At 71.4% G+C, this 57,671-nt stretch carries 40 protein-coding genes, 1 tRNA gene and 1 pseudogene (2 of these 42 running past the window's edge); 26 read left to right on the top strand and 16 right to left on the bottom strand.

The features are described from left to right. From ACVCAG_RS00700 to ACVCAG_RS00690, 3 genes are all read right to left on the bottom strand, one after another. Nucleotides 1–76, bottom strand: partial view of a PQQ-dependent sugar dehydrogenase gene (locus ACVCAG_RS00700; RefSeq protein ID WP_447189291.1) — the beginning only. The gene continues 1,610 nt to the left of window position 1, outside the view; 76 of the gene's 1,686 nt are visible here — the first part of the coding sequence; it begins with the start codon at nt 74–76; its stop codon lies beyond the left edge, outside the window. Between the two features lie 354 nt (nt 77–430). Beyond that, nucleotides 431–2,254 (bottom strand): ABC transporter ATP-binding protein, encoded by a 1,824-nt coding sequence (locus tag ACVCAG_RS00695; protein WP_447189290.1) that lies wholly within the window; start codon nt 2,252–2,254, stop codon nt 431–433. Nucleotides 2,255–2,520: 266 nt separating this feature from the next. Further along, complete coding sequence (locus tag ACVCAG_RS00690) at nt 2,521–3,891, bottom strand: sensor histidine kinase (protein WP_447189289.1); 1,371 nt, start codon at nt 3,889–3,891, stop codon at nt 2,521–2,523. Nucleotides 3,892–4,792: 901 nt separating this feature from the next. Here ACVCAG_RS00690 and ACVCAG_RS00685 point away from each other — a divergent pair. The 13 genes and pseudogenes from ACVCAG_RS00685 to ACVCAG_RS00625 all read left to right on the top strand — a co-directional run bounded on the left by ACVCAG_RS00685 (nt 4,793) and on the right by ACVCAG_RS00625 (nt 26,119). Next, complete coding sequence (locus tag ACVCAG_RS00685) at nt 4,793–6,964, top strand: BTAD domain-containing putative transcriptional regulator (RefSeq protein WP_447189288.1); 2,172 nt, start codon at nt 4,793–4,795, stop codon at nt 6,962–6,964. Between the two features lie 199 nt (nt 6,965–7,163). Then, nucleotides 7,164–7,376, top strand: a pseudogene (locus ACVCAG_RS00680) (AfsR/SARP family transcriptional regulator); the annotation flags it as partial. Between the two features lie 57 nt (nt 7,377–7,433). After that, nucleotides 7,434–7,991 carry an AfsR/SARP family transcriptional regulator gene (locus ACVCAG_RS00675; RefSeq protein ID WP_447189425.1) on the top strand — a complete coding sequence of 186 codons (558 nt, stop codon included), beginning with the start codon at nt 7,434–7,436 and terminating at the stop codon, nt 7,989–7,991. Nucleotides 7,992–8,481: 490 nt separating this feature from the next. Then, entirely contained in the window at nt 8,482–8,619 is a 138-nt protein-coding gene (locus ACVCAG_RS00670) for a hypothetical protein (RefSeq protein WP_447189287.1), read from the top strand. Then, complete coding sequence (locus tag ACVCAG_RS00665) at nt 8,619–9,140, top strand: hotdog fold thioesterase (RefSeq protein WP_440086343.1); 522 nt, start codon at nt 8,619–8,621, stop codon at nt 9,138–9,140. Before ACVCAG_RS00670 ends, ACVCAG_RS00665 begins: the two co-directional genes overlap by 1 nt. A 26-nt stretch (nt 9,141–9,166) precedes the next feature. Beyond that, nucleotides 9,167–10,570, top strand: a complete 1,404-nt coding sequence (locus ACVCAG_RS00660; RefSeq protein WP_440086344.1) for an acyltransferase domain-containing protein — start codon at nt 9,167–9,169, stop codon at nt 10,568–10,570. Between the two features lie 6 nt (nt 10,571–10,576). Continuing rightward, on the top strand, nt 10,577–16,519 hold the full coding sequence (locus ACVCAG_RS00655) for an SDR family oxidoreductase (RefSeq protein WP_440086345.1): 5,943 nt from the start codon (nt 10,577–10,579) through the stop codon (nt 16,517–16,519). After that, complete coding sequence (locus ACVCAG_RS00650; RefSeq protein WP_440086346.1) at nt 16,516–17,862, top strand: cytochrome P450; 1,347 nt, start codon at nt 16,516–16,518, stop codon at nt 17,860–17,862. Before ACVCAG_RS00655 ends, ACVCAG_RS00650 begins: the two co-directional genes overlap by 4 nt. After that, entirely contained in the window at nt 17,859–20,207 is a 2,349-nt protein-coding gene (locus ACVCAG_RS00645) for a KR domain-containing protein (RefSeq protein WP_440086347.1), read from the top strand. The genes ACVCAG_RS00650 and ACVCAG_RS00645 overlap by 4 nt, the downstream gene beginning before the upstream one ends. Nucleotides 20,208–20,230: 23 nt before the next feature. Continuing rightward, nucleotides 20,231–21,463, top strand: a complete 1,233-nt coding sequence (locus ACVCAG_RS00640) for a cytochrome P450 (protein WP_440086348.1) — start codon at nt 20,231–20,233, stop codon at nt 21,461–21,463. Between the two features lie 38 nt (nt 21,464–21,501). Continuing rightward, nucleotides 21,502–23,331, top strand: a complete 1,830-nt coding sequence (gene asnB, locus ACVCAG_RS00635) for an asparagine synthase (glutamine-hydrolyzing) (protein WP_440086349.1) — start codon at nt 21,502–21,504, stop codon at nt 23,329–23,331. A gap of 740 nt (nt 23,332–24,071) precedes the next feature. Continuing rightward, entirely contained in the window at nt 24,072–25,175 is a 1,104-nt protein-coding gene (locus ACVCAG_RS00630) for an AfsR/SARP family transcriptional regulator (protein ID WP_447189286.1), read from the top strand. Next, entirely contained in the window at nt 25,172–26,119 is a 948-nt protein-coding gene (locus ACVCAG_RS00625) for a hypothetical protein (protein WP_447189285.1), read from the top strand. The genes ACVCAG_RS00630 and ACVCAG_RS00625 overlap by 4 nt, the downstream gene beginning before the upstream one ends. A 100-nt stretch (nt 26,120–26,219) precedes the next feature. Here ACVCAG_RS00625 and ACVCAG_RS00620 read toward each other — a convergent pair whose 3' ends face one another. Continuing rightward, entirely contained in the window at nt 26,220–27,188 is a 969-nt protein-coding gene (locus ACVCAG_RS00620) for a helix-turn-helix domain-containing protein (RefSeq protein ID WP_440086352.1), read from the bottom strand. Nucleotides 27,189–27,845: 657 nt separating this feature from the next. On the opposite strand from ACVCAG_RS00620, the gene ACVCAG_RS00615 reads away from it, so the two are divergent. The 3 genes from ACVCAG_RS00615 to ACVCAG_RS00605 all read left to right on the top strand — a co-directional run bounded on the left by ACVCAG_RS00615 (nt 27,846) and on the right by ACVCAG_RS00605 (nt 31,266). Beyond that, nucleotides 27,846–29,216, top strand: coding sequence for a ricin-type beta-trefoil lectin domain protein (locus tag ACVCAG_RS00615; protein WP_440086353.1), 1,371 nt, complete (start codon nt 27,846–27,848; stop codon nt 29,214–29,216). A gap of 449 nt (nt 29,217–29,665) precedes the next feature. Then, complete coding sequence (locus ACVCAG_RS00610) at nt 29,666–30,052, top strand: YciI family protein (protein WP_440086354.1); 387 nt, start codon at nt 29,666–29,668, stop codon at nt 30,050–30,052. Continuing rightward, entirely contained in the window at nt 30,052–31,266 is a 1,215-nt protein-coding gene (locus ACVCAG_RS00605; protein ID WP_440086355.1) for a sigma-70 family RNA polymerase sigma factor, read from the top strand. Before ACVCAG_RS00610 ends, ACVCAG_RS00605 begins: the two co-directional genes overlap by 1 nt. A gap of 39 nt (nt 31,267–31,305) precedes the next feature. On the opposite strand, the gene ACVCAG_RS00600 is transcribed toward ACVCAG_RS00605, so the two are convergent. Beyond that, on the bottom strand, nt 31,306–31,542 hold the full coding sequence (locus ACVCAG_RS00600) for a hypothetical protein (RefSeq protein WP_440086356.1): 237 nt from the start codon (nt 31,540–31,542) through the stop codon (nt 31,306–31,308). A 219-nt stretch (nt 31,543–31,761) separates the two neighbouring features. Between ACVCAG_RS00600 and ACVCAG_RS00595 the strand changes: the two genes are divergently transcribed. Then, on the top strand, nt 31,762–32,643 hold the full coding sequence (locus tag ACVCAG_RS00595) for an alpha/beta fold hydrolase (RefSeq protein WP_440086357.1): 882 nt from the start codon (nt 31,762–31,764) through the stop codon (nt 32,641–32,643). Nucleotides 32,644–32,684: 41 nt separating this feature from the next. Next, the gene (locus ACVCAG_RS00590; RefSeq protein ID WP_440086358.1) at nt 32,685–33,065 is read left to right on the top strand and encodes a VOC family protein; all 381 of its coding nucleotides are present in this window, start codon (nt 32,685–32,687) and stop codon (nt 33,063–33,065) included. A gap of 95 nt (nt 33,066–33,160) precedes the next feature. Here the strand turns inward: ACVCAG_RS00590 and ACVCAG_RS00585 are convergent, their stop codons facing one another. Beyond that, on the bottom strand, nt 33,161–34,057 hold the full coding sequence (locus tag ACVCAG_RS00585; protein WP_440086359.1) for a LysR substrate-binding domain-containing protein: 897 nt from the start codon (nt 34,055–34,057) through the stop codon (nt 33,161–33,163). Between the two features lie 71 nt (nt 34,058–34,128). Here ACVCAG_RS00585 and ACVCAG_RS00580 point away from each other — a divergent pair, with 71 nt between their 5' ends. After that, entirely contained in the window at nt 34,129–35,043 is a 915-nt protein-coding gene (locus ACVCAG_RS00580) for a dihydrodipicolinate synthase family protein (protein ID WP_447189284.1), read from the top strand. A 16-nt stretch (nt 35,044–35,059) separates the two neighbouring features. On the opposite strand, the gene ACVCAG_RS00575 is transcribed toward ACVCAG_RS00580, so the two are convergent. Both ACVCAG_RS00575 and ACVCAG_RS00570 read right to left on the bottom strand, forming a co-directional pair. Next, nucleotides 35,060–35,944, bottom strand: coding sequence for an NmrA family NAD(P)-binding protein (locus tag ACVCAG_RS00575; RefSeq protein ID WP_440086361.1), 885 nt, complete (start codon nt 35,942–35,944; stop codon nt 35,060–35,062). Between the two features lie 141 nt (nt 35,945–36,085). Continuing rightward, entirely contained in the window at nt 36,086–37,348 is a 1,263-nt protein-coding gene (locus ACVCAG_RS00570) for an MFS transporter (RefSeq protein WP_440086362.1), read from the bottom strand. A gap of 79 nt (nt 37,349–37,427) precedes the next feature. On the opposite strand from ACVCAG_RS00570, the gene ACVCAG_RS00565 reads away from it, so the two are divergent. Next, a complete protein-coding gene (locus ACVCAG_RS00565; RefSeq protein ID WP_440086363.1) occupies nt 37,428–38,327 on the top strand; it encodes a LysR substrate-binding domain-containing protein in 900 nt (299 codons plus the stop codon). A gap of 52 nt (nt 38,328–38,379) precedes the next feature. Here the strand turns inward: ACVCAG_RS00565 and ACVCAG_RS00560 are convergent, their stop codons facing one another. Further along, nucleotides 38,380–39,588: an erythromycin esterase family protein gene (locus ACVCAG_RS00560; protein WP_440086364.1), complete on the bottom strand. Its 1,209-nt coding sequence runs from the start codon at nt 39,586–39,588 to the stop codon at nt 38,380–38,382. Between the two features lie 77 nt (nt 39,589–39,665). Between ACVCAG_RS00560 and ACVCAG_RS00555 the strand changes: the two genes are divergently transcribed. After that, on the top strand, nt 39,666–40,352 hold the full coding sequence (locus ACVCAG_RS00555; protein WP_440086365.1) for a MerR family transcriptional regulator: 687 nt from the start codon (nt 39,666–39,668) through the stop codon (nt 40,350–40,352). A gap of 162 nt (nt 40,353–40,514) precedes the next feature. Here the strand turns inward: ACVCAG_RS00555 and ACVCAG_RS00550 are convergent, their stop codons facing one another. From ACVCAG_RS00550 to ACVCAG_RS00535, 4 genes are all read right to left on the bottom strand, one after another. Beyond that, a complete protein-coding gene (locus ACVCAG_RS00550) occupies nt 40,515–41,636 on the bottom strand; it encodes a substrate-binding domain-containing protein (RefSeq protein WP_440086366.1) in 1,122 nt (373 codons plus the stop codon). Nucleotides 41,637–41,702: 66 nt separating this feature from the next. After that, the gene (gene mmsB, locus ACVCAG_RS00545; RefSeq protein ID WP_447189283.1) at nt 41,703–42,992 is read right to left on the bottom strand and encodes a multiple monosaccharide ABC transporter permease; all 1,290 of its coding nucleotides are present in this window, start codon (nt 42,990–42,992) and stop codon (nt 41,703–41,705) included. Between the two features lie 5 nt (nt 42,993–42,997). Beyond that, a complete protein-coding gene (gene mmsA, locus ACVCAG_RS00540; protein ID WP_440086368.1) occupies nt 42,998–44,545 on the bottom strand; it encodes a multiple monosaccharide ABC transporter ATP-binding protein in 1,548 nt (515 codons plus the stop codon). Nucleotides 44,546–45,259: 714 nt separating this feature from the next. After that, a complete protein-coding gene (locus ACVCAG_RS00535) occupies nt 45,260–46,273 on the bottom strand; it encodes a substrate-binding domain-containing protein (RefSeq protein WP_440086369.1) in 1,014 nt (337 codons plus the stop codon). A 510-nt stretch (nt 46,274–46,783) separates the two neighbouring features. Here ACVCAG_RS00535 and ACVCAG_RS00530 point away from each other — a divergent pair. Next, nucleotides 46,784–52,471, top strand: coding sequence for a GH92 family glycosyl hydrolase (locus tag ACVCAG_RS00530; RefSeq protein ID WP_447189282.1), 5,688 nt, complete (start codon nt 46,784–46,786; stop codon nt 52,469–52,471). Nucleotides 52,472–52,596: 125 nt separating this feature from the next. Beyond that, nucleotides 52,597–53,571, top strand: a complete 975-nt coding sequence (locus ACVCAG_RS00525) for a zinc-binding dehydrogenase (RefSeq protein ID WP_440086371.1) — start codon at nt 52,597–52,599, stop codon at nt 53,569–53,571. A 68-nt stretch (nt 53,572–53,639) separates the two neighbouring features. On the opposite strand, the gene ACVCAG_RS00520 is transcribed toward ACVCAG_RS00525, so the two are convergent. Then, nucleotides 53,640–53,711: transfer RNA gene (locus ACVCAG_RS00520), tRNA-Met, on the bottom strand. Between the two features lie 249 nt (nt 53,712–53,960). Here ACVCAG_RS00520 and ACVCAG_RS00515 point away from each other — a divergent pair. Then, nucleotides 53,961–54,302 (top strand): hypothetical protein, encoded by a 342-nt coding sequence (locus ACVCAG_RS00515; protein ID WP_440086372.1) that lies wholly within the window; start codon nt 53,961–53,963, stop codon nt 54,300–54,302. Between the two features lie 93 nt (nt 54,303–54,395). On the opposite strand, the gene ACVCAG_RS00510 is transcribed toward ACVCAG_RS00515, so the two are convergent. Next, nucleotides 54,396–54,911 carry a BP74-related protein gene (locus ACVCAG_RS00510; protein ID WP_440086373.1) on the bottom strand — a complete coding sequence of 172 codons (516 nt, stop codon included), beginning with the start codon at nt 54,909–54,911 and terminating at the stop codon, nt 54,396–54,398. A gap of 356 nt (nt 54,912–55,267) precedes the next feature. Here ACVCAG_RS00510 and ACVCAG_RS00505 point away from each other — a divergent pair, with 356 nt between their 5' ends. Continuing rightward, nucleotides 55,268–55,939 (top strand): GmrSD restriction endonuclease domain-containing protein, encoded by a 672-nt coding sequence (locus ACVCAG_RS00505; RefSeq protein WP_440086374.1) that lies wholly within the window; start codon nt 55,268–55,270, stop codon nt 55,937–55,939. After that, complete coding sequence (locus ACVCAG_RS00500; RefSeq protein ID WP_440069934.1) at nt 55,936–56,202, top strand: hypothetical protein; 267 nt, start codon at nt 55,936–55,938, stop codon at nt 56,200–56,202. Before ACVCAG_RS00505 ends, ACVCAG_RS00500 begins: the two co-directional genes overlap by 4 nt. 80 nt (nt 56,203–56,282) lie before the next feature. Here the strand turns inward: ACVCAG_RS00500 and ACVCAG_RS00495 are convergent, their stop codons facing one another. Next, nucleotides 56,283–57,671, bottom strand: the 3' portion of a protein-coding gene (locus ACVCAG_RS00495; protein ID WP_447189281.1) for a hypothetical protein. Its footprint extends 861 nt past the window's final position; only the last 1,389 of its 2,250 coding nucleotides appear in the window; its start codon lies beyond the right edge, outside the window; it ends in the stop codon at nt 56,283–56,285.

Below are 57,671 nucleotides of genomic sequence, written 5' to 3'. Positions count from 1 at the left end.
GTGCGCGGGCCTCGGGAGCGGTGACGAGCAGCGCGAGCAGTGCCAGAATCAGGGCCGGGACGACGCGGGCGCGCATGGTGGGCTCCTTGGGACTCCATGACCGGATCGCTGTGCGGGTGCCAGCACCGTAGGCACGCGGGCCGCGGAACCTCAAACACCGCGATCGGCCCGCCCTGACGATCTGGGAGGACGACCCAGCGCCGATGAAAATTTCATGTACGCGGCGAAAGTTGCGGATCGACGGATGCTCGACTCCTCGGTGACGGGCCCGGCAGGGCGGTCCGCGCTTCCTCGGCGGCGGGCCGGGCCGCCGGCCTCTCGTGGATCGGCCCGCCCAAGGCGGCGCGGCCACCCGGCACGATGTCCTCGTTCATGCCGGGACGGCGGGCCGGTTCCGAGAGATCGCCGGGGGGACGGGGGCGCCCGCGCGTCAGCGGTGGACGGCGTCGGAGGTGTCCTCCTCGAGCAGGAAGCCGCCGGACTGGTGGTGCCACAGGCGGGCGTACGGACCCTGGGCCCGCAGGAGTTCGTGGTGATCGCCCTGTTCCACGATGCGGCCCTGGTCGAGCACCACCAGGCTGTCCATGCGGACGACGGTGCTCAGCCGGTGCGCGACCACGAGGGCGGTACGGTCACGCATCAGGCCCCACAGGGCCTCCTGGACGAGGGTCTCGCTTTCGGAGTCCAGCGCGCTCGTGGCCTCGTCCAGCAGCAGGATCGGCGCGTCGCGCAGGATGGCGCGGGCGAGGGCGACGCGCTGCCGCTGGCCGCCGGAGAGCTTGACGCCGCGCTCCCCGACGAGCGTGTCGAAGCCGTCCGGCAGAGCCTCGGCGAACTCCGTGACGTGCGCCGCCCGCGCGACCCGGCGGATCTCGGCGTCGGTGGCGCCCGGCCGGGCGAAGGCGATGTTGTCGCGCAACGACCGGTGGAACAGCGCGGGCTCCTGGGGGACGTAGGCGATCAGGCTGCGCAGGTCGGCCTGGCGGAGCCGGGCGATGTCCTGGCCGCCGATCAGGATCCGGCCGCCGTCGATGTCCATGAGGCGGAGCAGCAGCCGGGTGAGGGTGCTCTTGCCGCCGCCGGACCGGCCGACCAGGCCCAGCTTGGTGCCGGTGGGGATGTGCAGGTCCAAGCCGTCGAACAGGGGCGGAGTGCCGGCGTGCGCGAACGTCACCCGCTCGAACCGGACGCCGGCGTCGGCGGGGCGCAGCGGTTGCGGGTCGTCCGGGTCGGTCACTCCCGGCGGCGTGAGGAGAAGCTCGGTGAACTGGGCGGACTCGGTGAGCACGCTCTCCATGCGACGGTAGATCTGGTTGAACTCGAACATGATGCCGATCGAGGTCGAGTAGTAGCTGAACGTCACCACGATCGCCTCCACGCCCAGGCCGCCGCGGAGGGTGACGGCGAGCAGCAGGCCGACGGTGCTGGTGAGGATCGACAGCGGTGCGATGACGGTGTCCACCCGGAGGTTGCCGTAGTCCCAGGAGTGGAGTGTCAGCCTGCGCTGCTCGGCGACCCGGGCCCGGTGCTGCGCGGCCTCGCGGCCCTCGGCGGCGAACGCGCGGACCGTCTCCATGTTGGCCAGCACGTCGGCGACGTGCCCGGACACCCGGACCTTGGCGGCCTCACGCCGGTCCACCAGCCTCTGGCGGCGGCGGATGAGCGGGGCGACGAGGAGAACGGTGACGATGATGAGACCCAGGAGGACGACGACCAGCAGCGGGTGATACCGCCACAGCACCACCGAGGCGAACGCCAGTGGCACCACCTTGGCGATGATCGAGAACGTGAGCGTGTCCACGAAGCTCTCGAACCCGCCGGAGAAGCTCAGCACCCGTTTGGTCAGCGAACCGGCGAAGTTGTCGTGGAAGAACGCGGCGTCCTTGGCCAGCAACGCGTCCATGCCCTTCACGCCGAGATGCTCGATGCCCCGGGCATCCGCGCGGTTCAGGAAATGTATGCCCACCCGCCACAGGATCTCGCCCGCGAGCAGCACCGCCCCGAAGCCGAGCACGTACGGCACGAGCACGGCGATGGTGGCGTCCCCGCCGTCGGCCAGCCGCCCCACGATCGCGCCCACCGCCAGCGGCGCGACATAGAACAGGCAGGTGTTCCCCAACGCCGGCAGGATCAGCGCGGGCGCGGCGATCCGCCACTGGCTCAGCAGCTCCCTGTTGTAGTACCGCAGCGCCAGCAGAACGGCCGACCGGCGGGCGGGCGGTTTTTCTTCGGGGGAATCGAGTAATTCCGGCACGGCCATCCGCCCCTCTGAGCACCTATGGCTATGGCCATGGTGGCGCAGGGCGGGCGGGGGAGGCGAACGATTTTCTCGGGAGCGGGATGGCGCGAGGTGCGCGGTTCCCGGGTCGGGCACCGGGAAATTCCCTGTCGGGTCACGCCGGAGATCTCGCCGGTGGGACGATCGTCGTCATTACCGGACCTGAGGCCACTCGAAAATCGTATTTCCTGTCATATCGCTATTACCAGGCTTGACGTCCCTCGAATAGCACACGTTTCCTGTCATATCGCCTTATGTGTACCTGGTGACGCGCTCCTCAACGACAGGCCGGGGTCTCGAGGAGAGGCGAGCGCGGCGCCCTCGTGAAGCGGGAGGCGGAGCACGAAACGCGCGCCGCGGGGGCTGTCCTCGATCCGCAGGGTGCCTCCGCCCGTCTCGGCGATCTGCCGGGCGATCGGCAGACCCAGCCCGGTGCCTCCGGCGTCCTTGTTGCGGGCGGTGTCCAGCCGGGTGAACCGCTGGAACACCGACTCGCGCTTGTCCGGATCGATGCCCGGCCCGTCGTCGATCACCTCCAGCACCGCGATGCCGTGCGGAAAGCGCCGGCCGTCGCACTCGTCGCCCGGCGCACGCCGCACCTTGATGGTGATCTTGCTGTCGGCGTGCCGTTCGGCGTTGTCGATGAGGTTGGTGAGGAGGCGGCCCATCCGCAACCGGTCGCCGATCACCACCACGCCGGGCTCGAGGGAGAACTCACAGCTGTTTCTCATGTGGTGGCGCATCCGGCACTCCGCGGCGACGAGTTCGGCCAGGTCGATCTCCTCGTGGGCACCCGGGCTCCCCGCGTCCAGCCGCGCGATGGTCAGCAGGTCGTGCACGATCGCCTGAAGGCGCTCCATGCTGCCCAGAACGGTGCGCCCGAGCTTGGTCACGCTGGTCTCCTGGGGCGCGCGCAGGGCGTCCTCCACCTCGGCACGGATGGCGGCGATGGGGCTGCGCAGGTCGTGGGAGGCGTCCGAGGCGAACTGGCGCTGCTGTTCCACCGCGTTCTGCAGGCGGTTCAGCGTGTGGTTGATGCTGACGGCCAGATCATGGATCTCGTCATCGCTGGACGGTACGGGCGCCCGGCGGCTGAGGGAGGTCTCGTTGATCTCGTCGAGTTCCGCCCGGATGGCGGTCACCGGCTTGAGGGACGCGGCGGCGATCCGGCGGCCGAGGTAGGTGATGGCCGCGGTGAGCACCACCGCGGCACCGCCGACCGGCACGGCCAGCCGCGGATCGACCCACAGCGGAACCGCGGGGGAGGCGCAGTAGACGATCCAGTTCCCACCCTCCCGGTAGGCCCACTGCGCGACCACGATGTCGCATTCGCCAGGAGGAAAGACCCCGCCGCACACGACGGATCTGGCGGTGGCCCTGTTGCCGGGGGTGAACGTCGCCATGCGCGGCTTGCCCTGCATCTTCGGGGTCGAGAAGACGACCCGGTTCTGCGAGTCGACGACCTGGATGTGGCGGAACGGGTTTCGCGCAAGGGGATAGGCCACCTTGCCCCGCTCCACCTGCATGGCCACCCGGCCGCCATCCGCGACGATCTCCGCGGTGAGCGCCTCCGTGCTGAAACGGTGAATGGCGATCATGAGAACTGTGGCCACCAGTGTGCACAACAGGGCCGCCGTTGCGGCGGTGAACAGGGTGATACGCGTTATAAGTGAAATGCGGTGTCTGACGCTCATGTTTCAATCCCCCAAACGGGGAGGACCTGATGGACGAGTCCTCAGCGTCGCGGGTCTTGACGGGTCCGGGCTGTTTCGCGGGCGATCGTCCAGCCAGGGCCAGGGCCAGGGCTGGGGCCAGGGCCGGTACCGGCGCGGTCGCGCCTGCGGGCGGCGTCCAGCCGGCTGAGACGTCCGAAACGGATGGACGGTCGTGAGAGGGCGGCATCGGGAGTACAACGTCATCACCTCTGTCCACGGCAAGACCGGCATGTTGCCCAGGTAAATCTGCATCCTTGGTGAGCGCCAGTAAGTGACGTCTTAAGTCGATTATCTGAAGAAATGGGAAAGTCACGACAACGTGGAGTGCGGTTTGGTGCAAAACCTTAAATGGATCTCCCTGTGGCCTACCGTCCTCAGGAGGTCCGATTACTCCCCCCGAACGGACGGGGCCGGGGACGTCGGCCGGGCCACCGCGATCGCCCGGTCGCTCGACGGGCGCGACGCCGTGCTGACGGACGGTGTCCGGCGAGTGCCGGGCCGCACGACTTCGGCGACTTCGGCGGGGGCCGCGCCGGCCCGGGCCGACCTGGAAGGTCCGGCACCGTCGATCCCGGCCCGGCCGGCTTCGACGGCCGGGGCCGTTCGCGTGCCCGCCCCTCGGCGGGGAGAGATCAGGACGGAGTCAGGCCGGTGTCAGCGGCGTAGGGAAATATGAGGGCAAAGCGCACCAAAAGCAATCAGCAGGGGGTTGGTCACGACACCAGGTCCGCTCACGGCGAAGATCCATGTGGGGAACCGGGTCGTGGCCCTTTGTCTGGGGGAAGCGATGCGGTTTCACATGCTAGGCCCGTTGGAGGCCGTCGACGGCGATCAGCGGCTCGCGTTGGGAGGCATCAAGCAACGAGCGACTCTGGCGTTCCTGCTGTTTCACGCGAACAGAGCCGTGCCCATCAGCCAGCTGATGGAGGCGCTGTGGTCGCTCGCGCCTCCGGTGACGGCGCGGAAGATCCTGCAGAACGCGGTGTGGAGCCTGCGCGGAGCACTCTGCTCGCGCGCCCGCGCCGATGAGTCCGTGGAACTGCTGACCCAGCCACCCGGATACATGCTCCGCGTGAACACCGACGAGATCGACCTCTACCGGTTCAACCGCTGGGTGTCGGAGGGACGGGCCGAACTGGCCGCCGGCTCGGCCGCCGCGGCGGCCGTACGGCTGCGCGAGGCCCTCTCGCTGTGGCAGGGATCCGTGCTGGCCGACCTGGTCGAGGCGGGCATCACCTGGCCCGAGATCACCTCCGCGCAGAACGCCAGGCTGGACGCGACGGAGGACTGCTTCGAGGCGGAGCTCGCCTGCGGCCGTCACCAGTCCGTGCTGGGCGCGCTGACGGCGATGGTCCGGACGGAACCTCTGCGCGAGCGCCTGTGCGGTCAGCTCATGCTGGCCCTGTACCGGTGCGGTCGCCAGGCCGACGCGCTGAACGTCTACAGCCGCGTGCGCTCCGCCCTCGTCGAGGACCTCGGGCTCGAGCCCTGCCGGGAACTGCAGGTGCTGCAGCAGGCCATCCTCGCCCAGGACGCCGGGCTGGACCTGCCCGGCACGCAACCGCAGGCGGAGCCGATCACGCTGACCACGCCGGACACCTCGCCCCCGGCCCCCCCTCCACCCCCGCCCGCGGTGCCGGCGACCGAGCGCCGCCAGGTGAGCGTGCTGCTGGTCCGCGCCCAGCCCGAACTCGGTGACAGGCACCGGGTGCGCGAGGGCCTCACCGATTTGATCAAGAACGTCGTCGGCTCGATGGACGGGACCACGGTCGCCTCCATCGGATCGGTGACGCTGGCGCTGTTCGGGGCCACCGGCGACCGTGCGGTGGACGTCCGGCACGCGGTGCGCGCCGCCACGGCGATCCGCGGCGGTCTCGGCGCGGCTTCCGGTGCGGACGGCGGGAACGGCCCGTCCACGCCGCGGGTCACCGTCCAGGCGGCGGTGACCACGGGGGAGGCGATCGTCCGCTACGACCCGAACGGAACCGGTGCCCTGCTCTCGGCCGACGGGCCTTTGCTGGACGAGTGCGACTCCCTGCTGTCCCTCGTCCCGCCCGGTGAGATCTGGGCGTGTGACGAGACCAGACGGGCCACCGCCGCGACGATGACCTACACGGCGGTCGGCGAGTCGCCCGCGCGATGGCGGCTCGAAGCGGCGGATCCGCGCCACGCGGCGCCCGTGGTGCCCGTGGCGCCTGTGACGCCCGTCGCCGATCACGAGCTCGAGCTGAGCGTCCTGCTCGGCCTGCTCGAACGGGTACGGCATCGCCGGGTGCCGCACGTCGTGACGTTGCTGGGCGAGGCCAACATCGGCAAGAGCCACCTGATCATGGAGTTCGAGCGCCGGGTCATGGGGCAGCCGGAGCGGACGCAGTTCCTGATCGGCCACGCGCCGCTTTTCGCCAGGAACAACGTGCTGGCCATCCAGGAGGCGATACTGGCGTCGGTCGACGGTCTCATGCGGGGAGCTCCGGCGAGGACGGCGGGAGACAAGGCCGCCAGGGCGCTGTGGCACCTCACGGCAGGCGAGCAGAAGTCCGGCAGGCTGCTCTCCCTGCTGGGCCCGCTCGTGGCAGCGGAGACGGAGCGGGAGCCACCCTGCGCCATGGGCGACTCGCGGGCCGCCGCGCTGCGGTTCTTCGGGGAGATCGCCCGGAACTGCCCGCTGGTGATGATCGTGGAGGATCTGCACCGGGCCGACGACGTCGTGCTCGACTTCGTTCACGACCTCGCCGACCACATGGAGCCGGCGTCTCTGCTGGTGATCGCCACCGCTCGCCCCGACCTGTTCACCCGCCGTCCCGGATGGGGCGGCGGCAAGCGACGATTCACCACGATCACCATGGACCCCGCCGTGGAGTCCGCCTCGCCGCGGGCGGAGGAGTTCCTGCAGTTCGCGACGCGGAACGACGCGATCGATTCGCGGAGCTGGCTGCGCGGCAGCCTGCTGCGCAGCGCGCCGTACAGCTGAGGCGCGGCCCGCACCCGGGGAGGACCACCTACGCCCGGTGTCCGGGACGACCCGGTCCCGATCGCGGTCCTCGGCGACCGGTGAGACGGTCAGCCGATTCCGAATTCGATGCTGTTGACAATCGCGACCAACCTGGCCTCCACTTACCAAGGAGTGAACAAGGTTGGAAAGGTCGGGGTCCAGGGTATGGGGGAGTCGAATGAAGATCGCTGTGCTCGGCACGCTTTCGGCATGTGAGGCGGGGATATCCTTCATGCCGACGGCGGCAAAACCGCGCCAGGTTCTCGCCATGTTCGCCACACACGCCGATCGTGTCATTCCGGCCGCGACTCTGGTGAAAGAACTGTGGGGGGATACGCCTCCGCCGAGCTTTCAGACAACGCTGCAGACGTATATCGCCCACATCCGCAGCCATGTCAGGGCCGCGCTGTTGCAGTCCGGCCAGCTTCACCGTCGCAGCCCCAAGGATGTGCTGATCACCCGGCCCGGGGGCTATCTGCTGGCCCCCACGGGCGGGTCGGTGGACATGTGGGAGTTCGAGCGCCAGGCCTTCGCCGGCTACCGGGCCATGGACTCCGGGGATCACGCGGTGGCCTCGCGGAAGCTGCGGTCGGCGCTCGCCCTGTGGAGGGGGCCGGCGCTCGCCGACATCGGCGTCGGTTCGATCCTGCGACTGGAGATCGAGCGGCTGGAGGAGGCCAGGCTCTGCGCCCTGGTACGGCGCATCGAGGCGGACCTGCATCTGGGGCGGCACCAGGAGGTGCTCAGCGAGCTCACCGTCCTCGTCCGGCAGCACCCGGACAACGAGAGCCTCTGCAGGCACTTCATGATCGCTTTGTACCGCTCGGGACGCTGCGGTGACGCGCTGGCGGCCTACCGCCAGCTGCGGACCACGCTCGTCCGCGAGCTCGGCATCGAACCCTCCGCCACGGTGCGCGAGCTGCACCAGGCGATGCTCTCCGGCCTGCCCGAGCTTGACGTCACGGATGTCAAGGCCGCGAGGCCCGGACTGGCCCGCACCGGCTGACGTCGACGGCGTCCGCCGGAAGGCGGGACGCCACGGAAACACCCGGCCTGGCCCGCTCGCGGTTCGTCGGTGCCCCCGAATCGCGCGCGGGAGAGCCGGCGGCCGGAACGGGAGGCTTCGCCGCTGCCTGCCGGATCCGGACCCTGACCGAGCCCGTCTCCGCGCGGTTCCACCTCCGCGGGGCCTTCCTCGTCTCCGCGCGGTTCCATCTCCGCCGGGGGAGTGGCCTGCCAGGGCGGACGGACGGCGACGGCGCGGACCGGTCACCGTGGCGGTGGTTCGTGCGCCACCACGGTGACCGGTCACGCGCGGTGAGTCCCGCCGCCCGATCCCAACGGAAGAACCTCGTGGATCGCGAGGTCACCGTCCCGGGTTGACGAGCAATGAATAGCCCGTGAATCGCAAATGAGCGCCAGGTTATTGGCGGCCGATATTTTCGGAATCAGCCACACAGGTTGAACTCGGATCCAATTCATAGGAGAAGCGGAAAATGGATCTGCGACTTTCCGGGAAAACGGCGGTGATCGGCGGAACCGGTCTTCAGGTCGCCGGCACCCCGATCGCCGAAGGTGCCACCTTCCTCGGTGCCGGCCTGGAGGTCGGCCACGCGCTGAGGGAGAGCGGGTGATGAGCCGGGCGGCAGGCGGTCGCGAGCACGTCATCTCCTGGGAGGATCCCGGCATCCTCGCCCGCGAAGGGCTTTCGATGAGCGGTATGGAATGCATGAACGCGCTGATCGAGGGGAAACTGCCGCCGCCGCCCGCGTGCTCGATGATGAACTTCCGCCTCACGGAAGTGGCGGAGGGGCACGCGATCGGCGTCATGAAACCCGCCGAGTACCACTACAACCCGTTCGGCGGTGTGCACGGAGGCGTGCTCGTCACGTTGATGGACACGGTCATGGGCTGCGCGGTCCACACGATGCTGGCGGCCGGGGTGCTCTACTCGACACTCGAGGTCAAGAGCAACTTCGTCCGTCAGGTGAGCGTGCACTCCGGGACGCTCCGGTGCCTCGCCTCGGTCATCCACCTGGGTGGCAGGACGGCCACCGCCGAATGCAGGGTCACCGACGCCTCCGGTGACCTGTGCGCGCACGCCACGACCACCTGCCTGATTCTGCGACCGCCGAACAGCGGCAACCAACGGTGAGAACCAACCAGGGGAGTTGAATCACGATGAAGGGTCGCGCGGCGAAATCGGCCGGGCTTTTCCCCGGACAGGGCGCCTTCGACGGCAGGGCACTGCTCGCCGCCGCGGAGCGCTATCCGGCCATCGGTGCCGTCTTCACCGAGATCGACACGGTGACCGCCCCGGAGGGCGGCCGCAAACTGTCGGAGATCGTCCTCGGCAGTGAACCGGCGACCATGGCGGGGCTGCTGGCCGATGACCACTGGGTCTCGCAACTGGCGGTCTACGGCGTGGACGTGGCGGTCTTCCGCGCCCTCTCCGAGCTGGGCTGGCGGCCCGACACGCTGGCCGGCCACAGCCTGGGCGAGATCGCGGCGCTGGCGTGCGCGGACGTCTACACGGTCGCCGACGGCGCCCGGGTGATCTGGCAGCGGGTGCGGGCGGTGGAGAGCCTCGACCTGCGCGGGGGCTACATGGCGGCGCTGTCCGCGGACCCCGCCCGCGCGCGGCTGCTCATCGACCTCATCGCCGACGAGTCGCTGGCGGTGGCAGCCGAGAACCATCCGGCGCAGAGTGTGGTGTCCGGGTCGGAGACGGCGATGGACCTCCTCAGGCAGGTCGCCGGATCGCTGAACGTCTCGTTCGGCAGGCTGGACTCCGCGGTGCCGTTCCACTCCCCGCTCCTGCGGGGGGCGGTCGCCCCCTTCGCCGCCGCGGTCAGGAGGATCCCGGCGCGCGCACCGAGCCTGCCGGTCTACTCGGCGATCTCCGGACGCTACTACGGGCGGGACGAGGACCTGGGCGGCGTGCTGGCCTCCCACCTCGTGGAGCCGGTGCGCTTCGCCGACGCGGTGCGCGCCCTGCACGCCGACGGGGTGCGCACGTTCGTGGAGTGCGGCGCGCTCGGCGTCCTCGGCAAGCTCGTCAGGCGCAACCTCGCGGAAACGGACCCCGTCGTGGTGCCCGGGGTGGGCGACGCGGACCAGTCGATCGACAGCGCCGCCGCGCGGCTGCGCGGTCTGGGCCTGCTGGGCGCGGCTCCGATCATGCCCGGCGGGCTGCTGCCCGACGCGGACCCCGAGCGGCTCACCGCGTTCTGGGCGGAGCGGGGCGGCGCCATCCTCGACCGGATCCGCCAGGAGTTCGCCCAGTACGGCCCGGCCGAGCCCGCCCCGGAGGCGGACTCGACGGCCGACCTCGGCGACGAGCTCCGCGAGCTGTACGCCGACGCCCTCGAGTACCCGGTGGAGGTGTTCACCGACGACGTCCTTCTCGAGGCCGAGCTCGGCATCGACTCCGTCAAGCAGGTGGAGCTCCTCGCCCGGGTCTCGGAAAGGTACGGCCTGCCCGCCAGGCCGGGAAACTTCCGGCTGGACGAGGTCGCCACCATGGGCAAGGTCATCGACTACGTGCGCTCCATGCTGGACGAGCACGCCACGGCCGGGCGTTGAGCGGCCATGTCCATGGGAGAGCTGAACGGCAAGGTGGCGCTGGTCACCGGGGGCGCCAGGAACGTCGGCAAGGCCATCGCGACCGAGCTGGCCAGGCGTGGCGCGCACGTGATCGTGAACTACTTCCACGCCCGGGAGCAGGCCGAGGCGACGAGGGCGGAACTGACCGCCGCCGGTTACCCGGTGGACCTGATCAGAGCCTCCGTGGCCAGACCCGAGCAGGTCGAGCGCATGTTCGCCACGATCGGGGAACGTCACGGCGGCCTCGACATCCTGGTGAACAACGCGGCCTCCGGAGCACTGCTGCCGCTCGCCGAGGTGACGGCGGAGCACCTGGACAAGGGCTGGGACACCAACGTCAAGGGGGCGCTGGAGTGCGCACGCCGCGCGCTGCCGCTGATGGAACGGAGGGGCGGCGGGTCGATCGTGAACGTCTCGGCCCTCGGCGGTGCCCAGTTCGTCATGGCCAACTACTTCGCCTGCGCGCCGGCCAAGGCGGCGATGGAGGCGCTGACCCGGTATCTGGCGGCGGAGTACGCCCCGCGCAACGTCCGCGTGAACACGGCCTCGGCCGCCATGCTGGTCAGCGAGGTGGCCGACCGGTTCCCCGACGCGGCACGGATGCAGGAGGCCGTCAGGCGTGCGACGCCGATGGGCCGTCTCGGCACGCCCGAGGAGTTCGCCGAGGTCGTGGCCTTCCTGGCGGGTGAGCAGTCCCGCTGGATGACCGGCCAGGTCGTCCTGGCCGACGGCGGTCTGTCCCTCGGGACGAGCATGCTCGCCGCGCCGCCGGTGGAGCCGGTCGCGGAAGACGAGCCGGACGGTGCCGTGCGGGACGAACTGGACGGTGCCGCGCGAGGTGAGCCGGACGGTGCCGCGCTGGACGAGCCGGACGGTGCTGTGCCGGACGAGCCGGACGGCGTCGCCATCGTCGGCATGGGCCTGGTGGTGGCGGGCGCCAACAGCCCCGAGGAGTACTGGCGGCTCCGGCTCGACGGCGAGGAGCTGTTCGTGCCGGTGCCGGCCGACCGCTGGGCCGGCGAGGAGTTCCACTCCGACGACCTCGCGGCCGAGGACAAGTCGTACCAGGACCGCTGCGTCTTCATCACCGGCTTCCAGCCCGGCCCCGGCACCTTCGACCAGACCGGTGGCGCCGAGGAGCACGAGCTCACCACGGCGTGGCTGCGTCACTCGATGGTGCAGGCGATGCGGGAGGTCACCACCCGGCCGGGCGACCGGTTCTCGTGCAGCATCGGCTACACCCCCGACGGCAACCAGCACCTGGAGGAGGCGGGAGTCCTGGCCGCGGTGGCCGCGAGGGCCGAGCGGCTGCTCGCGGGCCTGGACCTGGCGGACGCGGCGCGTGAGAGCCTGCTCGAGGAGCTCGACGGCACGCTCGCCGGACGCTACCGCCGGGGCGCCGGAGCGGATCCGTCGCGCTTCCTGCCGTACCAGGTGGGGCGGCTGGCCGTGGAGGGGGTGCTCCCGCCGGAGACCAGGTTGCAGATGGTGGACACGGCCTGCTCCTCCTCCCTCTACGCGGTGGACATCGAGGCCAAGACGCTGCTCGCCGACGACGCCGACGTGGCGGTGTGCGGGGGAGCCTTCGCTCTGGGGCCTCGTGGCACCGTGCTCTTCTCCAAGCTGCAGGGTCTTTCCAAGCGGGGAGAGGTGCGCGCGCTGGACGCCGACGCGGACGGCGTCATCTTCGCCGACGGCGCCGCCGTGGTCGTGCTGAAGCGCCTCAGCCGGGCCCGCGCGGACGGCGACCGGATTCACGGGATCATCAGGACGATCGGCACCTCCTCCGACGGCAAGGGCAAGGCGGTCTACGCGCCCAACCCCGACGGCCAGGCCCTCGCCATGGAGCGGGCGCGACCGGACGGCGTGGACTGGATCATCGCGCACGCGACCGGCACCCCGGCCGGGGATCTGGCCGAGTTCACCACGCTGCGCGGCTACCACGGAGACAGGACCTGCGCGGTCACCTCCAACAAGTCCCTGGTCGGGCACACGGGGTGGGCGGCCGGTCTGGTGTCGGTGATCGAGGGCGCGCTGGGCATGCGCCACGAGACGATCGCGCCGCAGTTCCGCTTCACCGCGCCACCCGAGGACTTCAGGATCGAGGAGTCCGGCCTGTACATCCCCACCGAGGCGCGGCGCTGGCCCGCGCGCCCCGGCCGCAGGCGCGCGCTGGCGGTCTCCGGATTCGGGTTCGGCGGCACCAACGCCCACCTGGTCGTCGACGAGCCGCCCCCCGCCGCCGCGAGGACGGTCCCCGCCCCGCGCGCGGACCGCGGTCGCATCGCGATCGTGGGCTGGGCGGCGCACCTGCCGGGACTGCCGGACCGGGACGCGGTGGCGGCCTGGCTGCGCGGTGACGGCGCGGGTCCCGGCGCGAGCTTCGGCGACGTCTACCCCGTGCCGGGCTTCGAGAAGGTGCGCCTGCCCCCGCGCACGGTGCGGACCATCGACCGCTGCCAGCTCATGATCCTCGAATGCGGCCACCAGCTCCAGGCGCAGCTGGGCGGAGCCTGGACGGACCTGTCCGAGCGCACCGCGGTGTTCGTCGGGCATCTCGGGCCCACCCGCGCGGGCATGCTCTACGCCAACCGGTGCTATCTCGACAGCATCGACCGCACCCTGTCGGCCAACCCCCGCCTGGTCTCCTCCGCGTTGCTCCCGGCGCTGGTCGACGGCCTGCGCGAGGACATGGGCCGGCTCATCCCGCCCGCCAACGAGGACTCCTTCCCGGGCATGATGCCCAACATCGTCTCCGCGCGCGTGGCGAACTACTTCGGCTTCCACGGCCCCAACCTGATGATCGACTCCGGCCTGGCCTCCGCGCTGTCCTCCTTCGACGTCGCCTGCCGCTACCTCCGCACGGGAGACGTCGACCTGGCGCTGGTCGGCGGCATCAACGGCAACAATCTCCCGGAGCTGCTGCCCCTGCTGGCCCGCGAGTTCGCGGGCGCGGGGGAGCCGGTGGCCGCGGAAGGGGCCTTCCTGTTCGCGATCACCAGTGAGCGGGTGGCGGCCGAGGCGGGCCTGCCGGTCCTCGGCTGGATCGACACCTCGACCGGCGGGTCCGCCGAGGACCGGGCGGACATCCCGGCCGGCGGGTCCACCGGGGACCGGGCAGGCGTCGCGACCGGCGGGTCCGCCGACGCCCGGGAAGGCGCCCGCACCGACGTGGACTGCGGTGCCGGCGCGCCGGACAACGCCCGCTACCTCGGCGCCTCCGGGGGCATGGCGATCCTGCGCGCGCTGCACTCCGCCGACGCCGCCGCCGTGCGCATCGCCTGCTCCGGCGAGCCGGGGGCGCCCGCCGTCCACCTGACGCCCGCCGTACGGGACGCGGAACCCGCCCTCGCCGCCGGGTTCTCCGACCCGGAGCGGTACGCTCCCGGCGCCGCCGTCGAGGTGCGCCGGCACGTGCCGGAGCTGGTGGCGGCGCCCGCGTCCGTGACCGGGGAGTGCGAGCCCTTCCTTCCCGACGGTGTCCTGGTGCTCGTCGACCGGCCGGAACTCGCCGAGAACCTCTCCCGCCTGCCCGCCGGCGCGCGCGTGGTGTCCTGCGCCCCGCTCACGGCGTCCCGGCCGGGGTGGCACCACCTCGCCGAGGTCACCGCCGAGGCCGTCGACGCCGTCCTGGGCGAGCGGATCCCCTCGCACGTGCGGGTGCTGGCCGACCTGACGGCCGCCGCGCCGCCCGCCGAATGCGTCGCCGGCGGCGCGCCCGGCCTGGAGGCGCTCCACGAGCTCACCTTCCTGGTGCTGCGCCGCTGCCCGGCGGCCTCCGTCACGACGGTGCTGCTCGGCGCGGTGCCCGGCGGCGTGCCGCACCCCTACACCGGCCTGTTCTCCGGGCTGACGAAGGTCGCCCATCTGGAGTCGCCGGACTCCGTCCGCTTCATGCTCGCCACCGGCACCCGGGACGTCCGCACGGCGGAGCGGGCGGCGGAGCGCGAGTCGGGCACGGAGCGCGCGCTGCCCGTGGTCTTCGACGTCGACGGGGAACGCCGCGTGTTCACCCTGGTCGAGCGGCCGGCCGAGGTGGGCGACGGGACCACCGTCCGGCTCACCGAGGATTCGGTCGTCCTGGCGGTCGGCGGCGCCAGGGGGATCACCGCCGAGCTGATGAAGGCGCTCGCCGAGCGGTTCAGGCCGAGGCTCTACCTGGTGGGGAGCAACCCGATCAACAGCTACCCGCCCGAGGTGTTCGAGGCGAGCGAGGAGGAGTTCGCCGCGGGAAGGAAGGCCTACCTGCGCGCCCAGCTCGACGCCCGTCCCGGCACGCCCGTCGGGGTGCTCAGCCGGGAGTACGACCGGATGGCCGACGCCCGGGCCGCGCGCGGCAACCTCGACGTCATGATCGAGCACTGCGGCCCGGACCGGGTGCGCTACCTGACCTGCGACGTGACCGACCCCGACGCGGTCCGCGCGGCCGTCGGCACCGTCCTGGCGGACGGCGGGGACATCGACCTGCTCGTCAACGCCGCCGGGCGCAACGGGTCGGCGCTGATGCCCGACAAGGACCTCGACACCTTCAGGGCCGTCCGCGACCTGAAGCTGGTCTCGCACCGCAACCTCAAGCGCGCCCTCGCCGGGCGGCCGCCCGGCCTGTGGTGCAGCTTCGGCTCGCTCCTGGGCTTCTTCGGCCAGCGCGGCGAGGCCGACTACGCCTCGGGGAACGACCACCTGGCCGCCGCGGCCGCCTACGCGGCGGCAACCGAGGGCGCCGCCGAGGTCACGCTGGCCTGGACGCTGTGGGGCGGCGTCGGCATGGGCGCCTCGCCCCTGGTCAGCGACTACTACGAGCGGCGCGGCTTCTACACGCCCATGACGGCGGCCGAGGGCGTCCACCACTTCGTCCGCGAGCTGCACACCGGCACGCCGGAGGCGCACGTCGTCTATCTGGGCGAGGCGGAGCGGCGCACGGTCGGGGAGTTCTACCCCGCGTTCTTCGCCGCACCGGAGGGCCCCTCTCCCTTCTACCTGCGCCGGCTCGTGGCGCGGGAGAGCGACGCGGTGACCTACGAGTGCCGGTTCGACCTGTCGAGCGACGGCTATCTGCGGCACCACGCCGTTCACGGGCACCCCACCCTGCCCGGCACGTTCATCACCGAGATCGCCGCGGAGGCCGCGCGGTCCCTGCGGCCCGGCCTGCGGGTCATCGGCTTCACCGACCTGCGCTTCGAGAGGTTCCTGCGGATCTTCGAGAACGTGGACCCCGTCCCCAAACGGATCCAGGCCCGTGTCACGCACGCGACCGGGGACCTCGTCACGGTCGACGTGCGGCTGGTCACGGACGTCGTCGCCCCGGGTGGGGTCGTCCTGAGCACCGGCAGCGTCCACTTCAGCGCGCGCGTCCTGCTGGCGGCGACCTTCGGCGTGACGCCGCGGATCACCCCGTGGGCACCCGACGCCGCGGAGGTGGCCGTTCCCGACCCGTACCACGTCCGGAATGCTCCCGTCCTGCTCACCGGGCCGTTCGTCACCACCACCGGCACCCGGCTGCACCCGAGGGGCAAGCGCGCCAGGTTCGCGCCGTCCCTCCGGCGGGACGACCCGGTGTGGTCTCGCTTCGCGATGCCGAGCCTGCTCCTGGACGGCATGGCCCGCATGGGCGTGCTGAACCTGATCGGCGGGCACCTGGTGCCGGTGGCCGCCCCCCTGTCCATCCGCCGCATCGACCTCTACCAGGAGGCCAACGACCTGTCGCTGGCCGGCTCGGGGCCGATCGAGCTCTACGCGACGCCGGCCGGGTTCGCCCTGGAGACGGACGGCCCGGTGGAGAACCGCTTCGTGGCCGCCAGACCCGACGGAAGGGTGGTGGCGCAGATCAAGGACATCGCCGCCACCGTCCTCGGCTACCTGAGCGTGGACACCGGAGAGTTCCACACCCCCGACTCGGCCCTCGCGGCCATTGCAGGAGATGGACGATGACCGCACCTCCCGCGCCAGGGCCGGAAGGTCGCCACCTGATGGGCGCGCTCAGCAGCTTCAAGCGCGACTCGCTGAGCCTGATCACCGAACTGCAGGGGTACGGGGGCATCGCCCGCGTGCGGCTCGGCCCGTACCTGGTCCACCAGCTGACCGGGCCGGAGTTCATCAAGCACGTCCTGCAGGACAACACGGACAACTATCGGCGTGGCCGCTTCTACCAGGGCTTCAACCTCTTCATGGGCCGCGGCATGCTGACCACGGACGGCGCCGAGTGGAGGGCGCGCCGCGACGTCAGCCAGCCGTTCTTCCAGCGGGCCTGGCTGCACGGCGCGTCGGGCGTGATCACCTCGTGCGCGGAGGAGCTGATCGCCCGCTGGGAGGGGCCGGCCGAGCGCGGGGAGGACATCGAACTCGTCGACGAGATGATGTGGCTGGCGATGGGCGTGCTCAGCCGGATGCTCTTCGGCGTCGACCTGCGTGACAGGTACGCCGAGCTGGCACCGGCGGTCCGCTTCTCGCTCAAGGCCATGATCCTTACCGGTGAGGTCAGCCAGATGCTGCCGCGGTGGGTACCGACGAGGTACCGCCGTGACCTGAGGCGCCACCAGGCCGTGCTCAACGGGGTGATGGACGACGTGATCGCCCTGCACCGCGCCGGCGGCGGCGATCCGGACGACCTGGTCAGCGCGCTGCTCAAGGCCACCGACGCGGAGACGGGACGGCCGTGGCCGGACCGGCAGATCAGGGCCGAGCTCAAGACCCTGTTCATGGCCGGGCACGAGACGACGGGCTGCGCCCTGGCGTGGACCCTCTACTCCGTCGCCCAGCACGCCGACGTGCGCCGCAGGCTCGAGGCCGAGCTCGACTCGGTGCTCGGAGACCGGGCGCCGACGCCCGGCGACCTGCCCGGCCTGCCGTACCTGCGCCAGGTGGTCGACGAGTCGCTGCGGCTGCACCCGCCGATCTGGGTGTTCCCGCGCGACGTGGTCGAGGACGACGTCATCGGCGGTCACCACATCCCCGCGGGGACGACCCTGCTCATCCCGCCCTACGCCGCCCATCGCGACCCCGCTGCCTGGGAGAACCCCGAGGCGTTCGACCCCGAGCGGTTCTGCCCGGCCGGCCGCGGCCCGGCCAGGTACACCTACCTTCCCTTCGGGGGCGGGGCGCGGCGCTGCGTCGGCTACTACATGGCGCTGCTGGAGATCCAGTTCACCGTCGCGATGCTCGTCCGCCGCTATCACCTGAGCCTCGTCCCCGCCCAGCAGGTGACGCCGGTCGGCCTGGTGTCCCTGAGACCGGCGCGCGGCATCCGCATGCGGCTCGCCAAGAGGGGTGCGTGAGGCTCGTGACGCGGACCACACCCGTCCACCGCTACGTCTGGGAACCGGCCCCCGCCCCGCCGCTTCCGCCGTGCGGGCCGCGGCACCTGGCGGGCCGCCGGATCGCGGTCATCGGCGGCCTGGACGGCACGGCCGAGCGGGTCGCGGCCGGGCTCGCCGGGCTCGGCGCGATCCCCTGGCAGCCGGGCGACCCCGGCGTGCCGGACGCCGTCGTGGACCTGACGCTGGCCGACCCGTTCGCCCCCACCGACGCGGCGAGCTGGGAGAAACCGCTCACCCGCACGCTGGCGGTGCTCCGGCACTGCTACGACGACTGGGCCGGGGAGAGCGACAGCCGCCGCCTGGGCTATCTGGCCGTGACCTACCAGGGCGGTCACATGGGGTACGGCGAGACGGCCGCCCACCAGCCGCTGGGCGGGATCTGGGCGGGCCTGGCCAAGACGCTCCACCGGGAGATCCCCAACGTCAACGCGCGGGTCGTCGACGTCGCCGACCCGAAGCAGCCCGATCTTCCGGACATCGTCGCCCGGGAACTGTACCGGTGGGGGCTCTGCGAGGTCGGCTACGTCGACGGCGTGCGCCACACGCTCGCACCGCGCGTTCGCGAGGCGCCGCCCGCCACCACGGCACCGGGCCCGCGGGACGTCGTCCTGGTCTGCGGAGGCGGGGTCGGCATCGGCTACGCGCTGGCCACCGAGCTCGCCAGGCGGCACGGCTGCGAGGTCGTGATCACCGGGCGCCGCGCCGCGCCCGAGGGAACGGAGGAGTGGCTGCGCCTCGATCCCGCGGGCTTCGACGACCACCGTCACGACCTGATGCGCCGGGCCGCGCGCGACGGCACGCTCCGCGAGACCAGGAAGCGGCTGCACCGGCTGGCCCGGCTGCGGGAGCTGGCGCGGAACCTGCGGGCGGCCGCCGAGGAGGGACTGCGCGTCAGGTACGAGGCCTGCGACCTCGGCGACCCCGCCGCGGTGTCGGCCCTGGTGGACTCGCTGGGCCCGCGGCTGACGGGCGTGGTGTACATCGCGGGCGTGGACCGCCCCGCCAGGCTGCCCGTCAAGACCGACAGGGACTTCCTCGCGGGCGTCTCGGTGAAGATCACCGGTTTCCTCCGCGTGTTCGACGCCGTCCGCGACCGTGACCTCGCCTTCTTCTGCAACGCCGGATCCCTCACGGGCCGGCTGGGCGGCATGGTGGGCGAGCTGGACTACGCGGCGGGCAACGAGGCGCTGGCGCGCCTGGGCCTGTGGGCCCGGCGGGCCGGCGGGTTCCGGGTGCTCACCACGTGCTGGCCCCTGTGGCAGCAACTGAGCGCCTCGACGAACGTGGACGCCGCGCTGCGGTACATGACGGCGCTGGATCCCGCCCAGGGCCTGGATCTGTGGTGCCGCGAGCTGCTGTCCTCCTCCGGCGAGGTGACGTTCCTGGGGAGGCTCGGCAGGGAGCTGCGCCCCGTCCAGGCCGGCCAGTTCATGATCGAGCAACCGCTCCCGGGGTTCGACCTCGCCTACGCGAGGATCTTCCATCTCGGGCGGCCGACCGGTTACCGCCCGCCCGCGCGGCTGGTCGCGCGGCTGCGGCTGGACGGCGACGCGGTGCCCGCCCTCGGCGACTTCCTGGTCGACGGCAGGCCGGCGCTCCCGGTGAGCCTGCTGATGGAGAACGCGCTGCGCTCGGCGGAGTGGACGGTACCCGAGCAGGGACCGGTGCTCGTCCCGTGCGAGCTGCGTGACGTCCGGATCGACCTGTCGGGTCTGGCGACGGACGGCGGCGAGCTGGTCCTGGACCGGGAGTGCGCCGGTGCGGAGACCGGGGGCCGCTGGAGCACCTCGGTGGTCTTCCGCAGGCCGGGTGACGGCACGGTGGTGGCGCGGATGCTCGTGGGATACGACCCGTCGGGGTACGACGCGCGGAGCGTGCCCGCCGTGCCCGTGACCGGCCACGCGGCGGCCGCGGCGGCCGCGACGGCCGCGACGGCGGGGCCCGTGGAGGGCGCGCGCCCGCGGGGCCTGGACTGGCGGGGCGCGCTCATCGCGGCGGGCGGGTGGCGGCGCGATCGCGACGGCACGCTGAGCGCGGAGGTACCGCCCTGCCCGCCGGCCGACCTGTGGATCGCCGACCTGGTGCCGGGGAACAGGCTGCCCGTCGCCGCGGTGGAGAACATCGTCCGGGCCGTCGTGACGGGCCCGGGGCGGCGGTTGCGGATCGGCCGCGTCGCACTGCACGCCGACGCCTCGTCGGCCGGCCTCGTCGTCGGCCTGCCCGGCGGGCGGGAGTGGCACGCCGTCGACAGCGGCACGGCGCGGGTGGTCCTGACACTGCGCGAACCGGAACTCGGCGCCTGACGGGGAGAGAGGGCACGATCCCGATGAAGATCACGATGGCGGGCATCTACCGCCAGGAGCACATAGACGACCCGTATCCGCTGTACCGGCGGGTGCGCGAGGCCGACCCGGTCTACTGGGACGACGAGATGGGCGACGACGGGGCCTGGATGGTCACCGGTTACGCCGCCGCCCAGACCGCGCTCATGGACCCCCGCCTGTCGGCCAGGCGGCCGCACTGGGGCCGGGATCGGCTCCCCGCCGACCCGGAGCTCGCCTCGGCGCAGCGCGCGATCGACCAGCAGATCGTCGTCAGCGACGCGCCGGAGCACACCCGGCTGCGGCAGCACCTCACCCGGCCCTTCCTGCGGCGCCGCGTCGACGAGATGCGCGAGGACGTGGTCAGGCTCACCCACTACCTGCTGAAGGCGGCCGTGGCCGGTGAGTCGGGCGAGCTGGACGCGATGGACCGCTTCGCCTTCGCGCTCCCGGCCGTCAGCCTCGCCGGCGTGCTGGGCATCCCCGCCTTCGACGAGCGTTACCTGTCCTGGATGCTGAGCCTGGGGCTGCTCATCGACGACGGGCCGCTGAGCCGTACGCACCAGGACAAACTGCTCGGTGGGGTCGTCGAATACCTCCGCTTCTTCGCCGGGCACGTCGCGGAACGGCCGGGGAAGGGGGCGGCGGGCAGACGCCAGGACCTGCTGCAGACCCTGGCCGACCACTACACGGACGGCGGATTCGCCGACGCGGAGGAGCTGAACGGCAACCTCGCCTTCCTGCTCACCGCTGGCCAGATCAGCACGGCGCACCAGATCGGCAACACCCTGCTCCACCTGCTGCGCAACCCCGACGTGTACGACCGGCTGCGGGCGGATCCCGGCGCGGTGCCCGCGGCCACCGCCGAGTTCATGCGCTACGACGCCTCCATCCAGCTCACCAAGCGGCGGGTGCGCGAGCCCTTCGAGCTCGGCGGCCACGAGATGGGCCCGGGGCAGGAGGTCTACGTCTGGATCGGGGCGGCCCACCGCGATCCGGCGCAGTTCGCCGACCCCGACCGGCTGGATCTGGACCGGACGGGGGTCAGGCACATCGCCTTCGGTCACGGCGCCCACTACTGCCTCGGGGCACGCCTGGGACAGCTCGTCCACGACGTGGCCGTCCAGGCGTTCATCGAGCGCGTTCCCGCGCCCCGGCTGCGGACCGACAAGATCGAACGGTCGGTCATGCCGACCTTCCGCGGGCCGTACAAGCTTCCTGTCGGTTTCGGCCGGTAGGCGCCTGCCCCAACCGCTCACCAGAAGGAGGACCCGGTATGTGTGGCATAACCGGATGGGTGGATTTCGACCGCGACCTCACGAGGGAACGAGACCTGCTGCGCGCGATGACCGAGACCATGGCCTGCCGGGGGCCGGACGACGCGGGCGTGTGGGCCGACACCCACGCGGGCATCGGGCACCGCCGGCTCGCGGTCATCGACATCGAGGGCGGCGCCCAGCCCATGAAGGCCGAGCGGGACGGCCGTGTGGTGGCCGTCCTGACCTACTCGGGCGAGGTCTACAACTACCGCGAGCTGCGCGAGGAACTGAAGGCCAGGGGGCACCGCTTCCACACGGCGAGCGACACCGAGGTGGTGCTCGCCGCCTACCTGGAGTGGGGTGAGAACTGCGCCGACCACCTCAACGGCATGTTCGCCTTCGGCGTGTGGGACGCGGAGCGTCAGGAGCTGGTGCTCGTCCGCGACCGCCTGGGGATCAAGCCGCTGTACTACCACCCCACCCCGGCGGGAGTGCTCTTCGGGTCGGAACCCAAAGCCCTGCTGGCCAACCCGCTCGTCAGACGCGGCATGGACATCGACGGGCTGCGCGAGGTGCTGACCTTCACCAGGATCCCCGGCCGGACGGTCTACCAGGGCATGCTCGAGGTGCTCCCCGGCCAGGTGGTCAAGGTCGGCAGGAACGGCCTGACCTCCAGGCGCTACTGGAGGCTGGAGGCACGCCCGCACACCGACGACCTCCAGACCACCGTGGAGACCGTGCGGGGGCTGCTGGAGGACATCGTCGAGCGCCAGCTCGTCTCCGACGTCCCGCTGTGCGTCCTGCTGTCGGGCGGTCTGGACTCCAGCGTGCTGACCGCCCTGGCGGCCGGGAAGCTCGGCGCCCGAGGGAAGCCGGTGCGCTCCTTCGCGGTCGACTTCGTCGGCCAGGGGGAGGGCTTCACGGCGGACGACATGCGCGGCACGCTCGACGCGCCGTTCGTGGCCGAGGTCGCCCGCCACGTCGGCTCCGAGCACACCGACATCGAGCTGGACGCCGCGCGGCTCGCCGACCCGTCGGTGCGACGGGCCGTGCTGAACTCGCGCGACGTGCCGATCGGCCTGAGCGACATGGACGCCTCGCTGTACCTGCTGTTCAAGGCGATCAGCGCGCACTCCACGGTCGCGATCTCCGGAGAGTCGGCCGACGAGCTGTTCGGCGGATACATCTGGTTCCACGACCCGAACGTGATCAACGCCCCCATCTTCCCGTGGGCCGCGTACGGGTCCATGGACCACACCGCGCTGTTCGACCTCGGGCTGCTCCAGAAGCTCGACCTGCAGAACTACCTCGCGGAGCGCTACCACGAGGCCCTCGCCGAGGTGCCCCGCCTGGAGGGCGAGACCGGCCTGGAGCGCCGGATGCGCGAGATCAGCCACCTCCACCTCTCCCGCTTCCTCCAGCTCATGCTGGACCGCAAGGACCGCACCAGCATGGCCTGCGGCCTGGAGGTGCGCGTCCCGTTCTGCGACCACCGCCTCGTCGAGTACGTCTTCAACGTCCCCTGGGCGATGAAGACGCACGACGGACGGGAGAAGAGCCTGCTGCGGGCCGCCACCGCGGACCTGCTGCCGCGGTCGGTCCTCGACCGCCGCAAGAGCCCGTACCCCTCCACCCAGAACCCCGCCTACGACCAGGCCGCCAACGAGGAGCTGGGCCGGGTGCTCGCCGACCCGGACTCGCCGCTGTATCCCCTGCTCGACAAGGAGAAGGCGCGGCTCAGGGCGGACGGCAAGGGCCCCGGCGGGCGCATGGAGCGCAACCTGCTGGACAACACGCTGCAGATGAACACCTGGCTCGACTCCTACGGCATCACCCTGGACGTGTAGACCGGCGGACCCGACGCCGGCGCGCCGGGCGGCGTCCGTGAACGACCGCCCCCCGACGGCTCCCGGTCCTCGCCGGGTGCGCGTGCCGTACGGGGAGCGCCCTGCCGGACGGGAATCGCCCGGGGCGCCCGGTGCCTTCGTACCGGCGAATCGCGAGCGGCGTCGGACCAAACCGGCGAGGGCCGTGAAAGACGGGAAACCCAATCACCCCGGCCGCGGGCCGATCGTTCGACAAGTAAGGGGGATTCTCGTGAGCGGACACGCCGAAACCCCTGACCTGTCGCCGGTGGCGAGAATGCGCCGGCTCGGGACGGGCCGGGGATTCGCCGGAGCCCCGCGCGCCGGAACCCAGCTCGGCCCAGGTTTTTCCGGGCCGAGGCCGAATTTCTCGGAAACGCTCGTGGCCGGCCTCTTCCGGTGACGGCGGGTGGCCATTCCTTCGCATTTATGAATCCTTTGCCGATGCATGGACCAGGGAAAGGAGAATGTGGGTCAAGCGATTTACCGTGGCAAGTGATCGTCTCCGTATCCGGCATTTTCGTCGATCTTCTGAAATGCCTTCCGGGGGCCTGCTCTTACGGGATGTCAGATCGCGAGTAAGTTTTGGCCGGTAGGGTGGCGCGTGTGCTCATCTCGGTGGGTGAGCGGGTGATGACACGGGCCCGGTGAACGTGAGCAGGCGTCGGAGATCGCGGTATCCGTCCAGCTCACGCCGATTTACCTGGAGCGGGGCTGGAGGAATGGTCATCGATCGAAGTCTCGGCGTGCAATCCAGAGCCGTGGTGACTACCGTCGTCACTGCAAGGAACGACGAAGAATCCTTCGTGCCGACCGGCACGAAAACCAACGGGGAACGTCCGAACTCTTTCAGAGAGTGGCAAGAGATGCAGTTTCGCATTTTAGGCCCGGTAGAGATCTGTGACGACAAACGACATCGCCGCTTCGTCCCGCCAGGGCGGAAGCAGCGGGCATTGCTGGCGACGCTGGTCATCAGGGCGGGACACGTTCTGTCGGTGGACCGCCTCATCAACGAACTGTGGGGCGCGAACCCGCCGGCCACCGCGGTCAACTCGCTCCAGGCCACGATCGCCCGGCTCCGCCGCCTCATGGACGTGCCGAAGACGGGGGACGGCACCGACTGGGTGATCCTCACCCAGGATTCCGGATACGTGATGCGGCCGGGGCGGCAGGCCACCGACGTGGACCGGTTCACCGAGCTCGCCGACGAGGGCAGGGCCATCGTCGCGATGAACCCGCACCGCGCCGTCGTCCTGCTGCGCCAGTCGCTGGCCCTGTGGCGCGGTCCCGCGCTCGAGGACGCCATCTGCGGCGACATCTGCGCCACCTTCGCGATCCAGCTCGAGGAGAGGCGGCTGGCCGTACTGGAGGCCCTGTACGACGCGGGACTGCGCACCGCCCGGCACGCCGAGATCATCGGTGAGCTGGAGGCGCTCGTCGGCGAGCACCCCTTCCGCGAGCGGTTCCACGACCTGCTGATGGTCGCGCTGTACCGCAGCGGCAGGCAGCCGGAGGCGCTGGCGGTCTACGAGAGGCTGCGCGCGCGACTGTCGCGTGAGCTCGGCCTGGAGCCCAGCCCGGCCCTCCAGCAGCGGGTGCAGGAGGTGCTGAACCGGACGGCGGAACTCGACGGTGCCGCGCGCCCCGGCCGGCGAACGACGCCGGCCGGCATCCCGGAGACGGACCTGATCGTTTCCGGGCTCTTCCGGGAGGTCGGACACCTCCGGCACCGGCTGGAGCTGCTCACCCGCGAGTACAACGCGCTCCACGACCGGTTCGACGCCCTGGTCGCGCCGCTCGCCAGGCCCAAGGCGGTGGGAGAGTGAAAGCCCTGCCCAGGCCGCGCGGCTACAAGTGGCTCGACCGGCACATCGACCGGCTGGACCCGGAGACCGACTACCACGAGATCGTGCGCCTGACGGCGGTCTTCCGGCTCAACGAGTTCCTGCTCAACATCGGGTACGTGGTCAACTTCATGGACGTGACCATGCCGACCCACGGCGGTGACGCGCTCATCTTCGGCGGCAAGGTCGTCCACCAGCCGCAGCGGCGCTTCGAGGACAGCGCGTACTTCCTGTGGACGTGGTACCTGTACCCGCCGGACAGCGAGCCGGTGAAACGGTCGATGGACCTGCTCAACCGGATCCACGGGGCGGTCGCGAAAGGGATACCGGGCGCGTTCGCCCACAACGAGGACTACGTGCAAGGCCTGTGCCTGCTGGCCGTCCTGCCCCATCGCCTGCAGCAGCTGTGCGGGCTGCCCGGATACCCCGAGCGCGTTCAGGTCGCCTACCACAACTGGGCCCGAGCCCTGTCCGAGCACGTCACCGTCGAGGGCGGCGTCGCGGTCAGGGACTTTCCGGAGGACTTCTACCAGATGGTGAACTTCGCCGACGAGTACGACGCCCGCCAGTGGCCCAGAACCAGGAACGGCCACACGGCGAGCGACGCCTTCATCCGGCAGTTCTGCGAGCGCTGGTTCCCCCGCCCCCTGCGGGGCGTGGGCCGCACCCTCATGCTCACCGTCATCCCCGAGAACATGCGCAGGGTGCAGCAGCTGGAGGACCCCCACCCGCTGGGGCAGTTGCTGGTCAAACTCGGGATGCGCGCCATGTTCACCCTCCAGGGGCTGATGCCCGATCCCCGGACCCCCGTCTACCGCCGCAAGGTCGGCAGGTCCGACAGCCCGAGCATGCGGCAGCTCAAGGAGACGGGGGAGCTGCCCAGCGGACCGCCGAGACGGCGGCCGACGGCGACGGGAGGTTCCTAGCGCGGGACGGGCGAGCCCTCCACCCCCCTCCGGTGCCGCGCGGAACCGCCGGAGGGGATCGACAGCGGTCGAGGCGGGTCCGCACCCCGTCCCGGATCCCTCAGCCGGAACCCTTGGCCCGGGCCTGGCGGTAGCGGGCGGGGGAGACGCCGAACTCGGTGACGAACGACTGCCGAAGGCTCTCGGTGGAGCCGAACCCGCAGCGGGTCGCGATGTCCGCCACCGAGAGCGACGACGAGGCGAGGAGTCGCTCGGCCGCCTGCGTGCGCGCGTGCCTGATGAAGCGACCGGGCGTCTTGCCCAGGTGCTCCAGGCTGAGCCGGGTCAGGTGACGTTCGCTCACGTTCAGCTGGGCGGCCAGCGTCGCGGGGCTCAGATCACCGTCGAGGTTGCTGACGACGTGGTCGACCACCTGCCGGATCAGCGGATGCTCCGGCGGCGGCGCGCCCACGAACATGCTGATCTGCGCCTGGTCGCCCGGCCGCTGCAGGTAGGTCACCAGGGCGCGCGCCACGATGCGGGCCAGGCGAGGGCCGTGGTCCTCCTCGACGAAGGCGAGCGTCAGGTCCAGGGCGCTGGTGACGCCGGCCGCGGTCGACACGTGCCCCTCGCGGATGTAGAGCGGGCCCGGGTCGACGGTGACGTTGGGGTGGTGGGCGGCGAGCGTTCCCGCGTACCTCCAGTGCGTGGTGGCGCGCCGCCCGTCCAGCAGCCCGGCGGCGGCCAGCAGGGTCGCGCCCGTGCACACCGACGCCACCCGCCGGCTGACCGCGGCCAGCCGGCGGATGTGCGCCAGGAGCACGGGATTGCCCGCGGCGGCCTCGTGGCCGACCCCACCGGAGACGACCAGGGTGTCGAGCGGCCCGGTGACGCGTTCGAGGGCTTCCTGACCCTCCAGCGTCAAACCCGAGTCGCAGGGCAGTGACCTGCCACCCGAGGTGGCGAGGCGTACCCGGTAGGGGGGAGCCGCCCCCAGCTGGTTGGCCATGTGGAGCGGCGTGGTCACCGAGGCGATGTCCAGCAACTCCGACTGCGGATACCCGATCACGACGGTCAGCCGCTCATCCATGAATGCCCATCCCGTCGGAGAACCGACACGAATCCCAAGTTTACTTGGCATGGCTGATTCCGCCGAGTGGAGTCGCGTCCGGGTGTGGGCCGACTCATCGCCGAACGGAATGTTCTGCCGATCCCTGTCGCGATCAGCGCGGCTAACGCCCATGACGGCCCGGCGCCGGAGCCACTGGTCTTCGGATCGGCTCCAAGCCCGGCAGTCCTCGACCCGCACGACCCGGGATTAGCCGATTTCGTCCGAAACTATCGGAATTTCACCGAAACTTCTGGGCGAGGTGCGATACGCGTGACGGCGGCATCCCATGATCATATTTGGGGCCACCGGCTCTCCGCTCGGCGCGCGATCGACCTACTCACTGCGAAAGTTTCATCCTGTGCGCCGGGAGCGGGAACGAACCTTCCCTGGCCAGCGCGCGCAGGGGCACGCCCCGCGGCCGGGCTGCGAATCAAGTTGCTTGACATCCGCAATCAGGTCGTATTTGCTCCCTTGCATTACACCCCCATGCGGCGTGCAAGCGGCATACCGATGAACGTTAGCGCTCACACCTCGATTCTGGTTTCGCAGCTCCGGGCATTCGATGCCGCTGATGGAGAGGAACGCAGAACATGTCTTTATCGTCGGTCCGGTCCCCACGGCCAGAGGGAATCGCAAATGTTGAAGCATAGGTCCATTCTCGGGATCGTGGCGCTCGCGGCGGCTGTCGTCCTGGTGACGGGACACGCGGCGATGAGCAGCGACAGCGGCGCAGGAGCCTCGGCGTCCACCGCCGCCGCGCTCGCGGGAACCGCGGGATGCGGGAAGAACCCGACGCTGAGCAGCGGAACACACACCATTCAGTCCAGCGGAAAGAATCGCAGCTTCATTCTGCGGATTCCCGCGAACTACAACAACAACAACCCCTATCGTCTGATCTTCGGCATCCACTGGCTGAACGGCACCATGAACGACGTCGACTCCGGTGGAAGCAGCGGGGCCTCCTGGTCCTACTACGGACAGCGGCAGCTGTCGAACAACACCGCGATCTTCATCTCGCCGCAGGGCCTCAACAACGGCTGGGCCAACTCCAACGGCGAGGACGTCATCCTCTTCGACGACATCATGCGGCGGGTGGAGGCGGATCTCTGCGTCGACCCCTCGCTGCGTTTCGCCATGGGGTTCAGCTACGGCGGCGGCATGAGCTTCTCCCTCGCGTGCAGCCGCGCGACGGTCTTCCGCGCGGTCGCGGTGTTCGCCGGCGCGCAGCTCAGCGGATGCAGCGGCGGCACCCAGCCCATCGCCTACATGGGACTGCACGGCATCACCGACAGCGTCCTCAACATCTCGCAAGGACGGACGCTGCGGGACAGGTTCGTCCGCAATAACGGCTGTACCGCCCAGAACCCGCCTGAACCGGCCTCGGGCAGCCGGGCGCACGTCGTCACCGCCTACTCGGGGTGCCAGGCCGGGTACCCCGTCGTCTGGGCCGCGTACGACAACGGTCACACGCCCGCCCCGGTGGACGGGACCTACACCGAGAACGGCGCCCAAACCTGGACCAAGGGAGAGGTGTGGAAGTTCATCTCCCAGTTCCAGAGCACCTCCACGCCCACCCCGACGCCCACCCCGAGCGTCACCCCGACCATCACCCCGACGCCCACCCCGACCCCCACCACCAGCTTCCGCCTGCGCAGCGAGGGCGCCGGGCGCTGTGTCGACTCCCCCAACAGCGCCAGCGCCAACGGCACCCAGCTGCAGATCTACGACTGCCACACCAACGCCAACCAGCTCTTCAGCTACGGCTCCGGCAGACTCCAGATCCTCGGCAAGTGCCTGGACGCCCCCACGAACGCCGGCTCCGGCACCCGCGTGCAACTGTGGGACTGCCACACCAACAGCAACCAGCAGTGGACCTTCAACTCCAACGGCACCGTGACCAGCGGCGCCAACAACCTCTGCCTCAACGTCACCGGCACCGGCAACACCTCAGCCGTGACCGTCGCCACGTGCAACGGCCAGGCCACCCAGAGATGGACCAGGGCATGACCACCTACTAGCCGATGGCAGACGTCGGGTCCAGGCGACTTCGCCTGGACCCGACGCGCTTCATCGCCCAGCGCATGGGCGCGCACTCGAACGCCACAACGTCACCTGGCGTTCCCCCGGGGCGTGGCCACCCGGTTTCATCGCCGGGAGGCGCCGGACACCGGCGGCACCACGCGCTGAAACGGCCCCCACAACTCATCGGGCATAAGCCGTCGAAAGGACACATCCACCGACGATCCAACGGTCGACCCCCAAAAGAGCCACGATCTAAACTGATCAGCGTCATCATCAGCAGGGCGTCCGCGTCGGCCGTCGCTCAGGAGCCGGTCTGACGGGATCGACCGCGTCGCGGCGGGAGTTTTCTCCGGGGTCGTGTCGATCGGCGGGCCGCTCGTTCGACGTGTGGGGGCGAGGGCCGAGAGGCGGCCCCGCCGGACGAGGAGAACGCGATGTCGAAATACCTGCTGATCATGCGGGGCACCGATGAGACGAACGCGGCCATGATGGCTGACATCGACGAGGCGATGGCCGCGACCGGCCGGTTCATCGAGGACATGATGAAGGCCGAGGTTCTCCTCGCCGCCGAAGGGCTGGACGATCCGGGCCGGGGCGTCGTGGTCGACTTCAGCGGTGAGGCGCCGGTGGTCACGGACGGGCCCTACGGCGAGACCAGGGAACTGTTCGGTGGCTACTTCCTGCTCGATGTCGCCACGAAACAGGAGGCGGTCGAGTGGGCCAAGCGGGTCCCGGCGGTCCGCGGGTCCAAGATCGAGGTCCGGCGGGTGGCCGAAGCCGATGAGGTCCCGCAGGGCAGCGAGAGCAACGACCGGATCTGATGGGCACGACCGATGTCGAGGCCGTCTGGCGGATCGAGTCGGCCCGGATCGTCGCCGCGCTGACCCGGTTCACCGGCGATTTCGGGCTGGCCGAGGACGCGGCCCAGGAGGCGGTGGCCGAGGCGCTGGTGTCGTGGCCGCGCGCCTCTCCGGCCAATCCGGCCGGCTGGCTGATGGCCACGGCCCGGCGGCGGGCGATCGACGCGATCCGCCGCCGGACCGCCCTCCAGGACCGATACGCCCTGCTGGCGGCCGACCCCGCGGTCGACCAGGAGATCGACCTCGACAGGATCGACGACGACGTCCTGGCGCTGATGTTCGTCAGCTGCCACCCGGTGCTCTCCCGCGAGGCCCGGGTGGCGCTGACCCTGCGCGTGGTCGGCGGCCTGTCCAGCGAGGAGATCGCCCGCGCGTTCCTGGTACCCGTGCCGACCGTGCAGGCCCGCATCACCCGGGGCAAGAAGACGATCGCGGCGGCCGGGGTGCCGTTCGAGCTGCCGCCGGCCGGCGAGCGCCGGGAACGGCTGGGCGGCGTGCTCAGCGTCCTCTACGTGATCTTCACCGAGGGGTCGACGGCCACGTCGGGCGACCGGCTGCTGCGCCCCGACGTCGCGTACGAGGCGATCAGGCTGGCCCGCACGCTGGTCGCGCTGCAGCCGGACGAGCCGGAGGTGCACGGCCTGCTCGCGTTGTGCGAGCTGACGGCCGCGCGCTTCCCGGCCAGGACCGGCCCGGACGGCACGCCGGTCCTGCTCGAGGACCAGGACCGGCGGCTGTGGGACCTTTCGGCGATCCGCCGGGGGCTGGCCGCGCTGGCCAGGGCATCGACCCGCGGCCTCGGCCCCTACGGCCTGCAGGCCGCGATCGCCGCCGCCCACGCGTCGGCGCCCTCGGCCGAGGCGACCGACTGGGATCGGATCGTGCTGCTCTACGAGGCGCTCGGCCGGGTCGCGCCCTCGCCGGTGGTCGAGCTCAACCGGGCCGTCGCCGTGGCCATGGCCTCGGGTCCGGCGCGGGCCCTGGCCATCGTGGACGAGCTGATCGCCTCGGACCGGCTCCCCGGTTCGCATCTGGTTCCGACCGTACGCGGGGAGCTGCTGGCCCGCCTCGGCCGGCGACCGGAGGCGCGCGCCGAGCTGGAGCTGGCCGCCCGGCTGTGCGCCAACCAGCGCGAACGTTCAGTGCTGCTGCGCAAGGTGGCCGCGCTGGACTGACCTCCCCAGCGCGAGCGGACGGAAGCGACGGCCGGCGGGTCACCGCCTCGTCAGGCCGCCGACGCTGAGCACGAAGTCTCCGCCGCGTTCGTCGACGCCGGCCATGACCGACGCCTGGTGCCCGCCGTCACTCGCGATCGTCCAGAACGTGAGCGCGGTGGTTCCCAGGGCGGTCCGGCAGGTCTGGACGGCCGGTTCGAGCTTGGCCGTGTTCCCGCGCGCGGTCAGCGTCCAGTCGCATCCGTTCTCGGTCCGGGCCGTCGCGATCAGCCGCAAACCAGGACTTTACGGACGAGTTGCGTCCCGCTCATCGGCGCCGCGTCTCATCTTCGGGGTACTCCACGCGCCGTAGCGGGCCCGGATCCTCGTCCCGGCGCCGTACGGGCGAGATTCCTCCCCGCGGGACGAGTAAGAGATCGATTTCTCGGTAGGTTCACGCCGTGGCGAACGTCACGGGTCGATGACCGTCGAGCTCTACCCGGGAGACGCTGAGCGATGTTCGAAGGCTTCGAGGCAGGACCGATCCAGGTCGAGGACGCGTCCGTCTACGTCCGCCACGGCGGGGAGGGACCGCCGGTGCTGTTGCTGCACGGTCATCCCCGCACCTCCGCGACATGGCATCGCGTCGCGCCTCGGCTGGTCGAGCGCGGCTTCACCGTCGTCTGCCCCGACCTGCGGGGATATGGCCGCTCGCGCGGTCCGGCACCTGCCGCCGACCACTCCGGGCACTCCAAGCGCGCCGTCGCGAACGACATGGTGGCGGTGATGCGCTCTCTGGGGCACACCCGGTTCGCTCTCGCCGGACACGATCGAGGAGGCGCCGTGGCGTTCCGCCTCGCTCTGGATCATCCCGACGCGGTGTCCCGCGTGGCGTTCATCGACTGCCTGCCCATCAGCGAGCACCTGTCCCGCATCACCGCGACGTTCGCGACGCAGTGGTGGCACTGGTTCTTCTTCGCGCAGCCGGACATCCCGGAACGCGTCATCAACGCCGATCCCGACAGCTGGTACCGCGGCGACCCGGAGAGCATGGGCCGGGAGAACCACGACGAGTTCCGCGCGGCCACCAGGGATCCCGACGTGGTGCGGGCCATGCTGGAGGACTACCGGGCCGGCCTCACCGTCGACCTGCGCCACGAGGAGGCCGACCGGGCCGCCGGCGTGCGGCTGCGGTGCCCCGTCCTGGCCCTGTGGTCCCTGCGCGACGACCTCGAAGATCTGTACGGGGACCCGCTGAGGATCTGGCGGCACTGGGCCGGCGACCTGCGTGGCCACGGGATCGACTCCGGCCACCACGTGGCCGAGGAGGCCCCGGACGCGCTCGCCGCGGCCCTGGGCGACTTCTTCGGCGCCCGATCAGAGGCGGGACCCCGGTGAGACGGGCGGGGGCCGCAGCCGGAACCACGAAAGGAGAAACCATGACGAGCCGGTTCGCGCAGTGGACGCTCGACGTGCACGACAGCCGGAAGATGGCGGCGTTCTGGTCGGCGGCGTTGGGCTACGAGATCGAGCACGACGGCGAGGGCCCGCACCTGTGGCCGCCCGCGGACGCGCCGCAGGGCTCGCTGACCGTCTGGCTCCAGCCGACGGACGCGCCCAAGCGCGACAAGAACCGTAACCATCCCGACCTTCACGTCCCCGACGGAGGCGACGTGGACGCCGAGGTCGAGCGGCTGGTCGGGCTGGGCGCCACGCGCGTCGACGTCGGCCAGAGGGGCGACGAGGGCTTCGTCGTGCTGGCCGATCCCGAGGGCAACGAGTTCTGCCTGCTCTACCGGCGCCATCCCCAGGGAGCCTAGGCGGCCCGCCGGGCCGGAGACGCGGGGGCCGGATCGACCGGACGGAAAAGCATCGCGACGTCGCCGTGGCCTGCGAGACCGGCCGGCCGGGATGCTCACCGGCCGAGGTAGGCCTCGGTGGAGGCGCGGAGGGCGGTGACGCACGCGGCCACGGCCGGATGGGAGGCCGCGCCCTTCCGGTAGGTGACGCGGGTTCGCCGGCGGGTGGCGAGCGGGACGAGGCGCACCCCGGACGGCGGCCGCGCCGTGGCGAGCTGCGGTACGAGCGAGACACCCTGGCCGGCCGCCACCAGCGCGAGCACCGCGGCGAAGTCGTCGGCGTGGTGCCGCACCAGCGGGCTGAAGCCGGCGGTGCGGCAGACCTGCAGCGCGACGGCGTGGCAGGCGGTGCCGGGGCTGCCCACGATCCAGGCGGCGTGCCGGGCGTCGCCGACCGGGTCGGCGCCGGGGTCCGTGCCGGCGGAGGGCATGGCGAGGAACACCGTCTCCTCCAGCAGCGGCACCGCGTCGAGCGTGGGGCCGGGCTCGACCGGCATGACGTCGTAGTCGTTCACCAGGGCCACGTCCAGCCGCCGTTCGCGCAGCGCCTCGGGCATGGCGACCGGGTCGAGCTCGGTCACCATCAGCTCGAGGCCGGGGTGATCGAGGCCCAGCGTGACCAGCGCGGCAGGCAGAAGGGTGCGTACGGCGGTGGGGAACGCGCCGATGCGCAGCGGACCGGCCGGCTCGCCGCGGGCCGCGGCCAGCGCGGCGCCGGCGTCTTCGAGGGCGGCCAGGACGGTCTCGGCGTGCCGCACGAGGACGACACCGGCCGGGGTCAGGACGACCCGGCGTCCGGTCCGCTCCAGCAGCGGCACGCCCGCCTCGCGTTCCAGCGCGGCCAGCTGCTGGGAGACGGCCGAAGGTGTGTACGTGTGCGACCTGGCCACGGCGGCGATCGTGCCCAGCCGCGCCAGGTCGCACAGCAGGCGCAGTCGGCGGACGTCGAGCATCAGCTCAGCTTACGGGTGTGCGTAGAAAGCTGAACTGGACCTTGCCGGTCCGGGCGGCGCACCCTGGACGCATGACGCTCACCGGCCTGTACGTGCCCTTGATCACCCCGTTCGACGACGCCGGAGCCGTGGCTCTCGACGCGCTGGAAGCCCTCGCGCACCGGATCCTGGACGCCGGGGCGACCGGTGTGGTCGCGCTGGGCACCACCGCGGAGCCGTCCGCGCTCAGCGGCCCGGAGCAGCGGGCCGTGGTGGACCTCGCCGCCCGGGTCTGCGCGGAACGCGGCGCGCACCTTCTGGTGGGCGCCACCACCCCGCAGGCGCTGGACGCGCTGCGGGACCGGCCGGAGGCGGTGGCGGCGCTGAGCCTGGTCCCGCCGTTCACGCGCCCGGGCGAGGCCGGGGTGCTGGCCCATTTCCGCCATCTCACCGAGGTCAGCCCGGTACCGCTCGTCGTCTATCACGTCCCGTACCGGACCGGGCAGTGCCTGTCGGCGGACGCGGTGCGACGGCTGGCCGCCCTGCCCGGTGTGGTGGGCGTCAAGTACGCGGTCGGCGGGATCGACGAGGACACCGTCGCGCTCATGGCCGACCTCCCGGACGGCTTCGCGGTGCTGGGGGGCGACGACCTGTTCGTCTCGCCGCTGCTCGCACTCGGCGCGCACGGCGCGATCATGGCCTCGGCGCACGTGGCCACCGCCCGGTACGTGGAGCTGGCCGAGGCGTGGCGGACCGGCGACGTGGCCCGGGCGCGCCCCCTCGGGCACCGCCTCGCGGCCCTGTCCCGAGCGCTGTTCGCCGAGCCCAATCCCGCCGCGATCAAGGCGGTCCTGCACGCCCGCGGCGTCATCCCCACCGCCGCGGTCCGGTTGCCGCTCCTGCCGGCCCGGCCGGACACCGCGCGAACCGCGCTGCGCCACGCCGATGCCCTGTGCCACGCCGACGCCCTGTGCCACGCCGAGGCCCCGCACCACGTCCCGGCCTGACCGGCGGGCCGCGATCTCAGCCGTCGCCGGCCGCGGTGAACGCCGAGGCGTGGTCGCGGGCGAAGCCGGCGATGTCACGCGGGGGACGGCCGAGAAGTCCGGCGAGCGTGTCGGTGGTGATGTCTCCCCAGCCGGAGACGTACGCCCGCGCGTACTCCTCGAGCATGTCGGCGATCCATTCCGGAACGCCGTGGCCGAGCAATGTCGCGCGCCTGGCGTCGTCGCCGACCGGCAGGTACGTGACGGGCCTGCCGAGAGCGAGCCCCAGCTCGCCGGCGACCTCGTCGAACGTGAGCGAGCGCGGGCCGGTGAGGGTGTACGTCTCGCCGTGGTGGCGGCCGGGGTCGTCGAGAAGCACGCGGGCGGCGCACTCGGCGACGTCGCGTACGTCGATCATGCCGATCCGCGCCGAGGCCATGTTCAGCGAGAACGTGCCGGTGGCGGCGATGTCGCCCGCCTCGTTCAGCAGGTTCTGCATGAACCAGTGGGGACGCAGGATCGTCCAGCGCATGCCGCACCGTTCGATCTCCCGGTCCGACAGCGCGTGCAGCCTGCCGCTGCGGTTCGGCGCGTCGTGTGCCGCGCCGACGACGGACAGGCGCACGACACGTTCCACCCCGGCCTGGCGTGCGGCCCACACGGCGTTCATGGCGTTCTCCGGGGCGCGCGGGCCGTTCGGGGTGAGCAGCCACAGGTCCTGCACGCCCTCGAAGGCGGGCGGCAGCGACCGGGCGTCGTCGAGGTCACCGGCGAAGACCTCGGCGCCCCGCTCACGCGAGCCGCCCGCCGCGGACTCGTCGCGGACGAGAGCACGAAGGTCCACCTCGGCCCCCCGCAGCGCGTTCATCAGCGCGGTGGACACGGTTCCGGTGGCTCCGGTGATCAGTACGGTGCGCGACACGCTCGTTCTCCTTTGTCGGTGGTGATGGAAACGCGGACCAGGCCGCGTACCGCGGCGGTTGCCCGGCCCCGCGCGGCTCCCGCGGCTCCCGCCGCCGCGGACACGGTGACGCGCGTGGTCCGGTCGTTCGGATCAGCCGGCCTAAGCGGCCGGAGTGGCCGAAGTGGCCGGTGCGGGGGCGTCGCCGTGGTGGACCGAGGGCTCCGGGGGCCTGCCCGCCCGGCCGGGGGTGACGCGCTCCAGGATCCAGAGCACGACGGTCCCGGCCGAGAGGACGGCGCCCAGGACGCACACGCCGGTCCAGCCGCCGTGCGCCCAGACCACCGATGTCAGCGCGGAGCCCACCGCGCCACCGAGGAACAGGGAGGTCATGAAGGCGGAGTTGATCCGGTTACGGGCCTCGGGCCGGATCGCGTAGAGGACGTTCTGGCTGCTGTTGAGCACCGCCTGGTGCGCCAGATCCAGCACGATCACGCCGGCGAGCAGCCAGACCAGCGAGCGTGCCCCCGCCGCGATCGCCGGCCAGGACGCCACCAGCAGGACCGTCCCGGCGCCGGTCACGAGCTGGACGCGCCCGCGGTCGGCCAGCCGCCCCGCCGCCGTGGCGGTCAGCGCACCCGCGACCCCGGCCAGGCCGAACAGTCCGACGGCCGACTCCGACCAGCCGTACGGTGACCGCACCAGCAGGAAGGTCAAAGCCGTCCACAGCACGCTGAACGAGGCGAGGCTCAACGCGCCGATACCCGCCCGCCACCGCAGCAACGGCTCGTGGCGGAACATCGCGACCGTCGAGCGCAGCAGCCCGACGTAGGACAGGCGCCCGCCGTCCTCGCCGAGCCGGGGCAGGAAGGCGCGCAGCGCCACCGCCATCAGCGCCATCAGCGCCGCGTTCACCCAGTAGACCGTCCGCCAGCCGCCCAGCTCGGACAACGCTCCGGACGCGGTCCGCGCCAGCAACAGGCCGAGCATCAGCCCGGTCATCACCGTGCCGACCACCCGGCCGCGCTCGGCCGGATCCGCCAGCGTCGCCGCGAACGGCACCACCACCTGCGCTCCGACCGAGGTCAGCGCGGTCAGGGCCGTACCGGCCAGGAGCACCGTGCCGTCGGCCGCGGTGGCCGACACCAGCAGGAACACCGCGGTCGCCGCGTAGAGCGACACGGCCAGCCGCCGCCGCTCCACCAGGTCGCCGAGCGGCACCAGCAGGACGAGCCCCAGCGCGTACCCGCCCTGCGCGGCCGTCACCACCAGCGCCGCCGCCGACGGCCCGACCCCCAGCTCCCGGCCGATCAGGTCGAGCAGCGGCTGCGCGAAGTAGTTTCCCGCGACCGCCAGCCCGGTCGCCACCGACATGAGCAGCAGCAGCCCCTGCGACAGGCCGCCCGTACGAGGTCTCGTCGTCATGCGCCCAGCTTCGGCAACGAACGATCGATGAGTCCAACACATGTTTGTCATCGAACCGATCGTGCATCACGATTGATCTGTGGAACTCCAGCAGATGCGCTATGTCGTCGCCGTCGCGGAGACGAGCAACTTCACCCGCGCCGCCGAGCGGTGCCTGGTCGTCCAGTCCGCGCTGAGCCACCAGATCGCCCGCCTGGAACGCGAGCTGGGCGCCAAGCTGTTCGAGCGCACCAGCCGCCGCGTCCGGCTGACCCCCGCCGGCGAGGCGTTCCTGCCCGCCGCCCGCCAGGCTCTCGAGGCCGCCGAACGGGCCCGCGCCGAGGTGGCGGCCGCCGCCGGCGAGATCCGGGGCCGGCTCGCCATCGGCGCCATTCCCACCGTCGCGGCGGTCGACCTCCCGACCGTGCTGAAGCATTTCCACCTGCGCCACCGGCAGGTGCGGATCACCCTGCGCTCGGGCGCGAGCGAGGAACTGGTCGAGCGGGTACGGCAGGGCAGCCTGGACGCCGCGTTCCTCGGGCTGCCGGTGGGCGCACGCCCCAGCGGCGTCCGCGGCCGCGAGCTGGCGCGCGGCGACCTCGTCGCCGTGGTGGCGCCGGGCCACCCGCTGGCGGGCAGGGAACGCGTGGACCTGCGCCGGCTGTCGGACGAGCCGTTCGTCGACTTCCCCCCGGGCACCGCCGCGCGGGCCCAGTCGGACGAGGCGTTCGCGGCGGCCGGGGTCCGGCGCGAGGTCGCCTTCGAAGTGACGAACATGGACTTCATGGCCCGCCTGATCCGGCAGGGCCTGGGCATCGGGCTGCTGCCCGCCGCCTTCACACCCGAACTTCCCGATCTGCCCGTCCTGCGGCTTCGCGACGCCCCCACCCGCATGGAGCACCTCGTCTGGAGCCGTTTCCCGCCGTCCCCCGCCGCCGCGGCGTTCCTGGCAGCCCTCGGCATCCCGGCGGCGGAATCCTCGGGATCGCCGGACCCGTGACCGCGGGTGCCCGGTTCCAGGCCTTCCCGGCGGCCGGTCGGCGGTGGGCGGCTCAGATCTCCCTGACGAAGACGATGGCGTCGGTCTGGCCGGTGGTGGCCGGGTCGAGGGGGAAGTAGGTGTGGTCGGCCGGGACGCGGGGTGCCGGCTCGCGGCCGAGGGCCGCGGCGAGGCGGCCGGGATCGACGACGGCGCGGTCGTGGGGGAGGGACGACAGGAGCCCCTCGAGGGTGTCGGGAGAGGGGACGTCGGAGCCACGAGTGCCGAAGGCGGTGGCGGCGAAGGCGTACCGGTCGCCGAGGCGTGTGTCCACGATCGCCCCGGCGCTCCACCACTCCAGCGTCCGGCCCGCCAGGGGACCCCAGCCCTCCGGCAGCAGCCAGCGGCTCCTGTCCCTCTGCAGGTGACGGTTGTGGGCGAAGGCGAGGGTGGGACCGCGACGGGACTCGAAGCCGACGATGGCGTCGAGGTTGTCGGCCATCATCGCGTCGCGCAGGCACATGAGCGAGCCGACGCGGGTGGGCGCGGTGTCGGCGATGCCGGCGTGGTAGCGCAGGAGCCCGGCGGCGGTGCGGGCGTACAGGTCGGCTCGCCACCAGGCGCCGGGGGAGGTGGCGGCCGTCAGATGGGGGGCGTGCGCGGTGAGCAGCGCGCGCAGGTCGTCGGTGATCAGGCGCAGTTCCCCGGCCTCGGGGGTGCGGCCCACGGACTGGGTGGGATCCGTCCACAGGGCGGCCGGGTTGGTCCAGCGCTCGTCGGGGCCGAGCAGCTCGTCGAGGCTCTCGCGGCTCCAGGCCAGGTCGAGGTGGGCGGAGAGGTAGTCGTGCAGCGCGGTCAGGGCCGTGCGGGGACCGGCGGGACCGGTGATCTCCAGGGGACCGTCGAAGCCGTAGAAGCGGAGCCGCTCGTGCGGGGGACGCCGCTCGTTGTAGGCGCGCATCCAGCGCAGGAGCTCGCGGTTGGCGGGTGAGGCGCCGGAGCCGTGGCTGAGGCCGCGGCTCACCGCCTCGTCGAGGGTCCCGACGCCGTCGGTGACGTACGCGTCGGCGGCCAGGGCCGTCAGGCAGTCGCTCTCGATGGTGATCGAGCGGTAGCCCTCGTGCTCGACGAGGTGGCGGAAGATCTCGTTGCGCAGCTCGGGGAAGGCTTCGACGCCGTGGGTGGGCTCGCCGAGGCCGAGCAGACGGGTGGTGGGGGACAGGAGCGCGGTGAGGGCGCCGCCGGTGAAGGGGCGAGCGGCGTCCCGGATCGAGATCGTCATATATTCGACTGTATCGTTGAACCTTTTGTGTAAACTTTGGCGATATTCACGGCTGCTGACGAGGAAGAACCTTCAAAATGCGGTTGCGGCCCATCGACCTGGCGCGCGAGCACGGCCTGTCCACGCAGGCGGTGCGCAACTACGAGGAGGCGGGGATCCTGCCGCCGGCCGAGCGCTCGGCGCACGGCTACCGCGCCTACGCTCCGCGCCACGCGGCGGCATTGCGGACGTTCCTGGCGCTGATCCCCGCGCACGGCCACGCGACCGCGGGGGCGATCATGCGGGCCGTGAACGACGGCGCGGTCGAGGAGGCGCTGCGGCTGATCGACGAGAGCCACGCGCAGCTGGCCGACGACCGGCGCACGCTGGAGGCCGTGGAACGAGCGCTGCGCGACCTGGCGCCGCCGCGCGAGCCGGCACCGGGGGTGACGTTCATCGGGCCGCTGGCGCGCAGGCTCGGCATCCGGCCGGCGACACTGCGCAAATGGGAGCGGGCCGGGCTGATCGCGCCCCGGCGCGACCCGCGCACCGGCTACCGCGTCTACACCTCCGCCGACGTGCGCGACGTGCTGCTGGCCCACCAGTTGCGGCGCGGCGGGTACGGGCTGGAGCCGATCGCGCGGGTGCTGGAGCGGGTGCGGACGGCGGGCGGACCGGAGCCGCTGCAGGCGACGCTGCGGGAGTGGCACGACCGGCTGACGGCGCGGGGCCTGGCGATGCTGGCGGGCGCGGCCGCGCTCGACACCTGCCTGGGGACGCCGTAGCGCCCGGCCGGTCCCGGCCGCGCTCGGCGCCTGCCCGGGGACGCCATGGCGTCCGGCCGTGTCCGGCCGCGCTCGGCCCTCGGCCGCCCGGAAACGACCGTGGGCCCCCGGTCGTGAAGCTTCCGGGGACCCACGGGTGTGGCTGACTCCAGCCGGGCGCCGTTACTTCGTGAGCGGGGCCAGCTTGGGGTCGTTGGCGTACGCCTCCACGACGTTCTCCTTGGTCACGATCAGCGGCTCGAGCAGGTACGACGGGACGACCTTCACCCCGTTGTCGTACGACTTGGTGTCGTTGACCTGGGGGGCCTTGCCGGCCTGCAGGTCCTTGGCCATCTGGATGGTCTGCTTGACCAGCTCGCGGGTGTCCTTGTTGATCGTCGAGTACTGCTCGCCGGCCACGATCGACTTGACCGACTCGACCTCGGAGTCCTGGCCGGTCACCACGGGCAGGTCCTTGCCGGCACCCTTGACCGAGGTGATGATGGCGCGGGCCAGCGTGTCGTTGGGGGAGAGCACCCCGTCCAGGGTCTTGCTGCTGTAGGTGGAGGTCAGCAGCGAGTCCATGCGACGCTGGGCGTTCTCGGCCTTCCAGCCGTCGGTGGCGGTCTGCTTGACGTCGGTCTGGCCGGAGCCGACCACCACGCTGCCGTCGTCGATCTTCGGCTTCAGCACGTCCATCGCGCCGTCGAAGAAGACCGCCGAGTTGTTGTCGTCCGACGAGCCGGAGAACAGCTCGATGGTGTAGGGGCCGTCGGCCTTCTTCGCCTTCATGCCGTCCAGCAGGGCCTGGCCCTGGAGCTGGCCGACCTTGAAGTTGTCGTAGGCGATGTAGTAGTCGACCGCGTCGGTGTTCTTGATGAGCCGGTCGTAGGCGATGACGGTCGCGCCGGACGCCTTGGCGGCCTCCACCTGGGTGCTCAGCTGCGCGGCGTCGGTCGCGCCGATGACGATGACCTTGGCGCCCTTGGTGACCATTGCCGAGATCTGCGCCTGCTGGTCGGCGACGGTGGTGGAGGAGCCGGCGTACTGGACGTCGGACTTGAAGCCGGCCTCCTTCAGGCCCTCGGTGAACAGGCCACCGGCCAGGACCCAGTTCTCCGAGGTCTTCGACGGCAGCGCGACGCCGATCAGCGAGTCGGCGGGGAAGCCCTTCGCGGCCTCGCTGGAGCCGGCGGAGGCGCCCGTACCGCCGGCGGGGGTCTGCGAACGCTCGGAGGCGCAGGCGGTGAGTGACAGAAGCGCGATGGCCCCGGCCGCCACGCCCCTGACGAGGATATTGCGCATTTTCAGAGGTGCCCTTCTTCAAAGGAGGACGGGGCGGAGGTCTCCCGCCCCGCCGACGGTGGCCGGTTAGCCGGCCACCGGACTCTTGCCGTGTTCCTGGTCCGGCTCGGCGCCGGACGCCGGGCCGGCCGGTGTCTCCCGGCGGAACGGGCGCGTCAGCGATCCGAGGACCGAGAAGCGCCCCTGCTTCTTGTTGTAGACGTCGAGCGCGACGGCGAGCAGCAGGACCAGGCCCTTGATGATCTGCACCCGGTCGGAGCCCACGCCCATCAGCTGCAGGCCGTTGTTGAGCACGGCCATGACGAGGCCGCCGACGATGGATCCGCTGATCGTGCCGAGGCCGCCGGAGACCGCCGCGCCGCCGATGAAGACGGCGGCGATCGCGTCCAGCTCCCAGCCGATGCCGTCCTGCGGGCCCGAGGCGGCCGAACGGGCAACGAAGATCATGCCGGCCAGGGCCGCCAGGACCGACATGTTCATCATCACCAGGAAGTTGACCCGCCTGAGCTTGACGCCGGACAGCTCGGCGGCCCTGGCGTTGCCGCCGACCGCGTAGATGTGCCGGCCGCCCGCCGTGTTGCGGGTGATGAACGCGTAGATCACGACCAGGACGCCGAGGATGATCCCGGAGATCGGGAAGCTGGTCCCGATCCGCCCGCCGGCGAACTGCAGGGTCGCGAACACCACCACGACGACCGGGACGGCGACCCGGATCGCCGAGATCCACATCGGGGCGACGTCGGCCGCCATCTCCCGCCGGGTCTGGCGGGCCCTCCACTCCCGGACCACGATCGCCACGCAGACGACCAGGCCGAGCAGGAGCGTGAGGTTGTTGTACCCGGTGTCCGGGCCGACCTCCGGCAGGAAGCCGGCACCGATGATCCTGAACCCCTCGGGCACCGGGATGGTGTCGGCGTTGCCGATGTACTGGTTGCCGCCCCGGAACAGCATCATGCTGGCCAGGGTGACGATGAATGCCGGCACCCCGACGTAGGCCACCCAGAAGCCCTGCCAGGTGCCGATGAGGACACCGACCGCCAGGCCGATCAGGATGGCGGGGAACCACGGCACCGAGTAGTCCTGCATGACCTTCGCGACCACGATGCCGACGAACGCGGCGATCGAGCCGACGGAGAGGTCGATGTGCCCGGCGACGATGACCATCAGCATCCCGATGGCCAGGATCAGGATGTACGAGTACTGGCTCACCAGCGAGATGAGGTTGCCGGAGTTCAGCGTCAGGCCGTCGGTCAGGACCTGGAACAGCAGGACGATCGCCACCAGCGTGAAGATCATCCCGAACTGCCGGGCGTTGGAGGTCGTCCCTCCGAACAGGGACTTCTGGAGTTCTTTCACGCGGCTCATGATCGACGTGCCTTCTTCGCTGAGGTCATCTGCTTCATCAGTAGTTCGGGGTCGGCGTCTCGCCGGTCGATGTTGCCGGTGATGGTCCCCTCGAACACCGTGTAGATCCGGTCACAGAGGCCGATCAGCTCGGGGAGCTCCGAGGAGATGACGATGACGCCCTTCCCCTGGTCGGCGAGTCGCTGGATGATGCCGTAGATCTCGTACTTGGCGCCCACGTCGATGCCCCGGGTCGGCTCGTCGAGAATGAGCAGGTCGGGGTCGGTGAACATCCACTTCGCCAGCACCACCTTCTGCTGGTTTCCGCCGGAGAGCTTGGTGACCCCCTCGTCGACGGTGGGGGCCTTGACCCGCAGGCTCGTCCGGTAGCCCTCGGCCGCCCGATGCTCCCGCACCGGGTCGACCACGCCGCGGGTGGAGACCTTGGAGAGCTTGGCCGACACCATCGAGGTCTTGATGTCGTCGAGCAGGTTCAGGCCGATCGACTTGCGGTCCTCGCTGACGTACGCCAGGCCGTGCGCGATGGCGTCCGACACCGACTTCAACACGATCTCCCGGCCGTCCTTGAAGATCTTCCCGGAGACGTAGGTGCCGTACGAGCGGCCGAAGATGCTCATCGCCAGCTCGGTGCGCCCGGCGCCCATCAGGCCGGCGAACCCGACGATCTCGCCGCGGCGCACGGTGAAGCTGGAGTTCTTGACCACCAGGCGCTCGGCGGAGATCGGGTGCCGGACCGTCCAGTCGCGCACCTCGAAGAAGACCTCGCCGATCTCGGGAGTGTGGTCGGGGAAGCGGCTGTGCAGCTCCCGGCCGACCATGCCCCGGACGATCCGGTCCTCGTCGACGCCGTCCGCCTTGATGTCGAGGGTCTCGATCGTCCGGCCGTCCCGCAGGATGGTGATGCTGTCGGCGATCTGCGCGATCTCGTTGAGCTTGTGGGAGATGATGATCGAGGTGATGCCCCGCTGCTTGAAGTCGCGGAGGAGGTCCAGCAGGTGCTGGGAGTCGGCCTCGTTCAGGGCGGCGGTGGGCTCGTCGAGGATGAGGAGCTTCACGTCCTTGGCGAACGCCTTCGCGATCTCCACGAGCTGCTGCTTGCCCACGCCGATGTCCTTGATCAGCGTGTCCGGGTCCTCTTCCAGGCCGACCCGGGCCATCAGCTCCAGGGCCTGGCGGTTGGCGGTCTTCCAGTTGATCACGCCGCCGCGGCCCGGTTCGTTGCCGAGGAAGATGTTCTCGGTGATGGACATGCCGGGCACCAGGGCGAGCTCCTGGTGGATGATCACGATGCCGGAGTTCTCGCTGGCCCGGATGTCGGAGAACCGGCTCTCCGTGCCCTGGTAGAAGATCTCGCCGGAGTAGGTGCCGTACGGATGGACCCCGCTGAGCACCTTCATCAGGGTGGACTTGCCGGCGCCGTTCTCCCCGGCGATCGCGTGGATCTCGCCGGCCCGCACCACCAGGTTGACGTCGGAGAGCGCCTTGACCCCGGGGAACTCCTTGGTGATCGAACGCATCTCCAGCAGGACGGGTGCGTCGCTCATGACCGGCCCGCCCGGGTCCGGGCCCGTGCCGGGCACGGTCTCGGAACGGCGACGTCGCCGTCTCTGGGCCGGCAGCGGGATCCGCGCGCGTCCGGCTGCAGGGGACCGCGCCAGGTCACCACCGACATGGTTGCCTCCGGGAGGTTCGTCATCAGTTCGTTTGCCGTGCTGTGGCCTGAACCACATCTGGCGGACAGGGGCTTTCCGCAGAATCTAAATTAATTCATTCTTCGCATGACTCGCCGGTGAGCGGTGGCGTGTGCCGCCGCCCGGGTCGTACGTGGTCGCGTGCCGCGGTCGGCCGCCGTCAGGGAGCGAGCCCGGCCGTCCCGTCGTGGGAGCCGGTGACAGAAGTCCGCCGGGGGCGTCCGCCGCGGGTGCGGCCGTGCCCGAGCGCGGTTCCCGGCTGGACACGACGCCGTGGGAGGCAGAAGTCAATGATCATAACGATTCCGGATTCTCTCTGATCGGCCGTGACATCGTTGTCAGGCAGGCAGCGGGTAGAGACTCCACCCGCGTTACAGGCGTGTCAATCGGCCCCCTCCCAATGTGGCCATTTTGTAACGTACCGTGACGCTAGGGGAGTTTTACCGCGCATGATCCTTTGAGCGGTCCCCGGCCCGGCGGGCGCGACGCGTGCCGGACCGCGGGCGACCGGCCGTGCCGGCGCGGTCGCTCCTCGCGGTCACCCGGCTCTGCGCCGCTCGGTGCGGCTCAGCGCGGCGGGAGGCCCCGCTCGACCAGTTCGGTGGGAAGCACCACGGTGCGCGGCCACGACCGGTCTCCCCCGATCCGCCGGAACAGCAGCTCGGCGGCGGTCCTGGCCAGCTCGCGGGTGTCGTAGGCGATCACCGTCAGCGGGTGCGGCACCAGGCTGGACATGTCGAAGTCGTCGAACCCGAGCACCGCGGCGTCGCTGCCGCGCCGGTGCAGCTCCTCGATCACGCCGAGGGTGATCCGGTTGTTCAGGCTGAAGAAGGCGGTCGGCGGATCCGGCCGGTCGAGCAGCTCGGAGACGACCCGGGCGGCCGCCGCCGGATCGCGGACGCCGTCACGGACCAGCCGGGTGTCGTACGGCGCGCCGGCCGGGGCCAGCGCGTCCTGCGCGCCGTCGAGCCGCTCGCGCATCGTGTAGACGCCGATCGAGTCGAGCAGGATGGCGACCCGGCGGTGGCCCGCCTCGACGAGCCGGCGCACCCCGGCCCGCGCGCCCCCGCGGTTGTCGAGCAGCACCGTGTCGGCGAGCAGCCCGCCGGCCGGCCGGTCGAGGAAGACCACCGGGGTGCCGAGCTCGACCTCGGCGCGCATGAACGAGTGGTCGTCACCGGCCGGCACCACGAGCAGCCCGTCGACGCGGCGGGCGCACATGTCCCGCAGCAGTTGCTGCTCGCGTGCCGGATCCTCCTCGGAACTGGCGATGATGAGCATCGTGCCGTGTTGCCGGGCGACCTCGGCGGCGGCTCCCGCGATCGTCGCGTAGAACGGGTTGGCGATCTCCTCGATCAGCAGCCCGACCGTGGCGGTCGTCTGCCCCGAGCGCAGCGAGCTGGCCAGGTGGTTGCGGCGGAAGCCCAGCTCGGCCACGGCGGCGAGCACTCGCTCGACCAGCTCGGGCTGGACGTGGGGCGCGTTGTTCACGACCCGGGAGACGGTCTTCAGGCTCACTCCGGCCCGGGTCGCCACGTCCACCATGGTGGGCCGCCTCGTACGGCCGCCGTCGCTGGTCATGCCACGAACCATACCGACACGCCGTCCGTCCTGGTGACAACGTTGTCCGACCTGCGGCCCTGGTCACCGCACGGATGACCCCGCCGGGGGCCGGGCACGACCGGCGACCACGGACGCCGGTCGCGTCACCCCGCCCGGCCGACCCCGCCGGGCGACCCGGGAGAACGCACGGTTTCCGGGAGGTTACCCGATCGGCTCTTGACAACGTTGTCTCGCAAGGGAAACGCTGGGCCGCGATCAACACCCGGGTGCGCCCCCCGCGCACCCACCGTCCCCTCCTGTCCCCCATGGAGCTTCCCGCATGGTCTGAGACCCGTGTCCCGGCACCGATGACGGCACCGACCCCGACCCCGACGCCCGCGACGGCGTGCGGCGGGCCGTCCCGCGTGCCCGGCGGGCGCGCCCGCGCTCCGCCGCGGCCGATCGGCCGCGGCGGCTGCGGCGGCTGCGGGTCTCGCCCCCGGCGTCCGACGCTCTCGACACCCCCCAACGAGTCAAAAGGCACCCGCCATGTCGCATCCCCCCTTCGCCCGCATCCTGTCCCTGCGGCGGTTCGCCGCGACCGCGGCACTGCTGCTGCCGGTGTGGCTGCTCGTCGCCACACCCCCGGCGAGCGCCGCGGCCCCTCCCGGCGACTTCGGCTCCTCGTTCGAGCCGGCCGACCCGCGACCCGCGGCGAGCACCGTCGAGATCGGTGCGAACGGCGAGCCGATCCAGGCGAACCTGAGCGGATCGAGCCCGACCGGACTGCCCGGCAGCCTGCTCGGCCAGGTCACCGCGGTGTCCGCGAGCGCCGAGAACCCGCCGAACGAGACCGCCGCGACCCTCAAGGACGGCAGCCCGTCGACCAAGTGGCTGGCGTTCGCCCGGACCGGCTGGGTGACCTACAAGCTGGCCAAGCCCGCGGTGGTGGTGCGCTACTCGCTCACCTCCGCGGACGACGCGCCGGGCCGCGACCCCAGGGACTTCACCGTGCAGGGGTCGAACGACGGCGGCACGTGGACCGACCTGGACAGGCGGACGGGACAGAGCTTCGGCGGGCGGTTCGCCACCAACGTCTACGACGTCGCCAACACGACCGCCTACGACCACTACCGGCTGAACGTCACCGCGAACTCCGGTGACTCGATCATCCAGCTCGCCGACTGGAACATCAGCGACGGCTCGGACGTCAGGCCGCCGGTCACCCCGATGGTCAGCGTCGTCGGCGGCGGTCCGGTCAACGGCCACACCATGAAGCCGCGGGCCGGATTCACCGGGACGGCCTCGCTGCGCTACGCGGGCGGCGCCGAGGCGGCCGGCCGCTCGTACGCGACCAACAGGCTGTTCGACGTCGACATCCCGGTCGGGCCGAAGACCCGGCTGTCCTACAAGGTCTTCCCCGAGTTCACCGGTCAGGACGCCCGGTACCCGTCCACCCACGTCGCCGTCGACCTGCACTTCACCGACGGCAGCTACCTGAGCGGCCGCTCGCCCGTCGACCAGCACGGCTACCCGCTCACGGCCGCAGGGCAGGGCGCGTCGAAGGTGCTCTACGCCGACCAGTGGAACGCGGTGCGGTCCGAGATCGGGGCGGTCGCGAACGGCAAGACGATCGACCGGATCCTGCTCGCCTACGACGACCCCCAGGCGACCGCCTCGACCCGCTTCCAGGGCTGGCTCGACGACGTCACCCTGACGGGCGTCCCGGTGCCGATCGACGGCTCCCGCCTGACCGACTACGTCGACACCCGGCGCGGGACCAACTCGACGGGCGGGTTCTCGCGCGGCAACAACCTGCCGATCACCGCGGTGCCGAACGGCTTCAACTTCTTCACACCGGTCACCAACGCCACGTCCCACTCGTGGGAGTACGACTACCAGCGGGGCAACAACGCGGACAACCTCCCCATGATGGAGGGGCTCGCGATCTCGCACGAGCCCAGCCCGTGGATGGGCGACCGCAACCAGATGTCGATCATGCCGGTGCCGGCCGGCGGGCCGCTCACCGGAGCGCCCGGCGGCCGGGCGCTCGCCTTCAGCCACGACGACGAGATCGCGCGGCCGGACCTCTACCGGGTCACGCTGCGGAACGGCCTGATCGCGGAGATGACGCCCACCGACCACGCCGGGATCATGCGGTTCACCTTCCCGGACGGCCAGGCCACCGGAAGCCTCGTCTTCTACAACGGCACGTTCGCCATCGGCACGGACGGCACGTTCACCGGCTGGGTCGACAACGGAAGCGGCCAGTCGGCCGGTCGCAGCCGGATGTTCGTCTCCGGCACCTTCGACCGGGCGCCCACGCAGTCCTCCGCCACGTCCGCCACCTTCGACACCTCCGGGAAGCGGCAGGTGACGCTGCGCCTCGCGACGTCGTTCCTCTCGGTCGACCAGGCACGCCGGAACCTCGACATGGAGGTCGGCGGCAGGAGCTTCGACCAGATTCAGGCCGCCGCCACCGCGGAGTGGAAGGACCGGCTCGGCCGGGTCGAGGTGCGGGGCGCGACCGAGACGCAGCTGGTGACGCTCTACTCGAACCTGTACCGGCTGAACCTGTACCCGAACTCGCAGTCGGAGAACACCGGCACCGCCGCCGCCCCGCGCTGGCAGTACGCGAGCCCGGTGTCGGAGCCGACCGGCACGTCGACCGCCACGCAGACCGGCGCGAAGATCGTCGACGGGCAGATCTACGTCAACAACGGGTTCTGGGACACCTACCGCACCGTGTGGCCCGCGTACTCGCTGCTCTACCCCGACGTCGCGGCCAGGATCGCCGACGGGTTCGTCCAGCAGTACCGCGACGGCGGGTGGGTCGCCCGCTGGTCCTCACCCGGCTACGCCGACCTGATGACCGGCACCAGCGCGAACGTCTCGCTGGCCCAGGCCTACCTCAACGGCGTCAAGCTGCCCGACCCGCTCGGCGCGTACGACTCGGCGGTGAAGGACGCGACCGTCGCGTCCGGGCGCGGCGAGGTCGGCCGCAAGGGCATCGAGGCCTCGCTGTTCCTCGGCTACACGCCGACCTCCACCGGCGAGTCGGTGTCGTGGGCGCTGGAGGGCTTCATCAACGACTACGGCCTCGGCAACATGGGCGCGGCCCTGGCCAAGGACCCGGCCACCCCGAGATCGCGGCGCGACGGGCTCAAGGAGGAGTCGGAGTACTTCCTGCAGCGGGCCCGCAACTACGTCAACCTCTTCGACACGGGCACGAAGTTCTTCCGGGGCCGCGACGCCACCGGCACCTTCCTCGCCGGCGACCCGCTGGACTGGGGCGGCGTCTACACCGAGACCAACGGGTGGAACTTCGCGTTCACCGCGCAGCAGGACGGCCAGGGACTGGCCAACCTGCACGGCGGGCGGGCGGCGCTGCGGCAGAAGCTCGACGAGTTCTTCGCCACCCCGGAGAACGCCGACAGGCCCGGCGGGTACGGCGGCACGATCCACGAGATGCTCGAAGCCCGTGCGGTGCGGATGGGCCAGCTCGGCATGAGCAACCAGCCGTCACACCACATCCCGTACATGTACAACTACGTCGGGGCGCCGGCGAAGACACAGGCGATCGTGCGGGAGATCCTGCAGCGCCTCTACGTCGGCGGCGAGATCGGCCAGGGCTACCTGGGCGACGAGGACAACGGCGAGATGTCGGCGTGGCACGTCCTCAGCTCGCTGGGCCTCTACCCGCTGCAGGCCGGCTCGTCCAACTGGGCCATCGGCTCGCCGCAGTTCACCCGGATGACCGTCCACCGCGAGAGCGGCGACATCGTCGTCAACGCGCCGGACAACAGCACGAGGAACGTCTACGTGCAGAGCGTGAAGGTCAACGGCAAGACGCAGCGCGAGGTGTCCGTCGACGCCTCCCGGCTCGCCCGCGGCGGCACGATCGACTTCGAGATGGGCCCGAACCCGTCGTCCTGGGGCGCCGGCGAGAAGGACGCGCCGCCGTCGCTGACCAAGGGCGGAACGGTGCCCAAGCCGTTCCAGGACACCACCGGTCCCGGTCTCGGCACCGCGACCGCGAGCGGCGGGCAGGACGCGTCGAAGCTGTTCGACGACTCGTCGACCACGCAGATGACCTTCACCTCCGGCACGCCGCAGATCGGCTGGACCTTCCGCGGCGGCAGGCAGAAGCCGGTGTACTACACGCTCACCTCCGGTGCGAGCACCGGCGCACCGGCGGCCTCCGGGGAGAGGAAGGGTGCCCCGGCCTCCGGGGACCCGGTCTCCGGGGCGACCACGGGCGACCCGGCGGACTGGCGGCTGCAGGGCTCCAACGACGGGATCACCTGGACCACGGTCGACTCCCGCAAGGACGAGGTGTTCTCCTGGCGCAACCACACCCGGCCGTTCAAGATCAACCACCCGGGACGGTTCGCGCAGTTCCGCCTGGCCGTGACGAAGGCCGTCGGAGGCGCGCGGACGAACCTCGCCGAGATCGAGCTGCTCGCCGGCGGCGACATCCAGCTCGGTGGCGGCGACGTCACGGTCACCCCCGCGAGCGGCGTGCACGCCACGTCCGGCGTCGAGGCGCCGGTGACACTCGCCTCCGTCACCGGGGGCACCGCGAGCGGTTACCGGGCCACCGTCGACTGGGGTGACGGCTCAGCGGTCACCGAGGGCACCCTGACCCTGAGCTCGCGGAGCGTGTACGAGGTCAGCGGCTCGCACACCTACGCCAAGCCGGGCCACTACCAGGCGAGCGTCACGGTGACCGACGGCACCGGCCAGGGCTCGGGAACGGTCGGCGTCGAGGTGGCCTACGCGCCGGAGTCCGGTCTCGCCGCGGCGTTCGACACCGTCTGCATCGGTGACGAGGGCGTCCTCGCGGCGGACTGCGACGCCAAGTCGTGGGCGTACTCGCGGGCGGCCCTCGAGGCGGCCGGCGTGACCCAGGGCCGGCGGCACGAGGTGCCCGGAACGGCGCTGCGCTTCACGCTGCCGGCGGTCCCGGCCGGGCGGCCGGACAACGCGACCGGCAACGGCAAGAAGATCGTGCTCAACCTGCCGGACGACGCGAGGAGCATCTCGTTCATCGGCGCCGGCACGCAGGGCGACCAGAGCACCACCGGCAGGGCCACTTTCGACGACGGCGGCACGGCCGACATCCCGATCCAGATGAGCGACTGGACGCTGGGCGGCAACCCCGACGGCACGCCGTCCTACGGCAACATCGTCGTCGCCAGGACCGCGTACCGGCTGCTCGGCACGAGCCGGGACAGTGCGCGGCCGTTCCTGTTCGCCACCGCGCCGTACCGGATCCCGGACGGCAGGAAGCTCGTGTCGGTGACCCTGCCGGCGCAGACCGGCGAGCCGGGCTCGGCGGGCAGGATCCACGTGTTCGCCGTCGCCGACGACGGCACGCCGGGCGCCGCGCTGGTGAGCACCGCCGCCAAGGACCAGAAGGCCGTCGCCGGGCAGGCCCTGTCGGCCGACCTCGGTTCGGTGACCGGTGGCGTCACCGGCTCGGCGGGCCACCGCGCCCGCGTCCAGTGGGGCGACGGCACGGTTCCCGCCGACGCCACGGTCGGCCCGTCCGGCGCGATGAGCGGTCAGCACACGTACGAGCGTGAGGGCACCTACACGGTGCACGTCACCGCGTGGGACACGCTGTCGAGCGTCACCACGACGTTCACCGTGACCGTGACGCGGGCCGGGGCGCAGCCGTCGATCTCGGTGTCGGCGTCCGCCCCCGTCACCGCCGGCGACCCGGTCACCGTCAAGGGAAGCGGGTTCGCCGCCGGCGAGCGGGTGACCGTCAGCCTCGGAGCGGGCCCGGCGGACGGCGCGACGGTCGTGGCCTCGGCGAAGGGAGAGGTCCAGACGTCGATAACGGCGTCCGGCGACGCGCGGCCCGGCCGGTACGCCGTCACCGCCGTCGGCGCGTCCTCGGACACGGCGGCGACGGCGACCGTCCAGGTGATCGAGGAGCCGGTGGCGCGCACGTACCGGCCGGAGGTGCTGCTGTCGACCACCTCCGGGCCGCGCGGCACGGCGATCGTCGTCGACGGTTCCGGGTTCGCGCCGAACGAGGCGGTCACGATCGGCTTCGGTGACGGCCTCGCCTCCACCACCGTGCGCGCGAACGGCGACGGTGTCGTCTCCGGCGAGACCGTCAGCGTGCCGGGGACGGCGAAGCCGGGTTCGGCCGGCGTCACGCTGGCCGGCGCCGGCTCGAAGACCCGGGTCGAGCTGACCTTCACGGTCACCGGCCAGGACTGAGACACCGAGGTCGCCGGTCGGCGGGCCGTGTCCACGGCCCGCCGACCGGCGATGGCGGATGGCGGATGAGAGATTTTGAATGAGAGATTTCCGCCAGATCCCCACATGATCGGTACAATTCAGTCATGAAGGCTGCGGTCCGCACCAGATATGGCCCACCGGAAGTGGTTCGTTTCGCGGAGGCGGAGAAGCCTGCGGTCGGGGACGGCGAGATCCTCGTCAAGGTCCACGCGACGACGGTCAATCGCACGGACTGCGCGTTACGCGCGGCGAAGCCATTCATCTGGAGATTCTTCACCGGGCTCGTCAGGCCGAAGGTGAGAATTCTCGGAAACGAGTTCGCGGGAGAAGTCGAGACGGTGGGCGGCGGCGTCACCTCCTTCGAAGCCGGTGACAGGGTGTTCGGATACAACGACCGTTCGTTCGGGGCCCACGCCCAGTACATGTCGATCCCCCAGGACGGCGCGCTCGCGATCATTCCGGAGGGCCTGACCTACGCGGAGGCCGCTCCCAGCACCGAGGGTTCGCACTACGCCCTCACGATCATCAGGACGGCGAGGATCCGGAGCGGGCAGGACGTCCTCGTCTACGGGGCGACCGGGGCGATCGGCTCGGCGGCGGTCCAGCTCCTGAAGGGGCTCGGCGCCGCCGTGACCGCGGTCTGCGACACGAGGAACGTCGAGCTGGTCAGGGGACTGGGGGCCGACAGGGTCGTCGACTACACGGCCGAGGACTTCACGAAGGACGAGCGGAAGTACGACGCCGTCATCGACGCGGTCGGCAAGAGCTCGTTCGGCCGGTGCAGGCGGCTGCTGAAACCGCGCGGGATCTATCTCGCGTCGGACCTGGGCACCCTGTCGCAGAACCTGGTTCTGGCGCTCGTCACCCCGCTGTTCGGCGGCAGGAAGGTCATGTTTCCCATCCCGAAGCAGAACGACCCGGAGATGGCGCGCTATTTCAAGGGACTGATCGAGTCCGGCGAATTCACACCGGTCATCGACCGGCGATATCCACTGGACGAGATCGTCGAGGCGCACCGGTACGTCGAGACAGGCCAGAAAACGGGAAATGTTGTGATCATCGTCGAGCATTCCAGCTAGAGCCGGAAGCCGCCCTGTCGTCCCGGGCCACCGAACACACGGGAGCGGCGGCCACCACGTGTCGAGAGTATCGGGAGCAGGATTCGAACCTGCGACCTACGGATTATGAGCCCGCCGAGCTACCACTGCTCCATCCCGACCTGATGAAACGAGAATACCGACCGGCTTCGGCGACCTCATCCCGTTTTCCGGGGCGGCCGGGAACGGCGGCGTGAACGGGGCCGAGCCGGAAGCGGCCGAGCGGAGAACTCCCTCCGGCGCGGGAAAGGCGGGCCGGGCCCGCGTCGCCGTACGGGCGGATGGTTTGCCGCACCTTTCGCGGGGCAGGCGGCCGGAGCGGGGAAATGTCGTTTCCGCTCACCGTCGGCGGCGAGGAAGGTGCGATCCCGATGAACGTGCACACACTGTCGGTCGCGTTCAGCTGGGCCCTTTTGGCGGCCGGATGCGTGATGGCCGCGCACGGCGTTCACGTGCTGGTGACGGGCCGGGCTCCGCGCGCGCTTTCCGGACAGGGCAGGGTCCTGCGGGTGAGGCCGTACGCGTGGTCGCTGCTGTTCTTCGCGTTCTTCGCCGTTTCGACGGCGTCGCCTCGGCTGCTGGGCTGGACGGACGAGCTGTCGCTCACCGCCTTCACCCTGCTCGCGCTCGCCTTCGTGGTGGTGGCTCTCACGCTGATGGCGAGGGCGAAGAAGGTGCTGGTCCCCACGACCTCGCGCGACCGGGAGATGTGACGGCGCCCCGCCGGGTCCCTTGCCGTGCCCCTCGGCGGGACGGGTCCCGCGACGGGACGCAGGCGACCGGCCGCGGGAACCGGCGGGCGCGAATCAGGGGGCGGGAACCTCGGCGACGAGCCTGGAAGTCCAGGGACAGAAGAAGCAGCCGGGCAGGAAGGCGCCACACGCCTCGTCGAGGTGGTCCTCGACGTAGGAGAGCGTCGCGTCGCAGACCTCGATGGCCATCTCGAAGAAGTCGATCGTGTTCGGGTCGAGGTGGAAGCCGTAGGCGGGGTTGTACGGGGCCGGCCTCTTGATGATCCGGCCCATGACGTGCGTCCTCGAGGTCTCCTGGCCGCTGATGATCCGCCGGGCGTGCTCGATCTTCCCGGGGTCGGTGAGCTTGATGACGAGCGGCTCGCGGGAGCCGGCGGTCGTCATCGTGAAGTAGGCCGACTCGGTCACGGCGGCCGGCGAGGGCGCACCGGTCCCGGCGGGGCCGGCCTGGACGGAAAGGGGCGTCGCGCAGGCGCGCGGTGTGGGCGCGGCCTGAGCGGGCGTGGCCATCATGGTGGCGAGCATCGCCACGGCAGCTAGACAGCCGGTCCTGGTGAAGAAGTGTCGCACGGGTTCCTCCTGGGCCCTGCGGGCCGTGACCGCCACGGCTCCAACGCTCTTCTAGGACTCCTCTCCTGCCGATTGCCCGGTCCCACACCGTGCTTGATCAATAAATCTCCGCCTCTTGCCGGGACTTTCCCGCCGTCGCCGGCCCCGTTGACCTGGTGATCCACCGATCCCCGACGTGAACTCGTGCCATCGAGGGCAGGAGGCGGAAAAGCCCCCACGGCCGCACCCGGCTGTCGCTCGCGGCGGCTCCGGCCGGCCCCGCGGGGAGGGAATGTTCTCTCACAGATCCAACACTCTCCGTGGCGGCGACGGCGTTTCTCGTCACTCACGGCGATCGCTGCTGGTAGTGGTGGCACATGCCGACACGACAATGGCGCCACACGGCCGCCGCTCTCACAGCCCTGCCCGCCCTCCTCGTCACCCTCGCCGGGCCGGCGGCCGCCGCGGCCAAGCTGCCCGAGCCGTCAGTCCCGCCGATCGCCCGCGCCGAGCTGAACCTGCTGACCGTCGCGGAGCCGCGGTCGACGGCCGGCTACAGCCGGGACCGCTTCCCGCACTGGAGTACGCGCGCCGCGGCCTGTGACGCGCGCGAGACCGTGCTGGCGCGCGACGGCCAGAACGTGCAGCGCGACGACGCCTGCCGGGCGGTGTCTGGCTCCTGGTACTCGGCCTACGACGGGCGCACCCTCAGCTCGGCCGACGACGTCGATGTCAGCCACATCGTGCCCCTGGCCAACGCCTGGCGCTCCGGCGCCGACACCTGGACCGACGCCGAGCGCGAGGGCTTCGCCAACGATCTGGAGCGGCCGCAGCTGCTCGCCGTCTCCGCCGCGTCGAACAGGAGCAGGGGCGACCAGGGGCCCGAGTCGTGGAAGCCGCCGCTCGCCGCCTCCCGCTGCATGTACGCCCGCGCCTGGGCGGATGTGAAGTACCACTACCGCCTCACCGTCACCGCCGAGGAGAAGGCCGCCCTCGCCGAGATGCTCGACACCTGCCGGCCCCAGCCGGCCGGCGAGGGCCGTAAGTGACCGGCCGCGAACACTACGACAACCAGGTGCTCGCCGGGCCAGGCGGGGTGATGACCGACGAGGCGGGGGTCATCACCGGTGATCTGGTCGTACGCACCGAGGTCCACGACGACCAGGCCCACGTCGCGGTGCAGTACCTCGGCGCGGAGGAGTGGTACACCCTGACCGGCAGTCCCGCCCCGCTGGCCGGTCACACCGGCGAGGAGGTGCACGAGGCGGTGCTGGCCGCCATCCAGGCGGGCCTGCCCGGCGGGCTCGGCTGATTCGGTCCCGGCCGGTTCGACGGCCCCGGCCACGCGCCGGGGCCGGGCCGGGGACAGGGCCATGGGGACAGGGCCGGGGCTCACGCCGGTCTGGCGAGCCGGGCGAAGGAGAGCACGACGACCGTCGACAGCAGCCAGCCCAGCAGGCCGGCCACGTTCAGCAGCGCCGAGGCCAGCGCTCCTGCCCGGCTGCGCGTCTCGGGGTACCACGTCGCGCGCTGGCCCAGCGAGATGAGCGGCACGACGGTGTCCACCGTGTAGAACAGCGGGTCGAAGCAGCGCACCTGCCCGTCCCCGCACGGCCCGGGACGGGCGCCGCGCCCCGCCGCGGTCGCCGTGCCGTCGGCCGGCGCCGCCACGTCGTCCACGGTGACCAGCCTGCCGTCCACCGCGTAGACGTTTCCGCGCGGATCGGTGGCCCGCAGGGTCTCCTGGACCGCGGGGCTCAGCATCATGACGCCCACCAGGGCGAGCAGGGCGCCCAGCAGCCACAGCACCCGGCCCGGCCGGTAGCCGTAGCCGACGGTGAGCCCGTAGAGCAGGTCGCGGGCGTTCCTGACCAGCCGGCGCGGCGACCGGCCCTCCGGCGACGGCGCCCGCCTGGCCTGCCGGCGCTGCTCGATGAGCAGCCGTTCGGCCTCCGTGGCGTGGCCGTGCTGGCGGAACACCCTGGCCACCTGCTCGTACGGGCCGACGTCGAAGGGGACCATCCCGCGCAGCCAGTCGCGACGGGCCCGCCAGTCCCAGGCGCCGTCGAAGCGGTCGTAGACGAATCCCGAGATCATCGAGTTCCGCGGCCACCCGGCCGGGTCGTCGGCGAGCAGCGTGGTGGACGCGCCGGTCAGGTCCACCAGCGGCGGGACCTCGGCCCAGCGCAGGCGCATGCCGCCGCGCGCCGTGGCCGACACCGCCTCGATCCCTCCGGCGAAGGTGCCGCGCTCGCAGTCGATCCGCCCCTCCACCGTGCACCGGTTCAGCAGCACCCGGCCCTCGGCGGTGAAGCCCTCCTTGAGCAGGATCGACCCCCGTACCACCGCTTGCTGGAGCAGGAGCGCCTCGGCGCCCGGGTTGAGCAACCGGGCGTGGTGGGCGTCCAGGGCACCGCCGATCGTCGCGGAGCGGAACCGCAACCTGCCGCCGGTGGCCTCCATCTCCCGCAGGTCCACCATGCTGTCGACGACCACGCCCTGGGCGGCGATGAGCGAGTTCCTCTCCGGCAGGCTCCACCGGGTTCCCCGGAGAATGAGGCCGCCCTTGATGTGCGCCCCCGCCAGGCGCAGCGTGCCCTGGACCGCCGTCCCCTCCTCGACGAGGAGGTTGGAGCGCACCTCGGCGTTGGTCAGGTCGAGGGCGCGCCCTCCGCCGACCGTGAGCTCGCACCCCCGGTGGATCCGCACGGTGCTGAAGGAACCCATCGAAAGGTCCACGCCGCCGCTGATCCGGCACTCGCCCTCGACGCTGAGATCCCC

The organism is Streptosporangium sp. G12 (assembly GCF_052983175.1).
This window is presented reverse-complemented; position numbering and strand designations above follow the sequence as displayed.

Bases quoted from the DNA above. Each gene is read 5' to 3' on its own strand.
- ACVCAG_RS00670 (WP_447189287.1), top strand. From the start codon at position 8,482: ATGGATCTGCGACTTTCCGGGAAAACGGCGGTGATCGGCGGAACCGGT.
- ACVCAG_RS00660 (WP_440086344.1), top strand. From the start codon at position 9,167: ATGAAGGGTCGCGCGGCGAAATCGGCCGGGCTTTTCCCCGGACAGGGC.
- ACVCAG_RS00640 (WP_440086348.1), top strand. From the start codon at position 20,231: ATGAAGATCACGATGGCGGGCATCTACCGCCAGGAGCACATAGACGAC.
- ACVCAG_RS00590 (WP_440086358.1), top strand. From the start codon at position 32,685: ATGACGAGCCGGTTCGCGCAGTGGACGCTCGACGTGCACGACAGCCGG.
- asnB (WP_440086349.1), top strand. From the start codon at position 21,502: ATGTGTGGCATAACCGGATGGGTGGATTTCGACCGCGACCTCACGAGG.
- ACVCAG_RS00535 (WP_440086369.1), bottom strand. From the start codon at position 46,273: ATGACCAGCGACGGCGGCCGTACGAGGCGGCCCACCATGGTGGACGTG.
- ACVCAG_RS00570 (WP_440086362.1), bottom strand. From the start codon at position 37,348: ATGACGACGAGACCTCGTACGGGCGGCCTGTCGCAGGGGCTGCTGCTG.
- ACVCAG_RS00630 (WP_447189286.1), top strand. From the start codon at position 24,072: ATGGTCATCGATCGAAGTCTCGGCGTGCAATCCAGAGCCGTGGTGACT.
- ACVCAG_RS00615 (WP_440086353.1), top strand. From the start codon at position 27,846: ATGTTGAAGCATAGGTCCATTCTCGGGATCGTGGCGCTCGCGGCGGCT.
- mmsA (WP_440086368.1), bottom strand. From the start codon at position 44,545: ATGAGCGACGCACCCGTCCTGCTGGAGATGCGTTCGATCACCAAGGAG.
- ACVCAG_RS00655 (WP_440086345.1), top strand. From the start codon at position 10,577: ATGTCCATGGGAGAGCTGAACGGCAAGGTGGCGCTGGTCACCGGGGGC.
- ACVCAG_RS00515 (WP_440086372.1), top strand. From the start codon at position 53,961: ATGAACGTGCACACACTGTCGGTCGCGTTCAGCTGGGCCCTTTTGGCG.
- ACVCAG_RS00580 (WP_447189284.1), top strand. From the start codon at position 34,129: ATGACGCTCACCGGCCTGTACGTGCCCTTGATCACCCCGTTCGACGAC.
- ACVCAG_RS00665 (WP_440086343.1), top strand. From the start codon at position 8,619: ATGAGCCGGGCGGCAGGCGGTCGCGAGCACGTCATCTCCTGGGAGGAT.
- ACVCAG_RS00525 (WP_440086371.1), top strand. From the start codon at position 52,597: ATGAAGGCTGCGGTCCGCACCAGATATGGCCCACCGGAAGTGGTTCGT.
- ACVCAG_RS00650 (WP_440086346.1), top strand. From the start codon at position 16,516: ATGACCGCACCTCCCGCGCCAGGGCCGGAAGGTCGCCACCTGATGGGC.
- ACVCAG_RS00555 (WP_440086365.1), top strand. From the start codon at position 39,666: ATGCGGTTGCGGCCCATCGACCTGGCGCGCGAGCACGGCCTGTCCACG.
- ACVCAG_RS00585 (WP_440086359.1), bottom strand. From the start codon at position 34,057: ATGCTCGACGTCCGCCGACTGCGCCTGCTGTGCGACCTGGCGCGGCTG.
- ACVCAG_RS00505 (WP_440086374.1), top strand. From the start codon at position 55,268: ATGCCGACACGACAATGGCGCCACACGGCCGCCGCTCTCACAGCCCTG.
- ACVCAG_RS00560 (WP_440086364.1), bottom strand. From the start codon at position 39,588: ATGACGATCTCGATCCGGGACGCCGCTCGCCCCTTCACCGGCGGCGCC.
- ACVCAG_RS00595 (WP_440086357.1), top strand. From the start codon at position 31,762: ATGTTCGAAGGCTTCGAGGCAGGACCGATCCAGGTCGAGGACGCGTCC.
- ACVCAG_RS00550 (WP_440086366.1), bottom strand. From the start codon at position 41,636: ATGCGCAATATCCTCGTCAGGGGCGTGGCGGCCGGGGCCATCGCGCTT.
- ACVCAG_RS00685 (WP_447189288.1), top strand. From the start codon at position 4,793: ATGCTAGGCCCGTTGGAGGCCGTCGACGGCGATCAGCGGCTCGCGTTG.
- ACVCAG_RS00530 (WP_447189282.1), top strand. From the start codon at position 46,784: ATGTCGCATCCCCCCTTCGCCCGCATCCTGTCCCTGCGGCGGTTCGCC.
- ACVCAG_RS00620 (WP_440086352.1), bottom strand. From the start codon at position 27,188: ATGGATGAGCGGCTGACCGTCGTGATCGGGTATCCGCAGTCGGAGTTG.
- ACVCAG_RS00610 (WP_440086354.1), top strand. From the start codon at position 29,666: ATGTCGAAATACCTGCTGATCATGCGGGGCACCGATGAGACGAACGCG.
- ACVCAG_RS00605 (WP_440086355.1), top strand. From the start codon at position 30,052: ATGGGCACGACCGATGTCGAGGCCGTCTGGCGGATCGAGTCGGCCCGG.